This is a genomic window from Polaribacter sp. IC073 (genome assembly GCF_007997075.1).
Classification (GTDB): domain Bacteria; phylum Bacteroidota; class Bacteroidia; order Flavobacteriales; family Flavobacteriaceae; genus Polaribacter.
The window spans coordinates 230686-288356 of the sequence record NZ_VORS01000004.1; the positions used below are offsets into that span (position 1 = coordinate 230686).

The 57671-nt window shown below is 30.8% G+C and carries 47 protein-coding genes, 1 other RNA gene, 1 pseudogene and 1 riboswitch (2 of these 50 only partly in view); of the genes and pseudogenes, 28 read left to right on the forward strand and 21 right to left on the reverse strand.

Going from position 1 to position 57671, the window contains the following annotated elements:
- A protein-coding gene (lysA, locus tag ES045_RS07975) for a diaminopimelate decarboxylase (RefSeq protein WP_147115114.1) crosses the window boundary here: on the reverse strand, positions 1-385 show its 5' end (the start). 860 nt of this gene lie to the left of the window's left edge; only the first 385 of its 1245 coding nucleotides appear in the window; the start codon lies at positions 383-385; its stop codon lies off the left edge, out of view.
- Positions 386-810: 425 nt separating this feature from the next.
- On the opposite strand from lysA, the gene ES045_RS07980 reads away from it, so the two are divergent.
- From ES045_RS07980 to ES045_RS08005, 6 genes and pseudogenes are all read left to right on the forward strand, one after another.
- Positions 811-2673 carry a DNA topoisomerase IV subunit B gene (locus ES045_RS07980; protein WP_147115117.1) on the forward strand — a complete coding sequence of 621 codons (1863 nt, stop codon included), beginning with the start codon at positions 811-813 and terminating at the stop codon, positions 2671-2673.
- Complete coding sequence (locus tag ES045_RS07985) at positions 2660-2854, forward strand: hypothetical protein (protein WP_147115120.1); 195 nt, start codon at positions 2660-2662, stop codon at positions 2852-2854. Before ES045_RS07980 ends, ES045_RS07985 begins: the two co-directional genes overlap by 14 nt.
- A gap of 514 nt (positions 2855-3368) precedes the next feature.
- Complete coding sequence (locus ES045_RS07990) at positions 3369-6128, forward strand: DNA gyrase/topoisomerase IV subunit A (protein WP_147115123.1); 2760 nt, start codon at positions 3369-3371, stop codon at positions 6126-6128.
- Positions 6129-6175: 47 nt separating this feature from the next.
- A complete protein-coding gene (locus ES045_RS07995) occupies positions 6176-6451 on the forward strand; it encodes a hypothetical protein (RefSeq protein WP_223267209.1) in 276 nt (91 codons plus the stop codon).
- A gap of 156 nt (positions 6452-6607) precedes the next feature.
- On the forward strand, positions 6608-7336 hold the full coding sequence (locus ES045_RS16845) for a 7TM-DISM domain-containing protein (protein ID WP_223267214.1): 729 nt from the start codon (positions 6608-6610) through the stop codon (positions 7334-7336).
- A 20-nt stretch (positions 7337-7356) separates the two neighbouring features.
- A pseudogene (locus ES045_RS08005) lies at positions 7357-7533 on the forward strand (response regulator transcription factor); the annotation flags it as partial.
- Positions 7534-7677: 144 nt separating this feature from the next.
- Here the strand turns inward: ES045_RS08005 and ES045_RS08010 are convergent.
- Positions 7678-8817, reverse strand: coding sequence for an ABC transporter substrate-binding protein (locus ES045_RS08010; RefSeq protein ID WP_317131303.1), 1140 nt, complete (start codon positions 8815-8817; stop codon positions 7678-7680).
- 57 nt (positions 8818-8874) lie between these two features.
- Positions 8875-9073: riboswitch (cobalamin riboswitch) on the forward strand.
- 31 nt (positions 9074-9104) lie between these two features.
- On the opposite strand from ES045_RS08010, the gene ES045_RS08015 reads away from it, so the two are divergent.
- Both ES045_RS08015 and ES045_RS08020 read left to right on the forward strand, forming a co-directional pair.
- A complete protein-coding gene (locus ES045_RS08015; protein ID WP_147115132.1) occupies positions 9105-10937 on the forward strand; it encodes a TonB-dependent receptor plug domain-containing protein in 1833 nt (610 codons plus the stop codon).
- Between the two features lie 2 nt (positions 10938-10939).
- Positions 10940-12004 carry a DUF5074 domain-containing protein gene (locus ES045_RS08020; protein WP_147115135.1) on the forward strand — a complete coding sequence of 355 codons (1065 nt, stop codon included), beginning with the start codon at positions 10940-10942 and terminating at the stop codon, positions 12002-12004.
- Positions 12005-12091: 87 nt separating this feature from the next.
- Here the strand turns inward: ES045_RS08020 and ES045_RS08025 are convergent, their stop codons facing one another.
- From ES045_RS08025 to ES045_RS08035, 4 genes are read right to left on the reverse strand one after another with little or no spacing between them, the layout of a single operon-like run.
- Entirely contained in the window at positions 12092-12604 is a 513-nt protein-coding gene (locus tag ES045_RS08025) for a hypothetical protein (RefSeq protein ID WP_147115138.1), read from the reverse strand.
- A gap of 3 nt (positions 12605-12607) precedes the next feature.
- Positions 12608-13048: a hypothetical protein gene (locus ES045_RS16800; protein ID WP_317131304.1), complete on the reverse strand. Its 441-nt coding sequence runs from the start codon at positions 13046-13048 to the stop codon at positions 12608-12610.
- Complete coding sequence (locus tag ES045_RS16805; protein ID WP_317131305.1) at positions 13030-13311, reverse strand: DUF3307 domain-containing protein; 282 nt, start codon at positions 13309-13311, stop codon at positions 13030-13032. Before ES045_RS16805 ends, ES045_RS16800 begins: the two co-directional genes overlap by 19 nt.
- Before the next feature lies 1 nt (position 13312).
- Entirely contained in the window at positions 13313-13927 is a 615-nt protein-coding gene (locus ES045_RS08035; protein ID WP_147115141.1) for a SatD family protein, read from the reverse strand.
- Positions 13928-14248: 321 nt separating this feature from the next.
- On the opposite strand from ES045_RS08035, the gene ES045_RS08040 reads away from it, so the two are divergent.
- The 9 genes from ES045_RS08040 to ES045_RS08080 all read left to right on the forward strand — a co-directional run bounded on the left by ES045_RS08040 (position 14249) and on the right by ES045_RS08080 (position 24905).
- Entirely contained in the window at positions 14249-16570 is a 2322-nt protein-coding gene (locus tag ES045_RS08040) for an ATP-dependent helicase (RefSeq protein WP_147115144.1), read from the forward strand.
- Between the two features lie 139 nt (positions 16571-16709).
- Positions 16710-17363 carry a DUF4290 domain-containing protein gene (locus ES045_RS08045; RefSeq protein ID WP_147115147.1) on the forward strand — a complete coding sequence of 218 codons (654 nt, stop codon included), beginning with the start codon at positions 16710-16712 and terminating at the stop codon, positions 17361-17363.
- A 6-nt stretch (positions 17364-17369) separates the two neighbouring features.
- Positions 17370-18680 carry a UDP-N-acetylglucosamine 1-carboxyvinyltransferase gene (gene murA, locus ES045_RS08050; protein WP_147115150.1) on the forward strand — a complete coding sequence of 437 codons (1311 nt, stop codon included), beginning with the start codon at positions 17370-17372 and terminating at the stop codon, positions 18678-18680.
- Positions 18681-18738: 58 nt separating this feature from the next.
- Positions 18739-19287, forward strand: coding sequence for an HNH endonuclease (locus ES045_RS08055; RefSeq protein WP_147115403.1), 549 nt, complete (start codon positions 18739-18741; stop codon positions 19285-19287).
- Positions 19288-19392: 105 nt separating this feature from the next.
- The gene (locus ES045_RS08060; protein WP_147115153.1) at positions 19393-19941 is read left to right on the forward strand and encodes a nucleotide exchange factor GrpE; all 549 of its coding nucleotides are present in this window, start codon (positions 19393-19395) and stop codon (positions 19939-19941) included.
- A 122-nt stretch (positions 19942-20063) separates the two neighbouring features.
- Complete coding sequence (dnaJ, locus tag ES045_RS08065; protein ID WP_147115156.1) at positions 20064-21206, forward strand: molecular chaperone DnaJ; 1143 nt, start codon at positions 20064-20066, stop codon at positions 21204-21206.
- A 183-nt stretch (positions 21207-21389) separates the two neighbouring features.
- Positions 21390-21692: RNase P RNA component class A (rnpB, locus tag ES045_RS08070), an RNA gene on the forward strand.
- A 183-nt stretch (positions 21693-21875) separates the two neighbouring features.
- Complete coding sequence (locus ES045_RS08075; RefSeq protein ID WP_147115159.1) at positions 21876-24143, forward strand: aconitate hydratase; 2268 nt, start codon at positions 21876-21878, stop codon at positions 24141-24143.
- 66 nt (positions 24144-24209) lie between these two features.
- Positions 24210-24905 (forward strand): peptidoglycan DD-metalloendopeptidase family protein, encoded by a 696-nt coding sequence (locus ES045_RS08080; RefSeq protein WP_147115162.1) that lies wholly within the window; start codon positions 24210-24212, stop codon positions 24903-24905.
- A 155-nt stretch (positions 24906-25060) separates the two neighbouring features.
- Here the strand turns inward: ES045_RS08080 and ES045_RS08085 are convergent, their stop codons facing one another.
- From ES045_RS08085 to ES045_RS08095, 3 genes are all read right to left on the reverse strand, one after another.
- Positions 25061-25351 (reverse strand): hypothetical protein, encoded by a 291-nt coding sequence (locus ES045_RS08085; protein WP_147115165.1) that lies wholly within the window; start codon positions 25349-25351, stop codon positions 25061-25063.
- Positions 25352-25531: 180 nt separating this feature from the next.
- Positions 25532-26716: an aspartate aminotransferase family protein gene (locus tag ES045_RS08090; protein ID WP_147115168.1), complete on the reverse strand. Its 1185-nt coding sequence runs from the start codon at positions 26714-26716 to the stop codon at positions 25532-25534.
- The gene (locus tag ES045_RS08095) at positions 26717-28327 is read right to left on the reverse strand and encodes an OstA-like protein (RefSeq protein ID WP_223267210.1); all 1611 of its coding nucleotides are present in this window, start codon (positions 28325-28327) and stop codon (positions 26717-26719) included.
- Between the two features lie 148 nt (positions 28328-28475).
- Between ES045_RS08095 and ES045_RS08100 the strand changes: the two genes are divergently transcribed.
- Positions 28476-29912: a pyridoxal phosphate-dependent decarboxylase family protein gene (locus ES045_RS08100; protein WP_147115171.1), complete on the forward strand. Its 1437-nt coding sequence runs from the start codon at positions 28476-28478 to the stop codon at positions 29910-29912.
- Here the strand turns inward: ES045_RS08100 and ES045_RS08105 are convergent.
- Complete coding sequence (locus ES045_RS08105; RefSeq protein ID WP_147115173.1) at positions 29881-31101, reverse strand: hypothetical protein; 1221 nt, start codon at positions 31099-31101, stop codon at positions 29881-29883. The two genes, ES045_RS08100 and ES045_RS08105, sit on opposite strands and share 32 nt — an antisense overlap.
- 319 nt (positions 31102-31420) lie before the next feature.
- Here ES045_RS08105 and nirK point away from each other — a divergent pair, with 319 nt between their 5' ends.
- The 6 genes from nirK (at position 31421) to ES045_RS08135 (ending at position 38319) form a co-directional block, all read left to right on the forward strand.
- Positions 31421-32875: a copper-containing nitrite reductase gene (gene nirK / locus ES045_RS08110; RefSeq protein WP_147115176.1), complete on the forward strand. Its 1455-nt coding sequence runs from the start codon at positions 31421-31423 to the stop codon at positions 32873-32875.
- Positions 32876-32973: 98 nt separating this feature from the next.
- Positions 32974-33675 (forward strand): formylglycine-generating enzyme family protein, encoded by a 702-nt coding sequence (locus tag ES045_RS08115; protein WP_317131306.1) that lies wholly within the window; start codon positions 32974-32976, stop codon positions 33673-33675.
- A gap of 1 nt (position 33676) precedes the next feature.
- Entirely contained in the window at positions 33677-34387 is a 711-nt protein-coding gene (locus ES045_RS08120; RefSeq protein WP_147115182.1) for an SCO family protein, read from the forward strand.
- Positions 34388-34391: 4 nt separating this feature from the next.
- On the forward strand, positions 34392-35114 hold the full coding sequence (gene ric, locus ES045_RS08125; protein WP_147115409.1) for an iron-sulfur cluster repair di-iron protein: 723 nt from the start codon (positions 34392-34394) through the stop codon (positions 35112-35114).
- Positions 35115-35123: 9 nt separating this feature from the next.
- Positions 35124-36377 carry an alginate export family protein gene (locus ES045_RS08130; RefSeq protein WP_147115185.1) on the forward strand — a complete coding sequence of 418 codons (1254 nt, stop codon included), beginning with the start codon at positions 35124-35126 and terminating at the stop codon, positions 36375-36377.
- A gap of 142 nt (positions 36378-36519) precedes the next feature.
- Positions 36520-38319: a hypothetical protein gene (locus tag ES045_RS08135; RefSeq protein WP_147115188.1), complete on the forward strand. Its 1800-nt coding sequence runs from the start codon at positions 36520-36522 to the stop codon at positions 38317-38319.
- Positions 38320-38390: 71 nt separating this feature from the next.
- Here ES045_RS08135 and ES045_RS08140 read toward each other — a convergent pair whose 3' ends face one another.
- The 7 genes from ES045_RS08140 to ES045_RS08170 form a co-directional block, all read right to left on the reverse strand.
- The gene (locus ES045_RS08140; protein ID WP_147115191.1) at positions 38391-39662 is read right to left on the reverse strand and encodes an adenylosuccinate synthase; all 1272 of its coding nucleotides are present in this window, start codon (positions 39660-39662) and stop codon (positions 38391-38393) included.
- A gap of 38 nt (positions 39663-39700) precedes the next feature.
- Positions 39701-40150, reverse strand: coding sequence for a Fur family transcriptional regulator (locus ES045_RS08145; RefSeq protein WP_147115194.1), 450 nt, complete (start codon positions 40148-40150; stop codon positions 39701-39703).
- Positions 40151-40222: 72 nt separating this feature from the next.
- Positions 40223-42445, reverse strand: a complete 2223-nt coding sequence (locus tag ES045_RS08150) for a RelA/SpoT family protein (protein WP_147115197.1) — start codon at positions 42443-42445, stop codon at positions 40223-40225.
- Positions 42446-42635: 190 nt separating this feature from the next.
- Positions 42636-43868, reverse strand: a complete 1233-nt coding sequence (locus tag ES045_RS08155) for a M48 family metallopeptidase (RefSeq protein WP_147115200.1) — start codon at positions 43866-43868, stop codon at positions 42636-42638.
- Between the two features lie 50 nt (positions 43869-43918).
- Positions 43919-44206, reverse strand: a complete 288-nt coding sequence (locus ES045_RS08160) for a hypothetical protein (protein ID WP_147115203.1) — start codon at positions 44204-44206, stop codon at positions 43919-43921.
- Positions 44207-44392: 186 nt separating this feature from the next.
- Positions 44393-45136, reverse strand: coding sequence for a polyphosphate--glucose phosphotransferase (gene ppgK, locus ES045_RS08165; protein WP_147115205.1), 744 nt, complete (start codon positions 45134-45136; stop codon positions 44393-44395).
- A 3-nt stretch (positions 45137-45139) separates the two neighbouring features.
- Positions 45140-45937 (reverse strand): TrmH family RNA methyltransferase, encoded by a 798-nt coding sequence (locus ES045_RS08170; RefSeq protein WP_147115207.1) that lies wholly within the window; start codon positions 45935-45937, stop codon positions 45140-45142.
- An 82-nt stretch (positions 45938-46019) separates the two neighbouring features.
- On the opposite strand from ES045_RS08170, the gene ES045_RS08175 reads away from it, so the two are divergent.
- Positions 46020-46499, forward strand: a complete 480-nt coding sequence (locus ES045_RS08175; RefSeq protein WP_147115211.1) for a hypothetical protein — start codon at positions 46020-46022, stop codon at positions 46497-46499.
- A gap of 201 nt (positions 46500-46700) precedes the next feature.
- Here ES045_RS08175 and ES045_RS08180 read toward each other — a convergent pair whose 3' ends face one another.
- The 3 genes from ES045_RS08180 to ES045_RS08190 all read right to left on the reverse strand — a co-directional run bounded on the left by ES045_RS08180 (position 46701) and on the right by ES045_RS08190 (position 52136).
- Positions 46701-47996: an amidohydrolase family protein gene (locus tag ES045_RS08180; RefSeq protein WP_147115215.1), complete on the reverse strand. Its 1296-nt coding sequence runs from the start codon at positions 47994-47996 to the stop codon at positions 46701-46703.
- Positions 47997-48001: 5 nt separating this feature from the next.
- Positions 48002-50962: an amidohydrolase family protein gene (locus ES045_RS08185; protein WP_189663050.1), complete on the reverse strand. Its 2961-nt coding sequence runs from the start codon at positions 50960-50962 to the stop codon at positions 48002-48004.
- Between the two features lie 97 nt (positions 50963-51059).
- Positions 51060-52136: a DUF3810 domain-containing protein gene (locus tag ES045_RS08190; RefSeq protein ID WP_147115218.1), complete on the reverse strand. Its 1077-nt coding sequence runs from the start codon at positions 52134-52136 to the stop codon at positions 51060-51062.
- 138 nt (positions 52137-52274) lie between these two features.
- On the opposite strand from ES045_RS08190, the gene dnaB reads away from it, so the two are divergent.
- Together dnaB and ES045_RS08200 are read left to right on the forward strand one after the other, a co-directional pair.
- Positions 52275-53789: a replicative DNA helicase gene (dnaB, locus tag ES045_RS08195; RefSeq protein WP_147115221.1), complete on the forward strand. Its 1515-nt coding sequence runs from the start codon at positions 52275-52277 to the stop codon at positions 53787-53789.
- 146 nt (positions 53790-53935) lie between these two features.
- The gene (locus ES045_RS08200) at positions 53936-55120 is read left to right on the forward strand and encodes an asparagine synthetase B (RefSeq protein WP_147115224.1); all 1185 of its coding nucleotides are present in this window, start codon (positions 53936-53938) and stop codon (positions 55118-55120) included.
- Positions 55121-55122: 2 nt separating this feature from the next.
- Here ES045_RS08200 and ES045_RS08205 read toward each other — a convergent pair whose 3' ends face one another.
- Complete coding sequence (locus tag ES045_RS08205; RefSeq protein ID WP_147115227.1) at positions 55123-56808, reverse strand: response regulator transcription factor; 1686 nt, start codon at positions 56806-56808, stop codon at positions 55123-55125.
- A 329-nt stretch (positions 56809-57137) separates the two neighbouring features.
- Here ES045_RS08205 and ES045_RS08210 point away from each other — a divergent pair, with 329 nt between their 5' ends.
- Positions 57138-57671: the 5' portion of a transketolase gene (locus ES045_RS08210; RefSeq protein ID WP_147115230.1), read on the forward strand. 312 nt of this gene lie beyond the right edge of the window; 534 of the gene's 846 nt are visible here — the first part of the coding sequence; its start codon is at positions 57138-57140; its stop codon lies beyond the right edge, outside the window.

Genomic DNA, 57671 nt, shown 5'->3' on the forward strand with positions numbered 1-57671 from the left:
GAATTTCTGGGTGTTTTTGTCCGAATAATTCTAAAATAGAAAGATTATCTATATTAATTTGAACGCCTAATTTTGCGACTTCTTCAATCTCTTTTAAAGAAACTCCATTTGGGGTAAAAATTATTTTCTTTGGGTCAATTCCTGTTGTTAAACCTAAATGAACTTCTTGAATAGAAACGGTATCTAAACCTGCACCAATATTTTTAAAAAACTTTAAAATATTGATGTTAGATAGTGCTTTTACAGCATAATTTAGTTTTAAATTCTTAACGCTGCTAAAAGCATTTGTTAACCTGTTGTATTGCGATTCGATTTTATCGGTATCGTAAACATATAAAGGACTTCCGTATTTATTTGCTATTTCTAAAAGTTGTGCTCTTTCCACGATGATTCTAATTTATTTCTGTCAAAAGTAATTAAATTGTTTAATATAAGTTGAATTGTTTAAAAATATAACATATTGTTTTATTTTGTGATTTTTAGATGCTGGCGAGGTTCCTTATTAGAAATACAAATTTTACAAATAATAGCTAACAAGTGAGTGAAATTCATTTTAAATTTGTGAGCCTGAAACGTTCATAATTAAATAAAGAAAAAAAACTTAAGAAGTGATAGTTTTTAATAAAATTAGGATCTAAATTTTACTTTTTTATTAAGTTTCTAAATTAAAAGAACCTTAACAAAATGAAATCAAAATCCATTAAAAAACCGTTGAAATCATGTTGATAACTAATTAACTAAGATGTTTTGTTTTAGCTGGTTTAATGTTATTTTAGCAAGGCTTCAAACCTAACAACAGTAAGACATTTCATGAGTCAAGAAACAAAATATACAGAAGATAATATCAGGTCTTTAGATTGGAAAGAGCATATAAGAATGCGTCCGGGAATGTACATTGGTAAATTAGGGGATGGTTCTTCTGCAGATGACGGAATTTACATTCTTGTAAAAGAAGTTTTAGACAATTCCATTGACGAATACGTGATGGGAGCCGGAAAAAACATCGAAATTTCTATTCATGGAAGTAAGGTTACAGTTAGAGATTACGGACGAGGAATTCCTTTAGGGAAAGTAGTAGACGTGGTTTCTAAAATGAATACTGGTGGTAAATACGACTCTAAAGCATTTAAAAAATCGGTAGGTTTAAACGGCGTTGGTACAAAAGCAGTAAATGCGCTTTCCTCTTTTTTTAGAGTTGAATCTTCGCGTGATGGAAAATCTGCATCTGCAGAATTTAGCCAAGGAAATTTAGGGAATCAAGAGTTTTTAGAAGAAACTTCGCGTAGAAAAGGTACGAAGGTTTCGTTTATACCAGATGAAGAGATCTTTAAAAAATACAAATACAGAAATGAGTATGTAGCAAAAATGCTGAAGAATTATGTGTATTTGAACCCAGGTTTAACCATCATTTTTAACGGTGAAAAGTTCTTTTCGGAAAACGGACTGAAAGATTTATTGGAAGATAACAACAACAAAGAAGACATGTTGTATCCAATAATTCACTTAAAAGGAGAGGATATTGAAGTTGCCATAACGCACAGTAAAACGCAATACTCAGAAGAATATCATTCTTTTGTAAACGGACAACATACCACACAAGGGGGGACGCACCAAGCGGCATTTAGAGAAGCAATTGTAAAAACCATTCGAGAATTTTACGGGAAGAATTTTGAGGCTTCAGATATTAGAAAATCCATTATTTCTGCGATTGCAATCAAAGTAATGGAGCCAATTTTTGAAAGTCAGACTAAAACAAAATTGGGTTCTACAGATATGGGAGGAAACTTGCCAACGGTAAGAACGTATATTAATGATTTTCTAAAAACCAAGCTAGATAATTATTTGCATAAAAATGCAGAAGTAGCAGACAAGCTTCAGCGAAAAATAATGCAAGCCGAAAAAGAACGTAAAGAGCTTTCTGGAATTCGAAAATTGGCAAAAGATAGAGCAAAGAAATCTAGTTTACACAATAAAAAATTACGCGATTGTAGAATTCACTTAGGCGATATTAAGAAAGAAAACTATTTAGAAACTACGTTGTTTATTACAGAGGGAGATTCTGCATCTGGTTCTATTACAAAGTCGCGAAACGTAAATACACAAGCGGTTTTTAGTTTGAAAGGGAAGCCTTTAAATTCGTACGGATTGAGTAAGAAAATCGTGTATGAAAATGAGGAATTTAATTTATTGCAAGCAGCTTTAAATATAGAAGATGGTTTAGAAGAGTTGCGGTATAACAATATTGTAATTGCAACAGATGCCGATGTAGATGGAATGCACATTCGTTTGTTACTGATTACTTTTTTCTTACAATTTTTTCCTGAATTGATCAAAGAAGGACATTTATACATCTTAGAAACGCCGTTGTTTAGAGTTAGAAACAAAAAACAAACATTTTATTGTTATTCTCAAGAAGAAAAACAACAAGCAATAGGTAAATTAAGAGGGAAACCAGAAATAACTCGATTTAAAGGTTTGGGAGAGATTTCACCAAATGAGTTTGTTCATTTTATAGGAGATGATATCAGGTTAGATCCTGTAATGTTAGACAAAGAAATGTCTATTGAGCAAATGTTAGAATTTTATATGGGTAAAAATACACCCGACAGACAGAAATTTATTATTGAAAATTTAAAAGTTGAGATAGATACTCTAGAAGATGAAGAAGTTTAATAAAACATTAATTAAGAATATTTTTACCGGGTTATTTGTAGTGTTATTCATTTTTTGCCTGTCTTTAATAGATTGGAATAATTTAGGAAGTAAAAATAATTCAGGAGCTTTTTTTGGAGTTTTATCAGCGGCATTATTTATTGTTTCATTCCAAATAAAAAATAAAGAGCCAAAAGCGTAATATAAAATTGGAGGACGTAATTTGCGCCCTCTAATTCTGTGAATATGGAATTGTGCTGCGCTCTAATGTTTTATGAATAATAAGTAGTTGCCAAGTTATTAAGTGTTTTAAAAAGTGATAGGGCAATTGCTGTAAATATTAAGATGATTAGAATATTTATAAAAATGTGAATTTTTTTAACTGATGATTTAAGTTTACGATTAGAAATTGAAGACATTAAAAAGAAAGTGAATCATCACGATAAAAATATAGGATTGGTGTTTTCTTATCGAGATAAATTGACTGAAAAGAAAGATAATTCTGTAGAAAAACATAAAATTAGATATAAAAAAGAATATTGCTGTTAAGTAAGCTTGCGTTAGGGATTGAAGTGACATCCTTTTTTGAGGAACGAAAAAAAGATACAACGTAAAGCCCGACCTTTAGGGAACGCTAAAAAAAGGAGTTATAACAAGCTTTTTTATTGGAATATACAAATAAAAAGTTAAACGATTAAACAGTTAAACGTTTAAAAATGAGTGAAGAAATAAACGACAACGAGCACGAAGAAGAATTATCAAATCTAGAAAATCAAGCAGATTCTTTAGAGAATCAGGCGGATTCCGTCGAAACCATTACCAAGATTACAGGAATGTACAAGGAGTGGTTTTTAGATTATGCTTCGTATGTAATTTTAGAAAGAGCGGTTCCGTCTTTAGAAGACGGCTTAAAACCCGTGCAGCGTAGAATTATGCATTCTATGAAAGATTTAGATGATGGGCGTTACAATAAAGTAGCGAATATTGTTGGGCATACCATGCAATACCATCCGCATGGAGATGCATCTATTGCGGACGCTATGGTACAAATTGGTCAGAAAGAATTGCTGATTGATATGCAGGGTAACTGGGGAAATATTTTAACAGGAGACAGAGCTGCAGCATCAAGATATATTGAAGCTCGTTTGTCTAAGTTTGCTTTAGACGTAGTTTTTAATCCGAAAACTACAGATTGGAAAATGTCTTATGATGGTAGAAGGAAAGAACCGATAGATTTACCGGTAAAGTTTCCGCTATTACTAGCACAAGGAGCAGAAGGAATTGCTGTAGGTTTATCAACCAAAATACTACCGCATAACTTTATTGAATTAATTGATGCTTCGATTAAATATTTAAAAGGGAGAAGTTTTAGAATATTACCAGATTTTATTACTGGAGGAATAGCAGATTTTACCAACTATAATGATGGGAAACGTGGAGGTAAAGTACGAGTTCGGGCAAAAATTGCACAGCTAGATAAAAAGACCTTGGTTATTAATGAAATTCCTTTTGGTACTACCACTACCACTTTAATTGATAGTATTATAAAAGCCAATGAAAAAGGGAAGATTAAGATTAAAAAGATTGAAGATAATACCGCTGCAGAGGTAGAGATTTTAGTGCATTTGCCACCAAATGTGTCACCAGATAAAACTATTGATGCGCTGTATGCATTCACCAATTGTGAAAATTCTATTTCGCCTTTATGTTGTACTATTGAAAACAACAAACCTGTTTTTATAGGTGTTTCTGAAATGTTACGACATTCTACAGATTTAACGGTAGATTTGTTGAAGAAAGAATTAGAAATTCAATTAAAAGAATTAGAAGAGCAATGGCATTTCTCTTCTTTAGAACGCATTTTTATAGAAAATAGAATCTATCGAGATATTGAAGAAGAAGAAACTTGGGAAGGCGTAATTGAAGCGATTGATAAAGGTTTGCAGCCTCATATAAAACATTTAAAACGTGCAATTACGGTTGAAGATATTACGCGTTTAACAGAGATACGTATTAAGAAAATATCAAAGTTTGATATTGACAAAGCAAAACAATTTATAGAGGGTTTAGAAGATAAAATTGCAGTAGTAAAAGACCATTTAGCAAAGTTAATAGAATATGCAATCGATTATTTTAAACGTTTAAAAGAAACGTACGGAAAGGACAAAGAACGCAAAACAGAAATTAGAATTTTTGATGATATTGTAGCTTCTAAAGTAGCAATGAACAATGCAAAACTTTATGTAAATAGAGAAGAAGGTTTTATAGGTACTTCACTTAAAAAAGATGAGTTTATAACCGATTGTTCTGATATTGATGATATTATTATTTTTAGAAAAGATGGTGTTATGAAGGTAACAAAGGTAGATACTAAAACCTTTGTTGGTAAAGATATTCTCTATGTTGCTGTGTTTAAAAAGAAAGACAAAAGAACCGTATATAATTTTATGTACAGAGATGGTGCTAGAGGTGCTTCTTATATGAAGCGTTTTAATGTAACCTCTGTAACTAGAGACAAAGAATACGATTTAACAAACGGAAATAAAGGATCTATTGTACATTATTTTACTGCAAACCTAAATGGAGAAGCAGAAGTTGTAACGACGAATTTACGTGCTGTTGGAGGTGTTAAAAAAATGAAGTGGGATATTGATTTTGCAGATTTAGCAGTAAAAGGAAGAGCCGTTAGAGGAAATAGAATTACTAAATATGCAATTAAATCTGTCGATTTTAAGTCTGAAGGAGTTTCAACCTTAAAACCACGTAAAATATGGTTTGATGATGCAGTGCAACGTTTAAATGTTGACGAAAGAGGTGAATTGTTAGGAGAGTTTAGAGCAGAAGATAAATTATTAATTGTCACACAAAGCGGAAAAGCAAAAGCGGTAAAACCGAATCTAGCAATGCATTTTGATAATGACACTATTGTGTTAGAGAAATGGAAGCCTAACAAACCAATTTCTGCTATTTATTTCGATGGAGAAAAAGAACGTTACTATGTAAAACGTTTTTTAATTGAAACAACAGAGAAAGAGGAAAGTTTTATATCTGAACATGTAAAATCGCAATTAGAAATTGTTGCGACAGATTACAGACCAATGGCAGAAGTTATATACTCTAAAAGGAGTTTAGAGAATGAAGAAGTTAATTTTGAAGAATTTATAGCTGTAAAAGGAATAAAAGCACAAGGAAATCAATTAACTACAGAGAAAATTAAGCAAGTTAATTTGTTAGCATCTTTATCTTATGAAGAGGAGGAGGAGGAAGAAGAAATAAATGAAGAAACAGAAGTTATAGCGGAAGATATTTTAAAGGATAGCTTACCAATAGAAGTTGAAGAAACGGAAACCAAAAAACCTATTTTAGAAGAACTTTCGGCAGAGGAAAAAGCGAAAATAGCTTTGCAAAAATCAATAGCAAGAAAAAAAGCAGAACAGAAGAGAATAGATGACGAGAACCAGACAAAATTGTTTTAGATAGAGCAACGCTTTCATTTCTTTTAACATTAATAGTTTAAAGAAAGTTGAAACATAAATTAATTTATATTTTTCTATTATTTATAAGTTTGAGTTATTCTCAAACTAAAATTTCCTATATCCATGATTTAAAAAAGGAAATAACGATTCATAATATAGAATTTGTACAATTAAAAAAATACATTAATGTAATTAGTAACGGACTAAATAATGGTGTTTTTTGGTTTAAAATAGAGAGTTTTAAGGAGGAAGATGGCGATTATATCATACAGGTTTTAAATAATCAGAGACCAAACACGTTAGCTTATCAAAATGAAAAGTAATTAAAAGTTTTAAAACGTGAGCGATATTTATCCTATTTAGTAGCTTCTAAAAATCCGGTTTATTTACGGGTAACAACCCTTCGAGAAGCGCTAATACCTATTCATGTTAGTTCCCAATCTGCTTTTTTAAAGGCAGATAAAATAGATTTCTTATTTATTGGATTTTATAATGGTTGCGCATTTATAATAATTCTCATCAATATTTTTTACTTTATAAATTTTAAAGATGATCTATTTATATATTATAGCCTTTTTCTTTTGAGTATGACGTCTTCACTTTTTGTAAGTGATGGAATGTTGTTTTTCTTTAATTTGTCAAAACCTGTAATTAATAACAGCTATGTTATTGTTCATTTTTTCGTTTATTTTTTCTCTTTTCTATTTTCAAAAAACTATTTACAGATAAATCAATATTTTTCTAAGGCTAGTAACTATGGTTGGCTTTTATTGATGCTCGTTTTTACATTTTTATGTATATATCTAGTTACCGATATTTTTATTTTCTTTGTAATAATGGAAATTTTTGGGTTCTCCTTATTATTATTATTATTATTATTATTCTGTTGGTTTTTAAGTGTTTTATTATTTAGAAAAAACTTTTACACCAAATTTTTTGTTATAGGTTATTTCTTTATTTTAATATTATCTATCAATTTTTTTATTTTAAAACTCTTCGGCTTTAGCTTTTTTTACATTAGTCCCACAACCTTAAAACTTGGTGGTTTTTTTGAAATGATTTTACTATCATTTGCTGTAATTTATAGAATGGGAATATTAAATAATGAAAATTTATTAATGCGAAATGAAATTGTTAATTATTCTAAAGAAATAAAAGCCTTTCAGAAGCTCTTGAAAAACCAAGTACGCCAAAAAAGAACCTTTTAGAAACTGCCAATTTAAGTTTTAGAGAATTGGAAATATTTAACTTTATCTCAGAGGATATTACAAATAAAGAAATTGCAGATAAACTTAATATTTCTGTAAATACGGTAAAGTTTCATGTAAAAAATATTTATGAAAAATTAAATATTAAGAGTAGAAAAGAAGCGATTTCAATAGAAAACACCTTAAAAGCCTATTGATTATAGAGGTAACTACCCAAAAACTACGCAATAAATAAATAAGTAAGAGAAGAAATATATGTTTCTCCTATTTTTGTAATAAGAAAATGTTTCCCCTAAATTTTTTTAAACAAGAAACCTTCAGTAAAAATATTGAAGGTTTTTTTATTTCATTTTTTCAAAGAAAATAAGTTTGTAATTGGGTAATAAATCAGGATTTGTGATTTTAATAATATCCTTTAAAACTAAATCTGGTCTTGTACTTCCTAATTCGTAATAAATAACACCACCCGTTTTTCCTTTTTTTGTTGAAGGTGTGTAAATATTATCTGTATTAAAAGATTTGAATTTAGCGTATAACGGATTACTTTTTAACAATTGTTCTTTAGATGAAAAATATCCAGGAGCAATCCAATAATCAGCATCTTTTCCTTTGTCAAAAACACTTTCAAAACTCAAAGATAAACTTCCTTTGCCTTCAGAATTTTTCCAGAGATAATTTAAATTAGCATCTTTTAAAAACTGAGCAACAAAACTCGCTCCAGCAGGCAAGTTCCAAATATCTTTACTCATAATTGCTCCAGATAAAATTGTAGGATTCTTCATTGATTTTTCTGCAAGCTTTTTAGCATCTATATAATTGGTTTCAATTACCTTAAAAATACTGTCTGCTTGTTTTTCTTTATCAAATAAAACACCAAAGAACTTAATCCATTCTGCTTTTCCTAAAGGTGTTTCTTCTAACCAATCTCCGTTATAAATTACATTAATTCCCGCTTTTTTAATGGTTGTTAAACTATTATCTGCAGCAGAAACACTGTAACCTACAACCAACTCTGGTTGTAAGTCTAATAATATCTCTGTGTTTAGAGAATTTTCTCTACCAATTTCCGTAATTTTTCCTTCATCAATTAAAACCCTTGTTTTTTCTGATGAAACATATTTAGAATACGGAAAACCAACAATTGAAGTTTCTTCATTTAGCAACTCTACCATGGGTATGTGAGTTGTTGAGGTAACAACAATTTTTCGAATTGGTACTTCTACAACTTCATTTTTAGAAACAACCGTTTTATTTGAATCTTTACTTCTAATTTCATATTCAAAAACCTCTTTAGAGTTCTGGTATGCTGTTTTTATAATTAACCTTTTAACGCCATTATCATCAATGATATCAAAGCCTTTAGCATATTTAATAGTACTTTTATTTGGGGTGCTTTTAGTCACTTTTACAATTTCTTTTTTGCAAGAAAAAGTAAATAAAATAAGGAGTAAAAGAATAGCGTTCTGTGTTCGTTTCATCATCAAAAAATAATTAGAGAACAAGATTACAAAATTGTTTTGTCATATCAATTTAAAAACTACTTTTGCAGTGATTTTGGTTTTGATGTAAGAATCATTTTACAAAAGATTAAAAAGGAATCTAGTTAAAATCTAGAACTGTTCCCGCAACTGTAAGCTATAAAGCTTGTAACTATTCTTTTACCACTGACAATTTATTGTTGGGAAGGTTTGTTACAAGACGCAAGTCAGGAGACCTGCCATTATTAAGAACAATTAAAAAACTTTCGGGATAGAAGTTTATTGAAACTATGGTAAAAAAGTACACAATTATTTGTTGTTTATTATTTGGTGCAATTAACTTGTATGCTCAAAAAGATACTGTTGTTATTCAATTAAAAGAGATTGTTTTACCAATTTCTAAAGTGAAAGATTTTTCTAAAGGATATAGTAAAATTTCTATTACAGATAGTTTAGTTCGTAGAAATATAAAGTCTTTAACAGCTGTTTTGCGTTTTAATTCTTTTATATATTTTAAAGAAAATGGACCAGGAATGGTTTCTCCACCTTCTTTTAGAGGTACAAATGCATCTCAAACAGCTGTAATTTGGAACGGAATTAACATAAACTCTCAACTAAACGGTCAGACAGATTTTAATGCTATATCATCTAATTCTTATGATGATATTACGGTAAGAAGTGGTGGTGGAAGCGTACTTTTTGGAAGTGGTGCTATTGGTGGTACTGTTCATTTAAATAATAATATTACATTTTTACCTACAAGAAAACAGCACCTTTTATTAAAGTATGGAAGCTTTGATACAAAACATATTAGTTATAATTTTAAGAAATCGAATACTAAAAGTTATGTGAGCATCGGTTTAGGATACAATGCTTCTAATAACGATTTTCACTATGTAGAGACTAATTTAAAAAACGACAATGGGGAGTTGTACAATTCTAATTTGGATGTAAATTTTGGCTATAAATTTAATAATCAGCATCAAATAAAAATTTTTTCAAACTCTTTTTTTTCAGACAGAAACCTTTCTAGAACTTTAAATGCACCATCTAATGATGCTTATAAAGACGTGAGTTTAAAAAATTTACTAGAATGGAGTTATTTCATTTCTCCTAATGAAGCCATCACATCTAAATTTGCCTATGTTTTTGATGAGTTTAAATTTTTTGATGACAAGTCTAATAAAAATATTTTCTCTATTGGAACCGTAAAAAGAAAAATAGTAAAATTAGATTATAGTAATTATGTTTCTAGAAAAATAAAGATAAATACCATTGCTGGTTTTGAGTCTACACTAGTAAATGGAAGTAGTTTTTCTTCGAATAGAAGAAATGTTTTTTCAGCGGTATTTTCCTTCAATCATCAATTAACAAAAAGGTTAAGTTATGGTTTGCAGTTTAGGCAAGAATACTTAAAAAATATTGCTTCTCCCTTTTTATATTCTTTAGGAATAGAACAGGAATTTAATAAATATTACACACTTTCTTTTAATACTTCTAAGAATTTTAGAATTCCAACTTTTAATGATTTGTATTGGGAACCTAGCGGAAATATAAATTTAAAACCAGAAGAATCCTATCAATTTGAAGTTGGTAACGCCATAACATTTAGCAATATTTCTTTTCAATTGAATGCTTTTTATATTAAATCTGATGATTTGATACAGTGGATACCTAATGAAACGGGAGCTTGGAGTCCTGTGAATGTTAGTGAAACTAGAAATTTAGGTATTGAGTTTGCAGTTAATTTTAGAAAAAATATCGGGTTGCATCATTTTAAATTGAATACAAACTATTCTTATACAGATGCGAAAGATTTAGAAACAAACAAGGCATTAATTTCTGTGCCAAAAAATCGAGCAAATTTTCTGTTGAATTATAATTATAAAGCTTTTAGCGTTTACTATCAGCAATTATTTAATGATGATGTTTCTTTTCTAGTAGCTATAATTCCTGCTTTTACAGTTGCTAATGTGGGTTTTGATTATCAATTTTTATCAATTAAAAAGAAACCAATAGTTGGTTTTAAAATTAATAATATTTACAATTCAAATTATCAAAATACATTAAGCAGGCCCATGCCTGGAGTAAATTTTCTAATAACAACAAACATAAATTTTTAAAAATGATGAATATTAAAAAATCAATTTTTTTAGTCGCTTTAACAGCAGGTGTTTTATTTACATCTTGTAACAGCAGTAATGAGCTAATTTTACCAAAAGGAGATTATGAACATGGAGTTTTAGTAGCTAATGAAGGTGCTTTTTCTGGAGGTACGGGAACAATTAATTTTATTTCTGAAGATTATACAATAGAAGAAGCTAAAATTTACAATAAAGTAAATAATGAAAATATTGGTACTGTTTTGCAATCTGTTGGGTTTAACAACGAGAATGCATATTTAATTGCAAATGTTGGTAATAAAATTTCTATCTCCAATAGGTATTCAATGAATAAAATTACAGAAATTACTACAGATTTAAGCAACCCAATAAATATTGCTTTTTTAGACGGTAAAGGTTATGTTACAAATTGGGGTTCTGGTTCAGATCAAACAGATGATTATATTGCAGTTGTAGATTTAACAACAGCCATTATTACTAATAAAATTCCAGTAACAGAAGGTCCAGAACAAATTATTGCTGTGGGTAAAAATTTATATATATCTCATAAAGGTGGTTTTGGTTCGGGTAATATTGTTACAGTAATAAATTCGATAAATAATACAATTGTAAAAACAATTGAGGTGGGTCTTGTGCCAGATGAAATGGCGCTTGATAGTAATGGAGACTTGTTAGTTTCTTGTGAAGGAAAAGCAGAAACATCATGGAATCCTGCAGAAACGTTAGGGAGTTTAGTAAAAATAAATACCGCAACAAATGAGGTAAGTGCTACGCTTACTTTTGCTTCAGAATTTCACCCAAATAGCATGGTTGTAAGTGATGGCAGCATTTACTTTTCTACATCGTCTAAAGTATTTAAAATGTCTGAAAATGCGACTGAGGTTCCAACTTCAGAAATTATTACAACGCCAGTTTATAGTTTGGCTGTTAAAGAAAATAAAATTTATGTTACCGATGCCAAAGATTATAAAGTGAATGGTAGTTTAAAAATATTTGACGCAGCTACAAACACAGAATTAAAAGAATTTACTGTTGGTCTTGTTCCTGGTAAAGTTTATTTTAACTAAAAAATATTTTTTAAACGTTCTTTTGAAAAAGGAAACGTTCCCTCATTAAAGACTCCTTATTAGATAGTTCTAGTTCGGAGTTTTTTATTACAATAGCTTTCGCACTTCATTTTTAATAAAATCGATAGCTGTTTCTGTTGGTGGCAGTGTTTTAGAATAATCGATTAACACATTTTCACGTAGATCATTTGCAGAAGTAGCATTTTCTGCTACTTGTCTTAATTTATTTGTAACAGCATTTTTAGCAGCGTAAATAGCGGTCCAAGTATCTTCAGAAATATAGATTTGTTGTACTAAATTATGTTCAAATTCTTGATCTATATTTGCAATTAGTAATTGTAAATAATCATCTGTGTCGCTAGAAATTGGCGGAACACGCATTAACATTTTAACAGGGTTTATTCGATCGCAAAATAACATTAAACGCTCACAAGCCTGTAACTTTATAGGCAAAGCCTCTTTTCTTTGTTGTGCTAATAATTCTAATTTTTTTTCAGAATTTTTATTATTTATAAAGCCATTAAACATGTAATAAGCAACCAAACCCGTTACTGCTGCCGGTAAAATATAAGCGATGCTTTCTAAGATTTTATCTTCCATAAATTAAATAAAGTGTACTACATACGAATATAAGATTCCTATTAGAATTGCCAAACCAAAACTTAATAAAGTCCCAATTAAAATGTATTCTGTGAGTTTTCTGTCTTTAGAAGATGTTAAATCTCCAAACCTAAAAACCGATTTGGCAGCCAATAAGAAACCAATGGCTTCCCAATGATTTGTAATTACAAAAATGAATACAAAAAGACGCTCTAAAATACCAATATAACGTCCTGCCTTTGCCAAAGAATCATCATTTTCTTTTTTACTTTCAGGATTCCATTGTGTAATAAAAACTTTTATAATAATTGCAGAAACATTTGTTATCAAAAGAACAGCTATACTTAAAGCTAAATTTTTATCAGTAAAAAGTTCATCAACAGAAAAATTGAAATCAGTATATATAGCAACAACAAAAAACAATGCTAAAATATGTAAAACCAACTTCTCTTTGTTTTTTTTTTCTGAAGGTAGAGCTTAGAAACATCAAAAATAAAATGAGATATAAGAATGATTGAAAAACCTAGCCAATATTTTTGTAAATTAAATTGAAGTAAAATCAATAATAAAAAAGCATGAATCCCCAAGTGCACGTATAATTTAGAAGATCTAATTTTATTTTTTTCCTTATCTTTTACCCACTTTTCTGATTGAAAGACAAAATCACCTAAAATATGAGCAAGCAAAAACTTTAAAAATAACAACATCTTATCCGTTTATTTTTTGATTTATTAATTTTCTAAAACGTTTTTCTAGCTTCATAATAGGTTCAAAACCAGCACGTTTTTGTCTTTCGCTAACTCTTCCCTGTGTAATACTTAAAATTTGTGCAATTTCTTTTTGTGTAGCATTTTTATTTTCTAGAGATAATTTAAAAACTTCTGCAGAGTTTACAGACCAAGAATCTATTGTTAATAAGGCCAAGTCAAATGCAATATTAAGTTCATCATCAATTTCTTGCCAAGGTGTTTTTATGGCTAAATTTTGTTTTTTTGATAAATTATCAAAAGCAAAACCAGAATTTATAAAAGCAGCACCATTAGCGGTTGTAATTTCTGAAGCACTGTATTCTTTTTCGCCTATTCCTATTCCAATTCTAACATCAATATTTAAAATACTTTTCAATTGAGATTTAATTTTTAACGCAGCATGCAATGCCTTTTCAGGATTTTTTATTTCTAATTGAAAGCTATCTCCTCTATAAATTTGCCAATATTTAGGCGATTCTCCAAAAGTTTGTAAGGTGTTTTTTAAAAGTGATAACCATAAATTATCCTCTTTTTTTCTAGAATTTACAATATCTCCTGTTAAAATACTTGTCATTTGTATTTGTAATTTTAGCTAATATACTATTTATCTTTTTAAAATAGATATTTATCTGTCTTAGAACAGATAAACTTACTTATCTGCCTATAAGCAGATAATAACATAAATCTGTTTTAGGCGTATTTTGTAAGAATATAAATAATAGCAGATTTAGAGAGAAACAGTCAATTTTATTGGTGCTATGCTCTAATTATAGTTATTCGTTTTTCGAGACGCGTTTTAAAGGAACAACTTGTGAATAAAAATTATGAAACTTCTGTATAAAAAACAAATAGTTTGGTTAATTTCACGCTTTAAATTCTTCTAAAAAAATATCTCTTGAATAGTTACTTAGATTCTTTAAACGAACCTCAAAAGGAAGCTGTTTTACAAAAAGATGGCCCAATGATTATTATTGCTGGTGCAGGTTCTGGTAAAACACGTGTATTAACGTATAGAATTGCTCATTTAATGAAGCAAGGCGTAGATTCGTTTAATATTTTATCGCTCACATTTACAAATAAAGCAGCCAAAGAAATGAAGGCGAGAATTGCTTCTGTTGTTGGTGCAAGTGAAGCAAAAAACCTTTGGATGGGAACTTTTCACTCGGTTTTTGCACGTATTTTACGTTCAGAAGCAGATAAACTAGGTTTTCCAACCAATTTTACAATTTACGATTCGCAAGATTCTGTTCGTTTGATAAGTTCTATTATAAAAGAAATGGGCTTAGACAGAGAACGTTACAAACCAAAGCAGATTTTAGGACGCATTTCTTCGTTTAAAAATAGCTTAATTACGGTTAAGGCGTATTTTAACAACCCAGATTTACAAGAAGCAGATTTGCATGCAAGCAGACCTAAAGTTGGCGATATTTATAGAATCTATGTAGACAGATGTTTTAAAGCTGGTGCAATGGATTTTGATGATTTATTATTAAGAACCAATGAATTGCTGGCTCGTTTTCCCGAAACTTTGGCCAAATACCAAGATCGTTTTCGGTATATTATGGTAGATGAGTATCAAGATACAAATCATTCGCAATATATTATTGTAAGAGCTTTGGCAGATAAATTTGGAAATATTTGTGTTGTTGGAGACGATTCTCAAAGTATTTATAGTTTTAGGGGAGCAAATATTCAGAATATTTTGAATTTTCAGAAAGATTATCCAGATGTTAAAACCTTTAAATTAGAACAGAACTATAGATCTACAAGTAACATTGTAAATGCAGCAAATTCTGTTATAGAAAAGAATAAAACAAAGTTAGACAAAGAGGTTTGGACTTCTAATGATGCGGGAGACGCTATAAACGTAATGCGAACTATTTCAGATGGAGAAGAAGGCCGTTTTGTAGCACAATCGATTTGGGAAAACCATATGAATCATCAGCTAGGTTTAGATAGTTTTTGTGTTTTGTATAGAACAAATTCTCAGTCTAGAGCAATGGAAGACGCGTTGCGTAAAAAAGGACTGGATTATAAAATTTATGGCGGAATTTCTTTTTATCAAAGAAAAGAAATTAAAGATATTTTGTCTTATTTAAGAATCTTAATCAACCCTAATGATGAAGAAGCATTAAAAAGAATTATTAATTATCCTGCGCGTGGAATCGGAGCAACAACTATAGATAAGCTAACCATAGCTGCAAATCATTATAAAAAATCAATTTTCGATATTATAAAATATATCGATAAAATCGATTTAAAAATAAATGCAGGAACTAAGAACAAGCTTCGTAATTTTATGAATATGATGCAAAGTTTGCAAATAGAATCGCAAACAAAAAATGCATTTGAAATTGCAGAAATTGTTGTTAAAAAGGCGCAGTTAATTAAAGATTTAGAAAAAGATGGAACGCCAGAAGCAGTCAGTAAAGTAGAAAATGTTCAAGAACTTTTAAACGGAATTAAAGATTTTATTACAGATAAAATAGAAGAAGGTAATGATGCTTCTTTAACTACTTTTTTAGAAGATGTTGCGTTGGCTACAGATTTCGATTCAGAAAAAAATGATGACAAACCCACGGTCTCTTTAATGACCATTCACCAGTCTAAAGGATTGGAATATGGCTATGTGTATGTTGTTGGTTTAGAAGAAAATTTATTTCCTTCTGCCATGAGTATGAATACCAGAAGCGAGTTAGAAGAAGAACGAAGATTATTTTATGTGGCGTTAACAAGGGCAGAAAAAGTAGCGTATTTAACGTATGCACAAACACGTTACAGATGGGGTAAATTAGTAGATGCAGAACCAAGTAGGTTTCTAGAAGAAATAGATGATAAATACTTATTTTACATCACTCCAAAAGTAAACAACCCAACAATAAATAATTTTTTAGATAAGAGCATTTTTGATGATGCGCCAAAAGGAATTCGTTTTCAGAAACCAATTCAGCGTAAAAAAATGGAGCGTGATTTGGTAAAAAAGAAAGAAATTGTTGTTCCTAAGAATTTGAAAAAAGTTTCACAAGTTTCACCAAAAATGAATCTTTTTGATGGAGATATTATTATAGGAAATATTGTAGAACACAATAGATTTGGTACAGGAACCGTTACAGGAATGGAAGGGAAGGGCCCCGATAAGAAAGCCGAAATTCAGTTTGCAACTGCAGGAAAAAAGAAATTATTGCTGCAATTTGCTAAATTAAAAGTGATTGGCTAAAAATCATCAAAAAAACTAAAAATAAATTGTTATTTTGCAACATTAAATAACGATAAGCTATAAATTGTTAGTTCTAGTGTTTTTTTTTGGATAAAAGGAGAAAGAAAATGGAACGAGAACACACTTCAAAAATAAATAAATGACATTCGATTTAGAATATAATTCAGAAAGACCGTTAATGATAATACCAGAATACGGCAGACATATACAAAAATTAGTAGACCATTGTTTGGCTTTAGAAACAAAAGAAGAGCGAGATAAAATGGCAAAAGCGATTGTAGATGTTATGGGGAATTTACAACCACATTTACGTGATGTTCCAGATTTTAAACACAAACTCTGGGATCAATTGTATATTATGGCAGATTTTAAATTAGATGTAGAATCTCCTTATCCGCAGCCGTCAAAAGATGAATTACAAGAAAAACCAGAAGGTTTGGCGTATCCAAAATCGGCATCAAGATATCGTTATTATGGTAACAATATTCAAACAATGATAGACATTGCTTTAAGTTGGGAAGATGGTGATAAAAAGGAAGCATTGGTTTTTACCGTTGCAAATCACATGAAAAAATGTTATTTAAATTGGAACAAAGACACGGTTGATGATGCCGTGATTTTTAAACATTTGTACGATTTATCTGATGGTAAAATTGATTTAAGAGATACAGATGAAGAATTATCTGAAAGTAAGAATTTACTAAGAAAAAGAAGTTCTCAAGGGCAAAGTAATACTAAAACTACGTATAAGAAACCACAACATAGTAATCAAAATAAAAACAGAAAAAGATAAGAGTCTATGGCATCATTTAAAATTGAAGGCGGTCATAAATTAAATGGAACAATTACTCCGCAAGGAGCAAAAAATGAAGTTTTACAAATACTTTGTGCAGTTTTATTAACTCCAGAGAAAGTAGTTGTAAACAATGTTCCAGATATTATTGATGTAAATAAACTAATTTTTATTTTAGGAGAGTTAGGTGTTAAGGTCGAAAAATTAAGTAGAAATTCATACTCATTACAGGCAGATGAAGTTAATTTAGATTATTTAGAATCTGAAGACTTTAAAAGAGATGGCAGCTCTTTAAGAGGTTCTATAATGATTGTTGGTCCGTTATTAGCGCGTTTTGGTCGAGGATACATTCCGCGTCCTGGAGGAGATAAAATAGGAAGAAGAAGATTAGATACGCATTTTGAAGGTTTTATAAGATTAGGTGCAAAATTTCGTTATAATAAAGAAGAATCTTTTTACGGTGTAGAGGCAGAAGAGTTATACGGTACAGAAATGTTACTAGATGAAGCTTCTGTAACAGGTACAGCAAATATTTTAATGGCTGCTGTTTTGGCTACAGGTACTACAAAAATATACAATGCGGCTTGCGAACCCTACATTCAGCAATTATCTAAAATGTTGAATTCTATGGGCGCAAAAATTTCTGGTGTTGGTTCTAATTTATTAACAATAGAAGGTGTAGCTTCTTTAAGAGGTTGTGAGCATACCGTATTACCAGACATGATTGAAATTGGTTCTTGGATTGGTGTTGCGGTAATGACACGTTCAGAATTAACGATAAAAAATGTTAGTTGGGAAAATCTTGGACAAATACCAAATGTATTTAGAAAGTTAGGCGTTAAATTAGAGAAAAGAGACGACGATATTTATATTCCGGCTCAAGAATCGTATGAGATTCAGAATTATATTGATGGTTCTGTTTTAACAGTGGCAGATGCTCCTTGGCCTGGTTTTACTCCAGATTTATTAAGCATTGTTTTGGTGATTGCAACACAAGCAAAAGGAACCGTTTTAATACATCAAAAGATGTTTGAAAGTAGGTTGTTTTTTGTTGATAAATTGATTGATATGGGGGCTAAAGTTATTTTATGTGATCCTCACAGAGCAACTGTAATTGGAATGGATTTTGAAAGCTCATTAAAAGCAACTAAAATGACATCGCCAGATATTAGAGCAGGAATTTCTTTACTAATCGCAGCATTATCTGCAAAAGGAACCTCAATAATCAACAATATAGAGCAAATAGATAGAGGATACGAAAATATAGAAGCTCGTTTAAAGTCTATTGGTGCTAAGATTGAAAGGATTAATGAATAAAAAAAAATGATGAATAAGAAAAAGTGTTTTATGAATTTAAAATAAATACTTTTTAATGATGATACGCAATTTATATAACGAAGAATGGAGAGAAATTGAGTTTGATGAAAAAGTTTCTATAAAAAAGAGGTTTAAGATTTCAAATTTTGGAAGAGTTCTTTATTGCGAAGGTGATAAAGAATCTTTAAGAAAAAAGAGTTTCATTAATGGCTATGAAACTATTTCATTAAAACAAGCAGTAAATAACAAATCTACAAGTAGATATGTTCATAAACTCGTTGCCCAACATTTTTTAGAAAAAGAAAATGAAGCGAAAGTTTTTGTTTTGCATATTGATTATGATAAGAATAATAATACTGTAGAAAATTTAAAATGGGCAACCAAACGAGAAAAAGAATTACATCAGTTTAAAAACCCTGTATTTATTGAGTCTCGAAAAAACATTAAAACCAATTATAAGCTTACTGAAGGAAAAGTAAAAATTATAAAAAGGCAACTTAAAAATAAAAGAACTAGAATTACCATGATAGCGAAACGTTTTGGCGTTTCAGATATGCAAATTCATAGAATTAAATCTGGTGAAAATTGGGCGCACGTTACCATATAAAAACTAGTACAAAAACGAAAAGAAAGATAGTGTCAGTTTGACACTATTTTTTTGTTGGCAACATTTTTGCCTATAGATAAGAGACAATTTAACGATTACAAAGAAATGAGTAAGAAAGACACTATACACGAGGAAGAAATAAAGAACGAACAAGAAACTGTTCAAGTTGAAGAAAATCAAGAAGTAGAAGCAGAAGTTGTAAAAGAAGAACCTACAGCAGAAGAATTACTTCAAGCTGAAAAGGATAAGTTTTTACGTTTGTTTGCAGAGTTTGAAAACTATAAAAAAAGAACAACTAGAGAAAGAATAGAGTTGTTTAAAACTGCAGGACAAGAATTAATGACATCTTTACTGCCAATTATTGATGATTTCGAACGTGCGCTGCCACATATTGAAGGAGATAAGGAAGCCGAAGAATTAAGAAAAGGTGTTCTATTAATTTATCAAAAATTTTATAACACTTTAGAGCAAAAAGGACTGTCGATAATAGCGACAAATGTTAGTGACACTTTTGATGCTGAAATTCATGAAGCAATTACGCAAATTCCTGCACCTTCAGAAGATTTAAAAGGAAAGATAATAGATTGTATCGAAAAAGGATATAGACTAGGAGACAAGATTATTCGTTACCCAAAAGTGGTTATCGGACAATAAAAGAGTTTTCAGTTTTAGTTAGCAGCATATGCAAACTAAAACTGAAAATTAAAAAAGTATTAGTAACAGGCAACAAAGAATACTGAAAAGCTGCGACTGAATACTGAAAACTAAAAATAAAAATGGCAAAACAAGATTTTTACGAAATATTAGATCTTTCAAAATCGGCATCTCAAGCAGAAATTAAGAAAGGATATAGAAAAATGGCGATTAAATATCACCCGGATAAGAATCCTGATGATAAAAATGCTGAAGAAAACTTTAAGAAAGCTGCAGAAGCTTATGAAGTTTTAAGTGACGAAAACAAAAGAGCTCGTTATGATCAATATGGTCATGCAGGTTTTGATGGCCCTCAAAGTGGCGGTGGTTTTGGTGGCGGTGGCATGGATATGGATGACATATTTAGTCAGTTTGGAGATATTTTCGGCGGTGGAGGCGGTGGTTTCGGCGGCGGCTTTGGTGGTTTTGGTGGTGGTGGAGGCCAGCGTCAAGCTAGAGTTAAAGGAAGTAATATGCGAATTCGTGTAAAACTAACTTTAGAGGAAATAGCCAAAGGTGTAGAGAAGAAAGTAAAGGTTCGCAGAAAAGTGCAAGCAGCAGGCGTTTCTTATAAAACGTGTACAACTTGTAATGGTTCTGGCCAGCAAATGCGTGTTACCAATACTATTTTAGGTAGAATGCAAACAGCAACAACTTGTGGAACTTGTTCTGGAGCCGGAGAAATTATAAGCAGCAAACCAAATGATGCAGATGCACAAGGTTTAATTATTACAGAAGAAACGGTCTCTATAAATATTCCTGAAGGAGTTACAGAAGGAGTTCAGTTAAAAGTAGGCGGAAAGGGGAATGAAGCTCCGGGTAAGAACTCTATAGCGGGTGATTTATTGGTTTTAATTGAAGAAATTCCGCATGAAACTTTAAAAAGAGAAGGAACTAATATACATTATGATTTGTATATTAATTTTTCTGAAGCTGTTTTAGGAACCAGTAAAGAGGTTGACACTGTTACTGGAAAAGTAAAAATTAAAATTGATGTAGGGACACAATCTGGTAAGATTTTAAGATTAAAAGGAAAAGGGTTACCAAGTATAGAAAGGTACGGAACAGGAGATTTCCTAATTCATATTAATGTTTGGACACCGCAAGAATTAAATAAGGAACAAAAACAGTTCTTTGAAAAAATGACGGATAGTGAAAATTTTGCGCCAGCACCTAACAAGTCAGATAAATCTTTTTTTGAAAAAGTAAAAGACATGTTCTCATAGGAAATGTATATATTTTTAATCAAAATGCATAAAATATTGTATTAAAGATAATATTTGATGTATATTTGTAGTGTTATTGAGAAATCGATAACACTTTTTCTTTTTCATAGCAATTTTTCCCACTCAATTTATTGAGTGGGTTTTTTATGAAAATTAATTGTAGTATAACAAAATATTAAAAAATAAGCAGGCTTATCTTATCGACTTGTTTTAACAAGTAGGAAAGTCCGGACACCAAAGAGTATCATAGCGGATAACATCCGTCCAGCGTAAGTTGAGGACCAGTGCAACAGAAAGTATGTACAGTTCGGCTGTAGTGAAACCAGGTAAACTCTATGAGGTGCAATGCCATGTATATTAGAGCTTGAGAGCTACTCGCTCGATTCTAAAGGGTAGGCAGATGGATTCTAAGAGCAATTTTAGAACTAGATAAATGATAAGAACCTTTTTAAGGAACAGAATTCGGCTTATTAGCCTGCTTTTTTAATATTATTTTGATCATATTTTTGTTTTATGATAAAATTCACTGCTTTTAATTACGAAATCATTATAATTTTAAGAAATAACTTTTCTTTATTCATTAATTGTAGCTATCTATTATTTATCTTTTAAAGTTCACTTAAAAAATGTAATTTTGTACTACTTATAATCATAAAATTTAACGAGAATATGGCTTTTGATATTGATATGATCAAAAAAGTGTACGCAAACGTTGTAGAACGCGTAGATGTAGCACGTGAAATTACAGGAAAACCCTTAACTTTAGCAGAAAAGATATTATACAGTCACCTTTGGGATGGAAATCCTAAAAAAGCTTTTTCGAGAGGAAAAGACTATGTAAATTTTGCTCCAGATAGAATTGCTTTGCAAGATGCAACCGCGCAAATGGCTTTATTGCAATTTATGCAAGCAGGTAAAACTAAGGTTGCAGTTCCTACAACTACACACTGTGATCACTTAATTCAAGCTAAAAACGGAGCAAGTTCAGATTTACAATCAGCTTTAAATACAAGTAATGAAGTTTTTAATTTCTTAGAATCGGTATCTAATAAATACGGTTTAGGTTTCTGGAAACCAGGAGCAGGAATTATTCATCAAGTAGTTTTAGAAAATTATGCATTTCCAGGAGGAATGATGATTGGTACCGATTCGCATACAGTAAATGCTGGTGGTTTAGGTATGGTTGCTATTGGTGTTGGTGGTGCAGATGCAGTAGATGTAATGGCAGGTATGGCTTGGGAATTAAAGTTTCCAAAGTTAATTGGAGTAAAGTTAACCGGAAAACTTTCTGGTTGGACAGCGCCAAAAGATGTTATTTTAAAAGTTGCAGGTATTGTTTCAGCAAAAGGTGGAACAGGTGCAATTGTAGAATATTTTGGTGAAGGAGCAACTTCTATGTCTTGTACAGGTAAAGGTACCATTTGTAACATGGGAGCAGAAATAGGAGCAACTACTTCTACTTTTGGTTATGATGAATCTATGGAGCGTTATTTACGTGCTACCGATAGAAGTGATGTTGCAGATGCAGCAAATAAAGTGAAAGATTATTTAACGGGAGATACAGAGGTGTATGCAAACCCAGAACAATATTTCGATGAAGTAATTGAAATTAATTTATCAGAATTAAGTCCTTTATTAAACGGACCATTTACACCAGATTTATCTACAAAAGTGGGGTCTGACATGACGGATGCTGCAAATAAAAACGATTGGCCTTTAAAAGTTGAATGGGGCTTAATTGGTTCTTGTACAAACTCTTCTTATGAAGATTTATCGAGAGCGTCTTCAATTGCACAACAAGCAATTGATAAAGGATTAAAAATGAAATCTGAATTAGGAATTAATCCAGGTTCAGAGAAAGTAAGATATACTGCAGATAGAGATGGTATTATAGGAATTTTTGAAAAATTAGATGCTAAGATTTTTACAAATGCTTGTGGGCCATGTATTGGTCAATGGGCACGTTATGAAGATCCTAAAAATGCACCTAAGAACTCTATAATTCACTCTTTTAACAGAAACTTTGCAAAACGTGCAGATGGTAACCCAAATACGCATGCCTTTGTAGCTTCACCAGAAATGGTTGCAGCAGTTGCCATTGCTGGTCGTTTAGATTTTAATCCAATTACGGATAAATTAATCAATGAAAACGGAGAAGAAGTAATGTTAGACGAACCAACAGGATGGGAATTACCTCCAAAAGGTTTCGAAGTAAAAGATGATGGTTATTTAGCGCCAGAAGAAGATGGAAGTCACGTGCAAATTGCTGTGAAAAACGATTCTGAAAGATTACAATTATTAGAGCCTTTTACGCCTTTAGGAAATGATTTAACAGGTATAAAATTACTAATAAAAGCACATGGAAAATGTACTACAGATCACATTTCTATGGCAGGACCATGGTTGCGTTATAGAGGTCATTTAGATAATATTTCTAACAACTGTTTAATTGGAGCTGTGAATGCTTTTGGCATGAAAACCAATTTTGTGAAAAATCAATTAACAGGTGAGTTTGGTGGTGTGCCAGATACTGCAAGAGCTTATAAAGCTGCAGGGATTAAAACAATTGTTGTTGGAGACCATAACTACGGTGAAGGTTCTTCTAGAGAGCATGCTGCTATGGAGCCAAGGCATTTAGGTGTTGCTGCTGTTATAGTAAAATCTTTTGCGAGAATTCATGAAACAAACTTAAAGAAACAAGGAATGTTAGGTTTAACATTTGCGAATGAAGCAGATTATGACTTAATACAAGAAGATGATACTTTTAACTTTGTAGATTTAAATGAGTTTGCACCAAATAAACCTTTAAATATAGAGGTTGTGCATGCAGACGGATCTAAAGACACTATTGTTGTAAATCACACATACAATGAAGGTCAAATTGAGTGGTATAACGAAGGTTCTGCTTTAAACTTGATAAAAAAAGAAAACGCTTAATATTTCTAGTGTTTACATATAAAACTCTCGATGAAATTCGAGAGTTTTTTTGTTATATAAATAATTATGAATACAACAGAATTTAATCAATTTTTAAACCAACTTTCATTAGAGGCAGTGGCTGTTATTGATACCGCTATTTCTCTAGATAAATATTTCCCAATAGATATTTCAGAAAAGAACACAGATTTACAAAAGTTTGATGTTTCTTCTTCTGAAGAATGGGAAAAGTATCTTACTTCATATCTAAAAAAAAATGATAAAGAAGTTGCTTTTGGAGGTTATTTAGAGAAAAGAAACTTGTATGATAGAAGTGCTTATTTTAAAAAATTAGCAGAAAATGAGAAAAGAAACATTCACTTAGGTATCGATTTATGGTACAAAGCAAATACAAAAGTATTAGCTGTTTTAGACGGTGAAGTACATAGTTTTAAAAACAATAATAATTTTGGGGATTATGGACCAACAATCATTCTAAAACATCAAGTTAATAGTGAAATTTTCTATAGTCTTTATGGTCATTTATCTTCAAGCTCTATTGAAAAAATTAAAATTGGTGATGTTTTTTTACAAGGAAATATTATTGGGTTTTTAGGAGATGCTTCAATAAACGGAGATTACGCACCTCATTTACATTTTCAGATTATTAGAAATATGGAACAGAATTTTGGAGATTACCCAGGAGTTTGTTCAAAAGAAAATATTGAGTTCTATATGAATAATTGCCCAAATCCTAATTTGATATTAAAATTAGATTTATAAAATGGATGTGATTTGTATTATTTTAGCTTTTTTTATTCAGGATTAAAATAAAAAATGCCCAAATAAAGTTTTGTATTGAAAAGGTACCAGCTAACAAACAACAGTTGTATTATTTTTTATTTATTTTTAGAGGGATTATATAGACTTCGCCTTTTTTAATTCCTTTTACAGTTCAACCTTCTTTTTAAAAATGAATTTAATTCAGAAACTTTAGACTTTATAGATAGTACAACAACTTCGTTGTTATTATTTATAATAAAAGAAACTTCAGCAGTAATTGTTTTATTTATTTCAAAAGGAATATCATTTCCAATAAAAGAGGATAATTCTGTTCTTAAAGTTTTTGTTTTTTTTGCTTTCTTAGGGTTTGTTTCTGATGCAGAAACTGAAAATACGATAGATAAACTAATTGCAATAACGGCGATAACTGTTTTTAAACTCTTCATAATTGGTGTGTTTTAGCTTGATGTTATATGGTAAAGACGATACCAATTCAAAAACGTTTCAGCAATTAGTGGGTTTAAGATATAATTAACGCTATCTAATTAAAATTAATAAGTCCATATTATTTCACTTTTAAAGGCATTTTCGTAAATAAACTGTTAAAATATAGGCAAAGAAAAAAGTTATTCTTTTAGCACTTGATTGATACTTTTAAGTATAATCTTACAACCTTTTACAAGTTCTTCGTCAGAAATAGTAAGTGGCGGAGTTAGTCTCATTGCGCGCCCTTCAAACAGTAAAAAGAAAAGAATTAATCCGTTTTCTAAACACTTCAAAATAATTTGAGTTGCTAGTTCTGGTGTCTCAACAATCGGAGCCAACATCAATCCTTTTCCTCTAATTTCTTTTATGGCAGTATGTTGTAGGTGTATTCTAATAATTTGTTCTTTGCGTAAACTTTCTGCAAGTAAATTCTCTCTTAAGATTTCTGTTACGGTAGCATAAGCAGCAGCAGCAATAACAGGGTGGCCTGCAAATGTAGAAATATGACCTAATTTAGGATTGTCTTTTAACAATCCCATCATTTCAGAAGAAGAAATAAAAGCGCCTATTGGCATTCCACCACCCAAACCTTTTCCGGTGATAATGATATCTGGAACGACATTGTAATTTTCAAATCCCCAAAAGGTACCTGTTCTCCCAATTCCTGATTGAATTTCATCTAAAATTAAAAGGGCACCAACTTTTTCACACTTCTTTTTTACTTTTGTTAGATAGCCATTTTTAGGTTCTATAAAACCAGCGCCACCTTGAATAGTTTCTAGAATTACAGCAGCCGTTTTGGTGGTAATCTGTTCTAAATCTGCTTCATTATTAAAGGTGATAAATTTTGTACCCGGAATTAATGGTCTAAATGCTTGGTTCTGTCTTTCTACACCAGAAACACTCATTGCGCCCATAGTATTCCCGTGATACGAGTGTTTTGCAGCTATAATTCCAGATCTACCTGTAACTCTTTTTGCTAATTTTAAAGCACCTTCAGTAGCTTCTGTTCCTGAATTTGTAATGTAAACTGACTTTAGATTTTCTGGGGAATTTTGTGCCAAAAGCCTGCATAAATCCACTTGAGGTTTTTGAATAAACTCACCATAAACCATTACGTGTGCATAAGAATCTAACTGATTTTTAATTGCTTCTGTAACTTTTGGATGATTGTGACCTAAACTATTGGCTGAAACACCCGCAACAAAGTCTAAATATTCTTTGTTAGAAGTATCATAAATATAACTTCCTTTTGCACGTGAAACTTCTATAGCAAGTGGGTGAGGAGAGGTCTGTGCTTGGTATTTAAAGAAATCATCTTTCATCTATTTATTCTTAGTGGTAATTTCTTTTTTACTTTTTTTAGGATCGATAATAAGTAAAGGTTTTATAACGTCCTTATCGCTTTTAATAGGGGTTTTTTCGTCTTTATCTTTTTTGAAAATATCTTCTTGCGTTTTAGGTTGTTCGTTTTCTCGCCAAATAAAACCTTGTAATTTTTTATCTTCTTCAGGAAATTTTGAAGGAGGATATGTCTTTCCTTCCGAAGTTTTTAAATATTTTATTGTTTCTATTTGTCCTTTTTCAAGGGTGAATTCTATATTGCTAGAAATTTCTTTTGTAATGGTTTCTATAATATTTGTTTCCTCATTTCTATTGTAATACACTGACTCTGCATTCCCTTTTACTAAAAGTAAGTGAAGCTTGTTTTCTTTAAATTTACCAAACATGTTCCTTCCTTTTATTTGGTTGAATTCGTTTACAGACAAAGAATCTTTAGAAACTATAAAAGCATTATTTAAGACTTTTAAAGAATCTAATTTTTCTGTTGCTACGTTAGAAATTAAATGGATCGTATCGCCAGTAATCTGGTTTCCGTCTGACCATAACACCGGATCTCTAAACATTTTTGTGATTCCGCTTTGTTGGTCTGTATGTATCGAATCGCATTTCCCTTGTAAATCAGATTTAAATATTTTTACATTGTGATACGTTCTTACAATTCTTTTTTCTGGAATTCCGGTAACTAACAAGGTATCGCCATGAATAAAGGTTGAGTCTTTGTCTACAATTGAAATTGCAACCGCTTTTTTAATGATAAAAAGGGAATCCTTTTCTTCAAATATTTCTGCATAATTCCCTCTTGTTACAAAGTTTTTTACGGTGTCTATTACTTGAATATTGTTGGTTGCAGAGGCAAAACCTTTTCTTTTATCATAATACAAACTATCACCTTCTACTGTTCTTTCTTTTAAATATAATTTTGCGTTTTTTACAAAATAAGAAATATCTGTTTTTGTATTATAAAAACCACGCTCACAATAAATTCTATTTTCGTTTTGTGTATTTGTAATGGTCGAAGGACCATATAAATACGCGATACCAGAATTTGTATAATAATCTAAATGATTAGAAACTAAGTTGTGCTCTGGGTTAACAACAGTAACTTTGGTGGTTGCTGTAAATTTTTTTGTTTCTAAATAGTAATTACCATTTTTGCTATTTAAGGTATTTGTTTGGTCTTTTATAGTTGCAAAACTTTGGTAATATAATTTCTGATTCAATCTGTCGAACTGCAAAGTATCTGTAGTTAAGGTCATTTCTGGGTCTTTTAAAACCACATTTCCCCATGACAATGCTTGTTTAGCATTCGCATCATAATCTAAATAATCGCTTGTTTGTGTAATCGTATCTCCTTGTTTGATCATTACATTTTGTAAAGCTTTAAAAAAGTTTTGTTTTTGGTAATACAAAGCTTGTTTACAGGTAAGCACCGCACCTTCATGCATCATTTTAACGTTTCCAAGTAAGATGGTTGCGCCAGGATATTTCTCTTCATCAACATATTGTTGTTCAGAAGAATAAATCATTTTTTTAGATTGAGAAAAACCTAAAATAGAAAATAAAAGAAAAGAGAATACTAATATTTTTTTCAAAAGATGCTGTTTTGCACAAAAATACTGAAAAGATTATAGTTGATTACTAAAGAAAAGTGAAATTTAACGGAATCCTTATTCATTTATAAGGTGCTATTTTTCGCTTCTATGAACAGAATATCTCGTAATTTTGCAAAAAATAAAAATAATGAATTCCTTTTTTGATTTATCGGTAGAAGAAATGAAATCGTATGGTTACAAGATTGTAGATTTAATTGTAAGCCATTATGATGAAGTAGAAAATAAAAAACCAGTTTCTAGTGCAACTAGACTAGAAATGGATGCTGTTTTCTTACAGGAAGCTCCAGAAAAAGGAATGGACGCAGACAAAGTTTTAGACTTTGTTATGGAAAACGTAATGCCAAATAGTAATATTTCTAGTCACCCAAAAGCCTTTTCTTTTGTTCCTGGACCAAGTAATTTTATTAGTACCATGGCAGATTCTTTAGCAACCGGATTCAATATTTTTTCTGGTGGATGGATTGTTTCTCCCGCTGCAGCAGAATTAGAAATTGTAACACTAAATTGGTTGTTAAAAATGTTTGATTTTCCGGTTGCAAAAGGTGGTGGAATTTTTACAAGTGGTGGTTCTATGGCGAATTTAACAGCCTTGGTAACTGCAAGAAAAGTAAAATGTGGAGACGATTTTTCTGATGCTGTTATTTATTTGTCAGACCAAGCACATTCATCAAACATAAAAGCAATACGAGTTTTAGGTTTTAAAAAAGAGCAAGTAAAAATAATACCAACAGACATAGAGTTTAAATTTAGTATTAATAAACTGAAGAATGAAATTGCAAAAGACAAGTTAGAAGGAAAAAAACCTTTTTGCATTATTGCTTCTGCAGGTACTACAAATACAGGTACTGTAGATCCTTTAGATACATTAGCAGATATTTGTGAGAAAGAAAATCTTTGGTTTCATATTGATGGTGCTTATGGTGGCGCAGCAATTTTATCAAAAAAAGGTAGTAAAATTTTAAGAGGAATAGAACGTGCAGATTCTTTAACTGTAGATCCTCATAAATGGTTTTTTCAACCGTACGAAATTGGCTGTTTGTTAGTGAAAGATGCTTCTTGGTTAAGCAATACGTTTAGTGAAAAACCAGAATATTTAAGAGATATTGAAGGCAACGAATCGGAAATTAATTTTTATGATTACGGTATTCAATTAACTAGAAGATTTAGGGCTTTAAAGTTTTACATGTCTATAAAAACATACGGATTAGAAACCTTTAAAAAAGCCATTACCTATAATATTGATTTAGCAGACCAAACGGAAGATTTATTAAGAGCAAGTAAAAACTGGGAAATAGTTTCACCTGCAACCTTGGCTATTATTAATTTTAGATACAACCCTTTAGGTTTAAATTTAACTGAAAAAGAAATAGATACCCTTAATCAAGAAATTTCAGCTAGAGTTGTTGCTTCTAAAGAAGCACTTTTGGTAACTACAGTTTTACAGAACCAGATTGTTATTAGAATGTGTTTAATAAATCCTAAAACTACTTTAGACCATATTAAAGACACCTTAAATCAATGTGATGCATTTGCTATTGAAGTACTTTCTGAGTGGAAAAAATAGCGTTACAATTCTGAAGAAAAATTCCTACAAGTGCTATCGGAATTAAGGCACTTATCAACACTAAAAATTGGTAATAATTATCGAATATAGATAGTTGTTGCCAATTGCAAAATCCTTTATAAAAGATTAAAAATTCTGAAGTAATAAAACCAAACAGATAGATTCTTACCCAAAACTTAGGGAGTTTTAGTATTTTAAAATACTGTAAGAAAACAAATAAAGCCAAACTTACCAATCCTAAAAAAGTAAGGTGCAAATAACCAATGACAAAATCTATAATTTGCGATATCAATTCTGCAAAATAAGGAATTGAACTAATAAATTGCAATACTATTTTAAAGATAAAAAGTAAGTACACAAACTTTAGTAACTGAAACAAAAAAGGAGTTAGTTTTTGTGATATATCCGTTTTAATATTATTAATTATCTGATGAAACTTTATCAAAGCAAGTACCTGTAAGAGACTTCCAATAACTGCTAAAAGATAAATAAATATTGATGGTTTTATCCATAGAAAAGATAAGAATAGAGTAAGAATACAGCTAAAAATCATCCATCTATAAAAAGTAATAATTCTTTTATTATCAACATGAATTTTATTTTTCTCTAAAAAGAAGAAAAATAATCCTAGTAAACAGAAAATAAACCAACCATTGTATTGAAAATGTAAATACAAATAAATAGCATTTTTATACCAATGAGAAGTGTTTCCAAGTGTATTCATAATAATTCCTATAGCCCAAGGACCAATGCTAGAAAAGACCATAAATAGGAGCGAAGTGTTTATAAACTTATAAGCATAACTTGTTTTACTACAACAGGTGTTTTTTCTAAAAAGTGCATAAAACCAATAAGTACAGACTAGAAAAAGACTAGAAAAAATTATAGAAAATAAAGCATAACCCGTTATCGGAAAACTAACCAACATTCCTATAATTGTAATTTGAGTGCACCAGAAAACGAGCGCATGTTTTTTTGCAGCCTCTTTCCTAATAAAAAGATGAAATATTAAAGAAGTTAGCGAAACATAGACCCAACCTAATAAAGCAATGTGCGAGTGTGTATGTACAATATAGTTGTACGTAGCTGTTATTTCTGTAACAGGAAAAAGGCGCAGTATAATTCCTAAGCTAGCAGCTATTAAAAAATAAAATAGACTGATAAGAACTTGTTTTTTTATAGCTATCATTTAAAATTACTGTTATTTTTTTTTGTAAAATTACTATCTTTTATTTCAAAATGATAACATCTTGTTTTATTTTTTGAGGTATCAAACTCTCTATAATGCGATTAATTTTAGGCTTATTTTCACTTAAAGGAATTGTTATTAAACTCATCAATCATTCTTTTAGACTTTTATTTTTTGTATCAGAAATATAAAGATAAAAATATCCTTAGTTATGACAAATGTCATGTATTTTTTTTAGAAACTATCATAAATTTGCTGCAATAAAAGACAATAACATCTTTTATTAAAAAAGAACGATTAACTAAAAAAAACTAAAAAAATGAAACTTTTAAAAACAGTGTGTTTACTCTTTATTACAAGCTTGCTGCTTACAAGTTGTAAAAGCGAAGAAAAGAAAGAATTAGCAATTGTAGATACTTCAAAAATTTATATTAAAGGAACGATGGAGGCAGAATTAACCGCGCCACCTTTTGTGCCAGCTCCTGTAGGAAATAGAAGTGCAAAAAGATTGCTAGTCAATATGGAAATTATTGAGAAAGAAGGAATCATGACAGATGGTGTTACGTACATGTATTGGACGTTTGGTGGTTCTGTTCCTGGTAGTTTTATAAGAACTAGAGTAGGAGATTTGGTAGAGTTTACATTGTCTAATCACCCAGACAATAAATTACCACACAATATAGATTTACATGCTGTGACAGGTCCTGGTGGTGGTGCAGAATCTTCTTTTGTGGCTCCAGGGCATGAAAAAACGTTTTCTTTTAAAACATTAAACCCTGGTTTGTACGTATATCATTGCGCAACAGCACCGGTAGGAATGCATATTGCAAACGGAATGTATGGTTTAATTTTAGTTGAACCAGAAGGAGGTTTACCTCCAGTAGACAAAGAATATTACATTATGCAAGGAGATTTCTATACAAAAGGAGCTACTGGCGAAAAAGGGCTGCAACCTTTTGACATGACAAAAGCGGTAAAGGAAGATGCAGATTATGTTGTTTTTAACGGTAAAGTTGGTGCCTTAACAGGTGATAATGCAATTACTGCTAATGTAGGTGAAACGGTTCGTTTATTTGTTGGTAATGGTGGTCCTAATTTAACTTCTTCTTTTCATGTTATTGGAGAAATTTTCGATAATGTGCATATAGAAGGCGGTTCTAATATTAATACAAATGTGCAAACAACATCTATTCCTGCTGGTGGTGCAACAATTGTAGATTTTAAAGTAGAAGTTCCTGGAACATTTATTTTAGTAGATCACGCAATTTTTAGAGCATTTAATAAAGGTGCTTTAGGGATGTTAAAAGTAACAGGTGAAGAAAAAAAGGATTTGTATTCTGGTATAAAACAAGAAGGAATTTATCATCCAGAAGGAAGTACAATTCAGTCGATGCCAGAACTTGAGGAGCAAAAGAAAGAAGTTGTTTCTGCGGTAGAAAAACCTTTGGCTCAAAAGATAGCAGATGGTAAACAAGTATATATGAAAACATGTTTTGCTTGTCACCAAGCAGAAGGACAAGGAATACCCAATGCGTTTCCACCTTTAGCAAAATCAGATTATTTAAATGCTGATGTAAAAAGAGCTATTGATATTGTTTTAAATGGTAAAACAGGTGAAATTACTGTAAACGGAAAGAAATATAACAGTGTGATGACGAGACAAACTTTAACAGTAGAACAAGTGGCAGATGTTATGACATATGTTTATAATTCTTGGGGAAATAATAAAACCAATGTTAGTTTAAAGACAGTAAGAGAAGTTAAAAATAAATAATTCAAGTTCAATTTAATTCAAATTCAATGAAAGCTATTTTAAGATTGGCAATTTGTGTACTATTTCTAAATTCAATTATAACAAATTGTCAGTCTAAAATGGTACCAATCAAAGGCGGAAATTATATACCTCTGTATGGTAGAGATTTTGTGAAAGTTTCAATAGATGATTTTTCGATGGATGTGTATCCTGTGACCAACAAAGAATTTTTAGATTTTGTTAAAAAAAATCCGAAATGGCAACGAAGTAACGCAATTAAATTATTTGTAGATGCAAGTTATTTACGCGATTGGAGATCGGATACAATTTTAAATGCAACTCAAAAATTAAATTCACCGATAACAAATGTCTCTTGGTTTGCTGCTAAGAATTACTGTGAAAATCAAGGAAAAAGATTGCCAACAGTAGATGAGTGGGAATATGTTGCAATGGCAAATAAAACAATACCAGACGCTAGAAAGTTAAAAGAGTACAATGCTTTTATTTTAAGTTGGTATGAAAAACCAAAAACATTCAATTTAACAATTGGTGCTACTTTTCAAAATTATTGGAAAGTTTATGATTTACATGGTTTGGTTTGGGAGTGGACATCTGATTTTAATTCTGTTTTAATTACAGGAGAATCTCGAAAAGATGTAGATATCGATAGTGATTTATTCTGCGGAAGTGCTGCCGTTAACGCAACAGATTTAATGAATTATGCAGCATTTATGCGCTATGCAATTAGAGGAAGTTTAAAAGCAAAATACACGATGAAAAACCTTGGTTTTAGATGTGTTAAAGATGATAAAATAAACTAAAATGAAACAACTAACATTTATAATATTACTTATAACAGTTACTTTATTGGGTGCTTGTGTAGATAAGAAACAGAAAGAGATCGCAGAAATAGGATTTCAATGTCCGATGAAATGTGAAGGAGACAAAGTCTACTCAGAAAAAGGAATTTGTCCGGTTTGTAAGATGGATTTAAAATCAAATTCAAAAAAAGAGAGAAAGGTGATAAGTGATGAAATCTCTGATGAATCAATCTTTAATTTAACTTCTACATGGAATACAGAAGAAGGAAAAAGTATCACATTAAAAGAATTAAAAGGAAAAACCATTGTAATGGTAATGATTTATACTACTTGCAAAGCCGCATGCCCAAGGTTAGCAGCGGATATGAGAAATATTGAAGCTAAAATTCCTGCGGAGTTTAAAACGGATGTTCAATACGTTTTGGTAAGTATAGACCCAACAACAGACACACCAAAAAAACTAAAAGAGTTTGCCATTGAAAATTATATGGATGGAGAACAATGGACTTTTTTACAAGGGACAGAAAGTAATGTTAGAGAATTTTCTAATATTTTATCAGTAAAATACAAGCAAATATCTCCTTTAGACTTTTCGCATTCAAATATTATAAGTGTTTTTAATCCACAAGGAGAATTGGTGCATCAGCAAGAAGGTTTAGGTGTAGATAATAAAGAAACAATTACAAAAATTATAGAAACAGTTAAAAAATAAAATGATGTTTATAACAGAAAATAATACCGTGGCAGAAGTTGTTACTAGCAATATAAAAACAGCAGATATATTTAAAAAACATGGAATTGATTTTTGTTGTGGTGGCGGAATTTCAATTAAAAAAGCGTGCGAAAAAAATAATATTCCGTATGAAACTTTAGAAAAAGAACTATCAGAATTGAGTAGCGCTGTCTCTAAAGCCTATAATTATGATGGTTGGAAATTAGATTTTTTAGCAGATCATATCGAGAATATTCACCATAGTTATGTTGCAGAAAGTACGCCATTAGTATTGCAATATGCAGAAAGAGTTGCCAAGGTTCATGGGCATCATTATGCAGAAGTTATTAAAATTAACACTTTGTTTAAAGTGGTTGCGCAGGAATTAGCGGCACACATGAAAAAAGAAGAACTTATTTTATTTCCTTTTATTAAGCAATTGGTAAAAGCAGATGAAGCAGGTGTAAAAGTAAATCAGCCTCATTTTGGCACCGTGAACAACCCTATTAAAATGATGGAAGAAGAACATGAAAGTGCTGGCGATATACTCAAAGAAATTAAGAAACTAGCGAACAATTATACACCACCAGAAGGAGCTTGTAACACATTTAAAGCTTTGTATGCAAAATTAGAGGAGTTTGAGCAAGACTTACATCAGCATATTCATTTAGAAAATAATATTTTATTTCCTAAAGCAATTATTTTAGAACAAAAAAACAAGCATTAGTTTTAAATTATGAAAAAAATATTTTTTTTTACCATCGCAACTCTTTTCTTTACAGTGCTAATGTCTGCTCAATCATTTAAGTTATCATCAGAAATTAGACCTCGTTTTGAAAACAGGCATGGTTACAAAACATTGATAAAACCTGGGGAAGAAGGTGCTAATTTTATATCTCAAAGAACCCGTTTAAATTTTGATTTTCAACAAGAAAAATTAACACTTGGTATTTCTTTACAAAATGTTAGAGTTTGGGGAGATATAAGTACGTTGGCTTCTAAAGACATTGCAAATTCTTTTCATGAAGCTTGGGCAGCATATCAATTTACAGAAAAATTTTCTTTAAAATTCGGACGGCAAGAGATTATTTATGATGACAGTCGAATTTTTGGGAATGTTGGTTGGGCACAACAAGCTAGAAGTTTCGATGCTGTTATTGCAAAAATAGAAACATCAGAAAACGGAAAGTTAGAAATTGGTTACTCTTTAAATAACGATGCAGAAGAACTTACAAATTCGATATACACAAATGTGGCTGGTTATAAGACATTTCAATATGCTTGGTATCACACAGCTATAAAAAACTTAGGATTGAGTTTTTTAGCTTTAAACAATGGTGTGGAGTTTTTAAACACTGCTACAGAAGAAGAATTAAATTATTCGCAAACTTTTGGCTCTAGAGCAACTTATTATTTAGGGAAATTGTCTTTAGATGGTTCCTTGTATTTTCAAACAGGAAAGATTTTTGATACTTCTGTGAATGCAAATTACCTTGCAGGAAACATAAAATACAAAGCTTCGGAAGTATTTAATTTTGGGCTAGGAGCAGAGTACTTGTCTGGAAAAGACATGAACGATGCGAGTACTAAAATAAAATCGTTTAATCCTGTGTTTGGAACCAACCATAAATTTAATGGTTTTATGGATTATTTTTATGTAGGAAATCATATAAATACTGTTGGTTTGTTAGATATTAATGCAACAATTAGCTATACTAAAGATCAGTTTTCTGCAAAAGTAATTCCTCATTTATTTTCATCTGCAGCAGATATTTACAGAGGAAATTTAAAAATGAGCTCTAATTTAGGAACAGAAGTAGACTTGGTTATAGAATACAAAATTTCTAAAAATGTAGTACTAAATGGCGGATATTCTAAAATGTTTGGAACAGCATCTTTAGAAGTATTAAAAAATGGAGATAGCACTACAGATAATTCTTGGACATGGTTAATGATCACTTTTAAGCCCACATTATTTGTTTCAAAATAGTTTTTTTTAGTTGACGAAAAGTCTCTTTAAGATGAAAGTCGAAAAGAGACTTTTTTATTTATGCAAACCCTTTAATGATAATAATCATGTTTTACGAATATAAATACAAATAATTTAGACGCTTATTTAAAATATAAATTAAATGATAAAAAGTACACACTCATTCCATATACCAGTAATGGGAATAGGGTTTACAATAGACTCGCCCCTAAAAGTAGCTCAATATGGTATCGATTCTGTAATCTCTTTGGTAGATGATATTTTACTAGAAAAATTACGAAAACTCTATAGTGAGAAATTTGAAATTCCGTATAAAGAAATAACCGACAAAGTAGATGACTTTAGAGCAAAGAGAATAACTTCTTACTTGAATTTAATGCATGAGCAAACGGAAGAAAAACTGAACCAATTAAGAAATATATCTTCAATTAAAAGTAAAGCTTTAAAAGACTATATTTCTATCTTACCAGAATATTCTTCCCTAAAAAAAGAATATGAGAATCTCACAAAAAGTGGCGTTTCTTTTCCTAAGCTAAAAGATTGGATTTGTACTAATTTAACCATGGGAAGCATTGATGTAAATATCATGACTAAGGTTGATAAGGAAAACTATTTAAATAAAGAATTATTACCTGTGGAATATAATGATGCGCACGCTGCCTTAAGGGGGTTTTCTAACAGTAAATTATCTTCTTCATTAGTACTTTCTGCAGGAATGAACCCAAGGTTGTATTCGTACATCAGTCATTTTGATGATTTTTTTCCTGATGAAAACGGACGTATAAAAAAGAAAATAATTCTAAAAGTAAGTGATTATAGATCTGCATTTATTCAAGGAAAGTTTTTAGCTAAAAAAGGATTATGGGTTTCAGAATATCGAATCGAGTCTGGCTTAAATTGTGGTGGACATGCATTTGCTACTGATGGTTTTTTATTAGGCCCCGTTTTAGAAGAGTTTAAGAAAAACAAAGAAGTTTTAAAAGATGAAATTAGAACATTATTACTGGAAGCGCTTAAAGATGGCAATAGAGTTTTACCAAAAAATGAATTGGTTTTAAAAATAACAACGCAAGGTGGTGTTGGCACAGATGAAGAGCATTCCTTTTTAATGGAACAATACCAATTAGATTCTGTAGGTTGGGGAAGTCCTTTCTTATTAGTACCAGAAGCAACGAGTGTTGATGAAAAAACGATGGAAAAATTAGCGAATGCGAAAGAAGAAGATTTATATTTAAGTAATACTTCGCCTTTAGGTGTGCCGTTTAACACCCTTAAAGGAAATACAAAAGATGATGAAAAGCAACAATTTATCAATAAAGACAGACCAGGAAGTGCTTGCCCTAATAAATTTATCGCTCTTAATAAAGAGTTTAAAGAAACGGGTTTGTGCACCGCTTCTAGAGCATATCAATATTTAAAATTAAAAGAATTAGATTCTTTAGATATTTCTGCGGAAGATAAAGAGCAAAAGCACCATAAAATTATAGAAAAATCTTGTATTTGTGTTGGTTTGAGTACTTCTACGCTAATTTTGAATAAAATGAGTACAAAGAAAATTGGAGCCGGCGTTTCTGTTTGTCCTGGGCCAAATATGGCTTATTTTGATACTATTATGACCCTACGTAATATTACAGATCATATCTATGGTAGAAGAAATATGATGACAAGAACAGATAGACCCAACATCTTTGTTAAAGAGTTGTCTCTTTATATGGCGCATTTACAAGAAAAAGTAACAGATGCAAAAGTGGTTATCGACAAAAAACAACTGCGCTACTTGTTGAAGTTTAAAAAGAATTTAGAAGAAGGTATTCGTTATTATGAAGCCTTATTTAAAGAACAAAAACAATCTTTTGTAGCGCATAAAGAAGCACTTTTAGATGCGCTTCAGTTAGAGCAGCAAAAATTAATTTTAATAGGTTTAGAATTAGAAAATCTTTAATTACAGAACACAAAAAAAGCATCTTTTAAAATTTAAAAGATGCTTTTTTATAATTAGGATATTATAGATACTTATCTATTAATTGTTTGTTTTCTATCTGGACCAACAGAAACAATAGTTACAGGAACACCTGTTTCTTTTTCAATAAAAGCAACATAGTCTAGTAAGTTCTTCGGTAATTGATCTGCTGAAGTCATTTTTGTTAAATCTTCATCCCAACCTTTAAATTCAGAATAGTTTACAGAAATATTTTCTGGTTCTATATTATAAGGTAAGTGAGAAATCTCTTCACCTTTATAGTTATATGAAGTACAAATTTTTAAAGTTTCGAAACCAGATAATACGTCTCCTTTCATCATCATTAATTGTGTAACACCGTTAATATCTACAGCATATTTTAAGGCTACTAAATCTAACCAACCACATCTTCTTGCTCTTCCGGTTGTTGCGCCAAATTCATGACCAATTCTTGCCATTTCAGCTCCGTCTTCATCAAATAATTCTGTAGGAAAAGGACCCGAACCAACACGTGTTGTGTATGCTTTAAAGATTCCAAAAACTTCGCCAATTCTATTTGGTGCAACACCTAAACCAGTACAAGCACCTGCTGCTGTTGTGTTAGATGAAGTTACAAAAGGATACGTACCAAAATCGATATCTAATAAAGAACCTTGTGCACCTTCTGCTAAGATTGTTTTCTTTTCTCTAATAGCATTGTTTAAAAATTCTTCACTATCTATAAACTGTAAAGTTCTTAATTTATCTACACCTCTATCAAACTCTGCTTCTAACTCCTCTAAATTATATTCAATTTCAATGTTAAAATAATCTAACATTCCTAAATGTTTAGCTGTTAAAGCGTGGTATTTTTCTTTCCAGTTTTCTAATTCTAGATCTCCAATACGCATTCCGTTTCTACCAGTCTTGTCCATGTAAGTTGGTCCAATTCCTTTTAAAGTAGAACCAATTTTAGCTTTACCTTTAGACGTTTCAGAAGCTGCGTCTAACAATCTGTGAGTTGGTAAAATTAAATGTGCTTTTCTAGAAATTAATAATTTAGAAGTATAATCAATTTTATGTTTGTCTAAATTTTCTAATTCTTTTTGAAAGATAACAGGATCTATAACAACACCGTTACCAACAACATTTAATGCTGTTTTGTGAAAAATTCCTGAAGGAATTGTGTGTAAAACGTGCTTGTGTCCATCAAAAATTAGTGTATGTCCTGCGTTTGGACCTCCTTGAAAGCGAGCAATAATATCATAGTCTTTTGTTAAAACATCTACAATTTTACCTTTTCCTTCATCTCCCCATTGCAATCCGAGTAATAAATCTACAGCCATTAGTTGTGTTAATTAGTTGTTTATTGTTGTATTGTTAATTAAGAATTTTTCTTTTTTGTTCCGTAAAAATAGAGGGAATGATTTTTAATATCAATATCAAAAATGTCTTCAATCGTTTTTTTGATAATTTGAATTCTAGGATCGCAGAATTCTTTTACATCTCCCGTATCTGTAAATATTACGTGATCGTGGTTTTTGTCGAAGTAACTTTTTTCATAACGTGCCATCGATTGCCCGTCAAATTGATGTTTTCTTACCAAACCACAATTTAACAAAATTTCTATAGTGTTGTAAAGCGTTGCCCTACTAACTCTATAGTTCTTGTTTTTCATCTTAATATAGAGAGACTCTATATCAAAATGTTCTTCTGCATCATAAATTTCTTGAAGAATAGCATAACGCTCAGGTGTTTTTCTGTGCTTATTCTCTTCTAAATATGTTGTAAATACTTTTTTTACTACTTCTTGATTTTCAAGAGAATTACTCATTTTCTTAAAATTTTTACGAAAGAACAAATTTACTGTTATTTCTGAATAAATTACTTATTTTGAATAGGATATTTATAAACTATTAATACGGTCTACTTTTCGCACACCTTCTACTTTTTGAATACTTTTTATCAACTTATTTAATTGTCCGCTATTCTTTACACTTAGACTTATTTTTCCTTCAAAAACACCTTCATCACCAGCAATATTTATACTATTAATAAAAACGCCCATTTTACTAGAGATAATTTTACTAACATCATTAATAATACCTCTATTGTCTACACCACTAATATGTAAAAATACTTTAAAATCTTGTTTTGTAGAGTCTATCCACTTTGCTTGCATAATTCTATATGCATAGTTAGATTGTAATGAAATTGCATTCGGACAATTATTTTTATGAACTTTAATACCTTCATTAATGGTTAAAAAACCAAAAACATTATCTCCAGGAATAGGATTACAGCATTTAGAGAGTTTATAGTCTAATTTTTCTTCTTCTTTCCCGAAAACTAAAGCATCATATTTAGATGTTATTTCTTCTGATTCTACAATATCTTTATTACCAGAAGGGGTTCTCCTTAACTTTGTTTTAAAGAAATTTAGTATGGTACTATTTCTTTGTGCAACATACGTTTTTAGATTTGTATTGTCTATTGCACCATTACCAATTCTATAAAATAAATCGAAACTTGTTTTTATTTTAAAGAAGCTAACAAGTTCGTTAATTGTTTTTTCATTGAAAGGAATTTTTAAATGGCGTAATTTTCTGGTTAAAATAGCTTTTCCTTCTTCTGCAATTATCTTTTCTTCATCTTTTAGAGCGGCTCTAATTTTTGTTTTTGCTCTTGCAGTAATTACAAAATCTAACCATCTCGAATTTGGTTTGTTATTTGAAGTTGTAATTACTTCTATTTGATCGCCACTTTTTAAAGTATGACTTAGCGGTACTAATTTACCATTAACTTTTGCACCTCTACATTTTAAACCAACATCTGTATGAATAGAAAAGGCAAAATCTAAGGCAGAAGCATCTTTAGGCAACGACTTTAAATCTCCTTTCGGGGTAAATACATAAATTTCTTTAGCGTAAAGATTTAATTTAAATTCTTCAACAAAATCTACTGCATTTAAACTTTGGTTTTCTAAAGATTCTTTTAATTTATTTAACCACGTTTCTAAACCACTTTCATTACTATTACCTTGTTTGTATTTAAAATGAGCTGCATACCCTTTTTCTGCAATTTCATTCATTCTACTAGAACGTATTTGCACTTCTACCCATTGTGCATTTGGTCCTATAACTGTAATATGTAAAGCTTCGTACCCCGTAGATTTGGGTTGCGAAATCCAATCTCTTAATCGTGTTGGATTTGGTTTAAAATAGTCTGTAACGATTGTGTAAATTTTCCAGGCATCAAACTTGTCATCATCTGAAGTAGGTGTGTAGATAATTCTAATTGCATATTTATCATATACTTCTTCGAAAGTTACATTTTGCTTTCGCATTTTTCTACGAATAGAATAAATAGACTTAAAACGCCCTTTTATATCGTAAGTAAAATTCTCTTTATCGAGTCCTTTTTTTAGCGTTTCTGCAAAAGTTTCTAAATATTTTTTCTGATCTTCTTTGCTCTCTTTTATTTTTGTAATAATATCATGAAAAACTTCTGGTTCTGTATATTTTAAGCCTAAATCTTCTAACTCTGCTTTAATATTATACAAACCTAATCTATGTGCCAAAGGAGCATAAATGTATAAAGTCTCAGAAGCAATTTTCACTTGTTTATGAGCAGGCATTGCATCCATGGTTTGCATATTGTGCAATCTGTCTGCAATTTTTATTAAAATAACTCTTACATCATCATTTAATGTTAAGAGCATTTTCCTAAAGTTTTCTGCTTGTATGGAAGCGTCTTGTTCTTTATTTAAACGAGAAATTTTTGTGAGTCCGTTTACAATTCTAGCAATTGTTTCTCCAAACAACTGCTCCATATCATCAATGGTATATTCAGTGTCTTCTACTACGTCATGCAACAAAGCTGCAGCAATAGAAGTTGCGCCCAAACCAATTTCTGTAGCAACAATATTAGCTACGGCAATGGGATGAAAAATATAAGGTTCGCCTGTTTTTCGGCGTTGTTCAGAATGTGCATCTACGGCAATCTCAAAGGCTTTTCTAATTAATTTTTTATCATCAATAGATAAAATTTCATAAGTACCTTTTAGTAAATCTTTATACCGTTTTGCAATTTCCTTATTTTCTTCTTCTATGGTAGCTGTGTATTGCATAAATTATTTTGAAGATTTGTAATTAAATTATCTAAAGTGAATTTAGGAAATAGAATTTTAACAAACAAGATTTTAAGTTCTTTAATTTTATTGAAATCATATAGCAATAAACCTTACTTCAGGAAAATAATTTTAAAATATTTTTAGTTAGAATGACTTTAATTTACATCTAGAAGCGGCGCTAGTGTTATTACAAGTTTAAATTCTTAATTCTTTCCAACAAAGTTGGGTGTGAATAATGCATAAAAACATAGGCAGGATGAGGCGTTAAATTACTCAAACTATTTTTAGATAATTTTTTTAAGGAGGTAATTAATGGTTTTGATGCAAAAGTTTCTTTGGCAAAATTATCTGCTTGGTATTCAAACCTTCTAGATATGTAATTCATAAACAAACCTGTAATTTCAGAAATTGGTGAATATAAAATTCCAAATGCAATTAAACCAATATGAAAACTAGGTGTGGTAACTCCCAAAGCTTCTGAAAATAATGGGGAATTCACAAAAAGTGATAAAATAAACAGAGTAAACCCAGTTAAAAGAATAGAAGTTATCAAATTAAAGATAATGTGTTTTCTTTTGTAGTGCCCAACTTCGTGTGCTAAAACGGCTACAATTTCTTCAGTTTCTAAATCATTTATTAAGGTATCAAAAAGTGTGATTCTTTTCTGAGAACCAAAACCAGAAAAATAAGCATTTGCTTTTGTAGAGCGTTTAGAGCCATCAATAACAAAAATATTATTGATTTTAAAACCAACCGAAGAAGCATATTTTTCTATGGCAAATTTTAATTCTCCGTCTTTTAACGGCGTTTGTTTGTTAAATAAGGGTACAATTAGTTTTGCGTAAAATAGATTCATAAACAAGGAGAAAACAGCTACTAAAATCCACGCATAAACCCAGAAGTTTCTCCCTGTTTGTTGATAAAACCAAATAATGATTGCTAAAATTCCGCCACCAATTAAAATAGACATCAACCAACCTTTTAGTTTGTCTAACCAAAATATTGTTTTTGTAGATTTGTTAAATCCGAATTTTTCTTCAATAACAAATGTTTTGTAGTAGGAGAAGGGTGTTGTTAAAATATCTGATCCTAACATGATAACGCCAAAGAAAAGAAGCGCCACCAAAATAGCATTGTCGGTTAAGCTTCTTGCAAAATTATCTACATATTTAAAACCGTCTGCAAAAAAGAAAACAAGTGTTAATACAAATGAGAAAGTACCGCTAATATTAGAGAATTTCTCATTTGTCTTTTTATAGGCTTGTGATTTCTTGTATTCAGTTTTATCATAAACATCTGACAACTCTACTGGAATTTTATCATCAAAATGTTTTGCGTTTAACGCATCTATAATTTTATCAATAATAAAACTAATGACTAAAATGGAAATTAATATGTAGAATAAGGAAGTTGGTGTCATTATATTTCTTGGGTAATTTAGCTATATTTAGATAGTACGTTATGTAATTTTTAATTCAATTGGATAAGTCTTTCGGAAGCTAACTTTCTTACTTCTGGGTCTTTGTCTGTTTTTGCTATTTCTGTTAAACTTGGTCCAAAAGTTATTTTGCTAACAGCATTCTCTCTTATTTTAGAGTCTTTATCTGTTGTAGCAATTATATACAGCGCTGAATCTTTGTTTATACTACTTGATATGGATGTTGTTTTTTCTGATGTACGATCCAATTTTAATCTAACATTACAGCTAACTAATAATACTGTAGCCAATAAAATTAATAAGAATCTTAATGTTTTCATAGCTTGTCGTTTATTTAGTTTTTATAAAGTTCAACTTTTAAAATGATATTATATCATTTTAAAATCAATAATTTACATCTGTGTTGTTTGCTAAGTTTTGTTTTTATAAGATTAGTAACAAACTTAATGAACTCTCATTTTATTTTGAGAATTGAGTAAAAAGGAATTCAAAATAAAAATTAGAACCTATTTACACTTCTTACTAGCATACATTGCAGCACCAATAATACCAGCATTGTTTCTAAATTCGGCAACTTTTACTTTTACATCTGTAGTTAAGTATTGTTTAAAATTATCATATTTTTTGCTAATTCCGCCACCTAAAACAATTAAACTTGGTGTAAAAACAATTCGAACATATTCTAATAAAGAATCGAATCTTTTTGCCCAATCTTCTAAAGATAAATCTTCTTTTTTTCTTACAGAGTCTGCAGTGTGAAACTCAATAATTTTCCCATTTGTATGCAACATTCTTCCAACTTCTAAATTCGGAATTAACTTTCCGTTGTAAAATAAGCCAGAACCAATACCTGTACCAATTGTAATGACAAGTACAACTTCTTTTTCATTTTTTGCAGCACCTAAACTAACTTCTGCTAAACCTGCTAAATCGGCATCATTACTTACAAAAAACGGAAGGTTACATTCTTTTTTGAATAGTTTGTCCACTTTTACATTTAACCATTTCGGACTCAAATTACCAGAGTGAATGCATTTACCGTCTACAATTGTGGTAGGAAAACTACAACCAACGGCCTTTTTCCAATCGAAATGTGCAATCATTTCTTTTACAACTTTAGCCACTGCTTCTGGTGTTGCAGGCTTTGGAGTTGCAATTCTAAATCTTTCAGTTAGTAGTTCGCCTGTTTTTGTATTTACAACAGCTCCTTTAATTCCAGAGCCACCAATATCTATCCCTAACATTTTCATACTTTATATTTTAAATTCTCTTTGTCTTTTTGCTTCAAACAAAACAATGGCGGCCGCAACAGAAACGTTCATAGAATCTATTTTTCCTTGCATTGGTATGTTGATGTTTTGCGTTGCTTTTTCTCTAAAAATAGCAGATAAGCCCGTTGCTTCTGTGCCTACAACAATAGCAGATGCTTCGGTATACTTTTCTTTATGATATTCGTTTGAATTCTGCAAAGTAGTGGCATATATTTTAATATTATTTTCTTCCAGAAATTCAATAATTTCTTCGGAAGTTCCTACGCCAATTTGATTTGTAAAAACACAACCAACACTAGCTCTTATAATATTAGAATTGTACAAATCGCTTTTAGGATTCGCAATAAAAACAGCATCTATATTTGCTGCATCGGCAGTTCTTAAGAGTGCCCCAATATTTCCTGGTTTCTCAACACCTTCTGCTACTAAAATTAATGGATTTTCATTTTTAAATTGAATACCTTCTAATGTGAAGTTTTTTGCTTTTGTAACGGCAATAATTCCTTCAGTAGAATCTCTGTAGGCTAATTTTTGATAGACTTCTTTAGAAATTAGAATTCTATTTACATTTGAATTAAAGAGGTGTAAAACTTCTTGTTCAGAAATTAATCCCTCAAAAAATAAAACAGTATCAAAATTATAATTTGTAGCAATGGCAAGTGATATTTCTCTTTTTCCTTCAATAATAAAAAGTCCTGTTTTTTTACGCTCTCTAGATTTCTCTTGTAACTTTAAAAGTTCTTTAATATAAGAGTTTTGTATGCTGGTAATTTCTTTCATCGCTGCAAATATACCTAATTATGGGGATTGTATCATTTCACTTTTTTACAAATATTTGTATTGAATTTTAAAACGACAGATTATGAAGAAAATTAAATTTTACTTAGTTGCGTTCTTTTGCGCATTTGTAATGATGTCTTTTACTTTAAGTAAGATGCATAATACTGATACAGATTTTATTAAAATAGAAATTCCCTTAGATAATATAGACATTCCATCTGGTTGGGGTGCTTGGAGCACAACAGGTTGTTTAAAAGGTTTAGATTTTAGAGTTAGAAACGATAGCTATAACAAATACGCCAAAAAATACAAATGGTATATCCAATTTAGAAATAGATATAGAGAGAATATTCACCTAAGTTTTAAAGCAGTGGCACCAAGTGAAAGAAATGAAATTAAAAGAACAGAAAAAACTACAGACAGAATTCATGTAGACGGAAATTCTGGAACTTATAAAACCTATTATCTGGTTAATTCGCGCTCATCTGTGTATGTTTATGTGAATAAAATTAGAATTGGCGCTAAAGATTATGGGTATGATTATTATAATTGTGATAAATAATATACCTAACTGTAGGTATTGTAAAATAAAATAATTCGTACAATATTTGTAATGCAGCAAAACTAGCGTTCTATATGCTGTTTTTATTTGAATTTTATTGTCAAGAAAAAGAGAATTGTAAGTTCAGTTTTATTTTTCGAACTGTTTTTAATGAAAAAGGCTCGCAAATAGCGAGCCTTTTTTATATGAATAAAAAATAACTTATTTTGTTTTATACTTATTAGAATAGCGTTTCCAAAGTTCTGTTTGGTGCGTTTCTAAACTAATTTTTCTACCTTGAATAAAAGCATCTGTTAAAATATTACCACGCATTTCTAAAGCATCTCCTTCAGAAATAAATAACGTTGCATCTTTACCAACTTCTAAAGAACCTGTAAAAGAATCAATTCCTAAAATTTTAGCCGTATTTAAAGTAATTAACTGTAAAGCTACTTCTTTGTCTAAGCCAAAAGCCGCAAATGTACCTGCGTAGAAGGGTAAGTTTCTTGTATTCATACGTTCCATTTGTCCTTCCATACCCAAACTAACCAAAACACCTTTGTCTATTAAGGTTTTTGCAATAGTGTATGTAGAATCATAAGAGTCATCTTCGCTATTTGGGTTTCTGTGCGGTCTTTCTAAAATGACAGCAACATTATTTTTCACTAATAAATCGGCTACTTTATCTGCATGTTCTCCATGTACAATGGCAAGGTTATTAATGCCTAATTCTTTCGCAATGGTAATAGCATCTGTAATTTCTTTTTGTCCGTTTACGTGAATAAAAAGTTTTTTAGAACCGTCAAACAAATCAGCTGTTGCTTGGTAAGGCAAGTGCGTTTTGTTTTTATTGCCTGCTAAATAATTTTTAGCATTCATAAAATAAGATTTTATCTCCTCAATTTTACCAGGATATTTAGTATCTGGTTTTAAAGCAGGATCTTCTCCTAACCACCATCTGCCGCTTGTAAAACTAGAAGGCCAATCCATATGAATACCATCATCTGTTTTAATTGCAGCGTCTTCCCAATTCCAAGCATCTAATTGTACAATAGAAGATGTACCAGAAATAGTACCACCTCTAGGAGTTATCTGTGCCATTAAAACACCATTTGGTCTCATAGATTCTACCAATTTACTTTCTGCATTGTAAGCGATTAAGCTTCTAATATGCGGATTCATAGCACCAATTTCATCTTCATCATCACTTGCTTTTACAGCATCTATTTCTACCAAACCTAACGTAGCATTTGCTGCAATAAAACCAGGATATACATGTTTTCCTTTGGCATTTATAACAGTTCCTTGTCTTGCAATTTTTACCATTGCGCTGCCAACAAACGTTAATTTACCCTCACTAAACATAATTAGAGAATTCTCTATTACTTGTCCGTTTCCTAAGTGTGCTGTTGCACCTTCAATAGAAAAGGCAGTAGTTTGTTTGTCTGCCGGTGTTTGTTGTGCGATACTATTTCCTACTAAGAAGAAAAATAGCATACTATATATTATTTTTTTCATCATTTCTAGTTATTAAGTGCTTCTAAAGTATCACAGTGAAAGTTTCTATCTCCTCTTTTCATTGGAACTTTTGTTTTACCACCATTCATTTTTTCATTCAACATCATGTCAATCAATTTACTTTTTTCTAGTTTGATTGCTTCACGTTTTTTAATATCTTCTGCTCTGTCAAAGAAAACTTTACCATCTACAATTGTCTTTTCTACTTTTGTGTAAATAGACATTGGGTGATGGCTCCATAAAACAACATCTGCATCTTTTCCTTCTTTAATACTGCCCACTTTATCATCAATGTGTAATAATTTTGCAGGATTGATAGTCACCATTTTCCAAGCTTCTAATTCCGACATGCCACCATATTTAATAGTTTTAGCTGCTTCCTGATTCAAACGTCTAGACATTTCTCTATCATCAGAATTGATAGCAACCGTAACACCAGCATTGTGCATAATTGCAGCATTGTATGGTATTGCGTCATTTACTTCGTATTTATAGGCCCACCAATCAGAAAAAGTAGAACCACCAACACCATGTTCTGCCATTTTATCGGCAAGTTTGTATCCTTCTAAAATATGTGTAAAAGTGTTGATTCTAAAATTGAATTTCTCTGCAACTTTCATCAACATGTTTATTTCTGATTGTACATAAGAATGACAAGAGATAAAACGTTCTCCGTTTAAAATTTCAACCAAGGTTTCCATTTCATCATCTTTTCGATACGGATTGCCACTTTTCTTTAAAACTTCATATTCTTGGGCTCTTGTAAAATAATCTGTAAACATTTGTTCTACACCCATTCTTGTCTGCGGAAAACGAGTTCCGTTGCTACTTCTAGATTGTTTTACGTTTTCACCTAAAGCAAATTTTATAAATTTCGGAGAATTGTCATAAATCATATTCGCAGCACTTTCTCCCCATTTCAATTTAATGATTGCAGAACGCCCACCGATTGGGTTTGCAGAACCATGTAATATTTGCGAAGAAGTTGTTCCTCCAGAAAGGTTTCTATAAATATTGATGTCATTAGGGTCTATTACATCTTCCATCGTTACTTCTGCAGAAGAATTTTGCGCGCCTTCATTAACAGCTGAAGCTGCAATATGAGAATGCTCATCTACAATACCAGCAGTTAAATGCTTTCCTGTTCCGTCAATTTCTGTTGCTCTTCTTGCCTTTAATTTTTTACCTATTTCAGCAATTTTTCCGTCTTTTAAAAGAACATCTATATTTTCTAAAATACCAGCATCTTCACTTGTCCAAACGGTTACATTTTTAATTAAAATAGTTTCCGTTTCTGGTAACTTATAATTTCCAAAACCAAGATTAGGGTAACTTACCGGAAGCACCACAATGGCGTCTTCTTTCTTTTTCTTATTCTCTTTTTTCTTGCTATCTTTTTTTACTTGCTTACTGGCAGACCAAGAAGTTTCATTTCCTTGAGTATCATAAGCGGTTCCTTGCATTACATTGGCAGCGTTAATGATTTTACCCATCATTCTAGTGTAATCGCTATCTTCATTTAAAGTGATAGAAACCCAATCATCTGCAAAAGAAAATTTAGACTTCACTTTTTTATCCCCCATTTTAATAGCGCCAGTTTGTTTTGCTCCTTTACCAGAAATAGTTAAATCGTAGTTTTTACCATTAACAGATAACATGTAATTTCCTGTTATGTCTTTAATAGTCATATCATTTACTACATTTTTGTCTCCCTGAACCCAGTTTTCATAAATGGTAGTTTTTGCATCAAAAATATCTCCAGAAGTTACAATAAAGTTTGCGTAACTTCCTGTATTTAAGTTTCCGATAGCATTGTTACCAATAATAGTTGCAGGAATTGTAGTTAAAGAAGCCAACGCTTTTTCTTTATCGAAACCATACTTAATTGCTTTCTGTAAGTTTTTATGAAAAGACTTTACAGATTTTAAAGAACGTGTAGTCAATGCAAAATTAACCCCGTTTTCTGATAATACTTTTAAATTAGACGGTTCTTGATTCCATTTACGCATGTCTCTTAAAGAAATTTGTTGCGCTAAAAGCGGATTAGAAACATCAAAAGCTTTACTAAAATTAATAGGTATAATAAAGTTTGCATTGGTGCCTTTAATATCACTAATTCTTTCAAACTCATCTCCAGAACCAACAATTGTGTATTGAATTCCGAATTCATCCCCCACTTTATCTGCTCTTAAAGCATCCAATAAATTTCCGGTTTCAAAAATTTGAACTAAGTTTTTATTACTATTTAACGCCTCTAAAGCCATATCTTTATTTTTCATGTTGCCATTAGCATACCAAGAAGCATCATTATACATCTGGCGTAATAATGCCATTGCACCCATTCTAGAACTAGGATATGCTTGTCTAGAAGTTGCACTTTTAGAAAATGATAAGTACTGCGCAGATTTTGTATCTAAAATTCTATAAGCATCCGAAGAATTAGCATTCAACGCAATGAGCAATCCGTTTCCACGAATAATACCATCTTGCATGTGTGTATTTACAACACCAAAACCAGCATTAATAAGTTCTGTTGCTTTTTTAGAATCGAAAGAAAAATCTTTGATAGGATCTACGTCTGGTCTCACATGATCGTTCCAATAATAGCCTTCGCGCGAAGCTTCATATTGTGCAGTTCTAGAGGTACTAGCAGCTCTTTTAGGTTTCTGAATTCCGAAATCTGAATACAAATCGATAAAAGAAGGATACATTGTTTTTCCTGAAAGGTCTACAATTTTTGCACCTTTAGGAATTTTAATAGATGTACCAACCTGTATCACTTTACCGTTTTCAATTAGCAAGGTGGCGTTTTTAAGTACCTTTTTTGGTGTTACATAAATTGTGGCATTGGTAAATGCTGCCAGGGTGTTGTCTGTTGTTTTTACTCCTGCATCTGTTGGAAAATAATCTTGCGAGTGCAAGGAAATAGTCAACATAAACGAGCAAAATAAGAGTAGTTTTCTCATGAGTTTGATATAGTTATTTGAATTAATTGCTATAAATTTAATTAGAAGCAATTTGTAAATTGTTAAAAGAAATTACTTTAACATAAATTTAAGAAAACTAGCTTTCTTCTGCAGTTTCAAAATAAGTAATTAATAAATCAACAACATAATTGTAAGAGGCAATTCCTTTGTCTTGTTTGTTTGCTTTTAAATAGGCGTTATATCCTTTCTTTACAAGCGGTTCAAACGGATTCTTATATTCTTGCCAAAATAAATAACTGTTGTTAAAATCTTTACCAACTCCTTTGTTTACCGTTCGCCAAAGTTCTTTAGATAGCTTTCTGTCTCGTTTTCTAAGTTCAGAAATACAATAACTAAAGGCCATTCTATAACTCGCATATTTAAAATAAACATCGTCATTATATGTAGCTGCTAAAAAACCAACAAAATTAGCTTCATTTTCTGCAGCAAAACCAATTTGATGCGCCATTTCATGACAAACAGTTGTTGGATACGCCGTTTTAGGAATTCGGTCATTTACTTGTGCTTCTCCTGTTAACGGATTAAAATAACCTGCAGTGCCATTATAAGTTTGCAATAAACTCATTAAAGAACTTTTTACTGAGGCATGTTGGTATTTTAACTGTGGGAAATCTTTAGCCAAATGAGCATAACCAGAAAGAGCCATCGCGTACATTTCTTTTGGTTGATATTTACTTTCAACCTTTAAAGTATCGATTTTTGTGATCTCAAATTGATAATAATTTAATTTTCCGATAATCTGTGCTGTTACTTTTTGAAGTTGTGCAGTAGTATATTTTTTTTGCTGATATTTTAGGTTCTTCGCCAAAGGTTCTCTATAATAGTTCAATCCCCAAAAAAGATAAAAACAAAAATAAAGGATTGATAAAATTGCAGTAAAATGAATGATTTTAGGAACAAAATCTCTAAACCGATTTTTTATCAATCGTACAATAAAACGAAGAAAAATAAATAGTAAAAAAGCAAGCACTACATCACCAAAAGAAAATGGAAGCCAACCGAGTAGAATTCTTAAAAAAGTAGCAATAGGAGGATAGATTCCGTTGGAATAATAACGTTCTATAAAGGCAGGGTTTTTAGCTGCCAATTGCACAAGTAAGACTTGAATAGGTAGTAAAATAGTTAGAAATAGCTGTTTCTTGTTTATTTTCATTTGGGTAAAAATAAGAATTCAAAATAGAAGTTGACTGGTTATTAACAAGATAATAACAATTTAGTTTACAATAAATGTCAACAAATAAATGTTCTATTTTAGAAAAAAATAACAAAGTAAAAAAGTACATTTGTAGCCATGGAAAAAACGAAGCCAATCGCAGCAAAAAAGATAGACAAGAGTAGAATTATCAGTCTTGAAAAAGGGAAAATTCCGCCACAGGCAGTAGAACTAGAGGAAGCTGTTTTAGGTGCAATGATGATTGATAAAAAAGGGATTGATGATGTAATTGACGTCTTAAGTCCCGATGCTTTTTATGACCAAAAACATAATGAAGTTTATGCTGCTATTTATGAATTATTTCAAAATTCTCAACCCATAGATTTATTAACGGTTTCGAACCTGTTAAAAAAGAATGGAAAATTAGAGTTTGTTGGAGGTGATTTATTTTTGATTCGTTTAACTCAGAAAGTAGCTTCTTCTGCGCATATCGAATTTCATGCTAGAATTATACTACAAAAATTTATTCAACGTAAATTAATTTCAATTTCAAGTGAAATTATAGAAAATGCATATGACGAAAGTACAGACGTTTTCGAATTATTAGATGATGCCGAAGCAAAACTTTTTGAAGTTACCCAGGGAAATTTAAAAAAGAGTTCTGAAGATGCAGGTTCCTTGGTAAAACAAGCATTAGCAAAGATTCAAGAAATTGGTAACTCAGAAGGAATGTCTGGTTTACAGACAGGTTTCACCAAGTTAGATGCGTTAACTTCTGGTTGGCAACCCTCTGATTTAGTGATTATTGCTGCACGTCCTGGTATGGGGAAAACAGCATTTGTAATTTCGATGGCAAAAAATATGGCAATCGATTTTGGTCACGGAGTTGCTGTATTCTCTTTAGAGATGTCTTCTGTTCAGTTAATTACGCGTATGATTTCTTCAGAAACGGGCTTAACTTCAGAGAAATTAAGAAAAGGAAATTTAGAGCCTCATGAATGGGAGCAGCTAAACGTAAAAGTGAAAAAACTTTCTGATGCACCTATTTTTATTGATGATACTCCGTCTCTTTCTGTATTCGATTTACGTGCAAAAGCACGAAGATTGGTATCGCAACATGGTGTAAAAATTATTGTAATTGATTATTTACAATTAATGACAGCTGGTGGAAAAGCAGGAGGAAATCGTGAACAGGAAATCTCTATGATTTCTCGAAATTTAAAAGCATTAGCAAAAGAATTAGAAGTGCCTGTAATTGCACTTTCTCAGTTATCACGTGCGGTAGAAACGCGTGGAGGAAGTAAAAGACCTCTACTATCCGATTTACGTGAATCTGGTGCTATTGAGCAAGATGCAGATATTGTTTCTTTTATTTTCCGTCCAGAATACTACGGAATGACAGAATGGGACGATGATGAGCATACGCCATGTGAAGGACAAGGTGAATTTATTGTTGCAAAACACAGAAATGGTGGATTGGATAATATTCGTTTGAAATTTACAGGACATTTAGCCAAATTTTCAGATTTAGAAGAAGGTTTTAGTTCAGAATTTCAATCTTCTATGAATGCAGATTTCCCTGATGATCCTTTTGCAAGTGAAGGCGGAATTGATCCAAAAGATGCTTTTGGTGATACAGATGTTCCTTTTTAACTATTAAATATCCTATAAAATTATATAAATACACAATTGCTTCCTCGTAATTGTGTATTTTAGTTTTTGATATGAAAAAACTCTTAACAATCCTAACATTTCTCTTAATCTCAAACTCAATTTGGGCATCTTTTATATATGTACCCATGAGTAATGATAACCAGAAAAATCATTTAAAAGCATACGGAATTGTCTTTTTCTCTTTAGAAGTGGATTTAAAATCGAAATGGTTGTTAAATTATGATGGAGGCGCATTTTTAATTGAAAATAATAAAATTGTAGAAAATGAATGTAAAATTCGAGGAGTTTCTTATCAAGTTATTTCAGATGCAAAAGCACAATTAATTTTACAAGAAATTGCTGCCCCATCTTCTAATCAAGATGCAGTAACTTTAGAAAAAGCACCAAAAATAGCGGTTTATTCGCCAAAAGATAAAATGCCTTGGGATGATGCTGTGACCATGGTTTTAACCTATGCCGAAATTCCATTTGATGTTATTTACGACAAAGAAGTTTTAGAAGATAAATTGTTGATTTACGAATGGTTGCATTTGCATCATGAAGATTTTACAGGACAATACGGTCGATTTTATGGTGCTTTTAGAACAGCACCTTGGTATATAGAAGGAAAACAAAGAGCAGAAAAACTAGCAAAAGAACTTGGCTACTCTAAAGTGTCACAAGAAAAATTAGCCGTTGCAAAAAAGATTAGAGATTATGTTGTTGGTGGTGGCTTTATGTTTGCCATGTGTTCTGCAACCGATAGTTTTGATATTGCGCTATCGGCAGAAGGAATTGATATTGCGGAAGCAATGTTTGACGGTGATGCATCTACACCAAACTATCAATCTCAAATAAACTACAATAAAACATTTGCATTCAAAGATTATCAATTAATTAAAAGCCCTACAACGTATGAGTTTTCTTCTATTGATATGACCAGCAAACGAAAAATACCTAAAACATCAGATTATTTTTCTTTGGTAGAGTTTTCTGCAAAATGGGACCCTGTACCAACCATGTTAACGCAAAACCATACCACTTTGGTAAAAGGATTTATGGGACAAACCACTTCTTTTGACAGAAATACAGTAAAGAGCAATGTATTGGTTTTGGGTGAAAATATAGTGAATAGAGAAGCTCGTTATATACACGGAACGAAAGGAAAAGGAATGTTTACTTTTTATGGAGGTCATGATCCGGAAGACTATACACACAGAGTTGGCGACCCAAAAACAGAACTAGATTTACACCCAACTTCACCTGGTTATCGTTTAATCTTGAACAACGTATTGTTTCCTGCAGCGAAGAAAAAGAAGCAAAAAACCTAAACTTATTTTTGCTGACTTAATTCTTTGATGTAATAGGATGGTTTTAACCCTGTTTTTTTATGAAATGCATTCGCAAAAGATTCTGTTGTATTAAAACCAACTTCTTTAGCAATCGCTTTTATAGAATACTTTCTAATACGTTCATTATTATTTAAAAGTTCTATGGAATAGTCAATTCTCAAATCTCTAATGTAACTAGAATAACTTTTATTCTTATTAGAATTTATAATTTTAGAAAGATAATTAGAATTTGTTTTTAAGTGAGAAGCAAGTCCTTTAAGACTTAATTTCGTATCGGTAAATTTATTATTTTTTTCAAATTTATCTAAACCAATAAGTACACTTTCTATTATGTCTTTAGAAATATTTAACGCTTCTATTTCTTTAACTTTAACGTCAGTTTTAGGAATTGCCATCCTGCTTTTTGCTTTTATAAATTGCTTGAAACGTTCTTTTAGTATTTTCTTTTTTCGATTTTGATACATTAGTAAAAACAATATGATTATTGAGAGACCAAAAATAGCATAAGTCGCTTTTTTAGAAGTATTAAGATTGCCTTTTAACTCACTTATGATTTTCTCTTTTTGAGCATTTAATTTGGGAATTTCATATTCATTTTTAAATGTTTGAGCCAATTTTTTTTCATTGGTATTTAAGGTACTATCTACTTTTAAAAGCTTTTCAATATATACTAATTGGTTTTTTAAATCTTCTTTCTCTTTATAATAATTAATCAAAAAATGATAACTACTTTTTTGAGTAGGAAGTGCCATGTTTATTTTTTGGTGTAGCGAATCGATTAATAAATTATAGTGAAATGCTTTTTCTTTCTGGTTTAACTTTACATACGATTTTGCGATATAATTATAAGTTTGTGATAGCGTTCGGTAGTTTTCGTCTAGAACTGTCCACTTTATGGAGTTTTTTAGGTTAACTATTGCTGTTTGATAATTTTGTTGACTATAATTGATTTCACCTTGTCTATATTTACTGTAGCTTATGAGCTTTTCATTTTCTATTAATTTTGAAAAATTAATAGCTTTATTATTAAAAAAACTAGCTGAGTCAAACTTTTTTTCTTTTAGGTAACTAGAAGATATGTTAGATAATAGAGAGAAATATCCTATGTTATTTCTAAATTTAGGATAGTTATCGTAAAAATGATACACTTTTAAAAACATTTTTCTTGCCGCATCAAACTGTTTGTTTCTTGTTTTTAAGTTTGCCACCCTCTCCAAAGCAATGTATTTTAGACTATCATTTTTATATGAGTTTGCAGACTCTATTGCAGAAAGATAATTTTCTAAAGATTTGTCATTTATTTGATGTATAATGTAATAATTACCTTTTTCTAAATAAGCATACGTAGGAAACATTTTATTTGGATTCTTTTTTGTCTCACTTATTAATTTATTTAAATAATTCAAATAAATCATTTCATCCTCCAAAACCTCACGTAAAAAGTAATATCCAGTTATGGTGTTTATAGTATCATTATTTTTTTTAGCTTTTTCTAGGTATACAGTAGCATATTTCTTTGCTTTAATAGAATCCGTAAATTTATTCTCATAATATTTATCTGCATAATAATTATAAGAGGAATCTAGTGATGAAGAATCTTTGTTTTGAGCATTAGTAGGTAGATAAAACAACAACAATATAAGATATATAGTCGATTTATTGATCATAGGAGCTTTTTCTTTGCTGACAAAAGTAAAATATTATTTTAAAGTTGTACTATCATTAGGCAACTATTATAAGGGCTTTATCACTTTTTTTAGGAGTCGAAATTCGTGAATTCAGACTATAAATCTTTGTGTATTTTACTGCTCATGCGTTTCTTTGAACAAGAAAAGGAGTGCAGTAGCTTTAATTAAATGTATTCGTTACATTATGGGATTATTACTGTGAAAAAGTATCTGTTGCGCACTCTTTTTTCTATTTATTTTTTTCATTTATTTTAAAGATAAATCCAATCACTTTCGTATTTTTGTTGCCAGATAATTAAAATAACAAGATGCCAACAACACAACAGTTACAAGATTTTACGCAACAAGTTCGTAGAGATATTTTAAGAATGGTACACAAAGTAAACTCTGGTCACCCAGGAGGTTCTTTAGGATGTGCAGAATTTATCACTTGTTTATATCAAGAGGTAATGGACTATTCTACAGATTTTACGATGGATGGAAAAAATGAAGACCTATTCTTTTTATCAAACGGACATATTTCACCTGTATTTTATAGTGTTTTGGCACATAGTGGCTTTTTCCCTGTGGCAGAATTATCAACTTTTAGGTTGTTAGATTCAAGATTACAAGGGCACCCAACAACGCACGAAGGTTTACCTGGTGTAAGAATTGCTTCTGGTTCTTTAGGACAAGGAATGTCTGTTGGTTTAGGGGTAGCACAAGCTAAAAAATTAAACGGAGACAACAAAATAGTGTATACTTTACATGGTGATGGCGAATTGCAAGAAGGGCAAAACTGGGAAGCAATTATGTATGCATCAGCAAAAAAAGTTGATAATTTAATTGCAACAATCGATTTA

What these genes read in the sequence shown, in the direction of transcription:
- ES045_RS07980 (WP_147115117.1), top strand. Translation starts at nt 811, where the DNA reads ATGAGTCAAGAAACAAAATATACAGAAGATAATATCAGGTCTTTAGAT.
- ES045_RS07985 (WP_147115120.1), top strand. Translation starts at nt 2,660, where the DNA reads ATGAAGAAGTTTAATAAAACATTAATTAAGAATATTTTTACCGGGTTA.
- ES045_RS07990 (WP_147115123.1), top strand. Translation starts at nt 3,369, where the DNA reads ATGAGTGAAGAAATAAACGACAACGAGCACGAAGAAGAATTATCAAAT.
- ES045_RS08010 (WP_317131303.1), bottom strand. Translation starts at nt 8,817, where the DNA reads ATGATGAAACGAACACAGAACGCTATTCTTTTACTCCTTATTTTATTT.
- ES045_RS08015 (WP_147115132.1), top strand. Translation starts at nt 9,105, where the DNA reads ATGGTAAAAAAGTACACAATTATTTGTTGTTTATTATTTGGTGCAATT.
- ES045_RS08020 (WP_147115135.1), top strand. Translation starts at nt 10,940, where the DNA reads ATGATGAATATTAAAAAATCAATTTTTTTAGTCGCTTTAACAGCAGGT.
- ES045_RS08025 (WP_147115138.1), bottom strand. Translation starts at nt 12,604, where the DNA reads ATGGAAGATAAAATCTTAGAAAGCATCGCTTATATTTTACCGGCAGCA.
- ES045_RS16805 (WP_317131305.1), bottom strand. Translation starts at nt 13,311, where the DNA reads ATGTTGTTATTTTTAAAGTTTTTGCTTGCTCATATTTTAGGTGATTTT.
- ES045_RS08035 (WP_147115141.1), bottom strand. Translation starts at nt 13,927, where the DNA reads ATGACAAGTATTTTAACAGGAGATATTGTAAATTCTAGAAAAAAAGAG.
- ES045_RS08045 (WP_147115147.1), top strand. Translation starts at nt 16,710, where the DNA reads ATGACATTCGATTTAGAATATAATTCAGAAAGACCGTTAATGATAATA.
- murA (WP_147115150.1), top strand. Translation starts at nt 17,370, where the DNA reads ATGGCATCATTTAAAATTGAAGGCGGTCATAAATTAAATGGAACAATT.
- ES045_RS08055 (WP_147115403.1), top strand. Translation starts at nt 18,739, where the DNA reads ATGATACGCAATTTATATAACGAAGAATGGAGAGAAATTGAGTTTGAT.
- ES045_RS08060 (WP_147115153.1), top strand. Translation starts at nt 19,393, where the DNA reads ATGAGTAAGAAAGACACTATACACGAGGAAGAAATAAAGAACGAACAA.
- dnaJ (WP_147115156.1), top strand. Translation starts at nt 20,064, where the DNA reads ATGGCAAAACAAGATTTTTACGAAATATTAGATCTTTCAAAATCGGCA.
- ES045_RS08075 (WP_147115159.1), top strand. Translation starts at nt 21,876, where the DNA reads ATGGCTTTTGATATTGATATGATCAAAAAAGTGTACGCAAACGTTGTA.
- ES045_RS08080 (WP_147115162.1), top strand. Translation starts at nt 24,210, where the DNA reads ATGAATACAACAGAATTTAATCAATTTTTAAACCAACTTTCATTAGAG.
- ES045_RS08085 (WP_147115165.1), bottom strand. Translation starts at nt 25,351, where the DNA reads ATGAAGAGTTTAAAAACAGTTATCGCCGTTATTGCAATTAGTTTATCT.
- ES045_RS08090 (WP_147115168.1), bottom strand. Translation starts at nt 26,716, where the DNA reads ATGAAAGATGATTTCTTTAAATACCAAGCACAGACCTCTCCTCACCCA.
- ES045_RS08100 (WP_147115171.1), top strand. Translation starts at nt 28,476, where the DNA reads ATGAATTCCTTTTTTGATTTATCGGTAGAAGAAATGAAATCGTATGGT.
- ES045_RS08105 (WP_147115173.1), bottom strand. Translation starts at nt 31,101, where the DNA reads ATGATAGCTATAAAAAAACAAGTTCTTATCAGTCTATTTTATTTTTTA.
- nirK (WP_147115176.1), top strand. Translation starts at nt 31,421, where the DNA reads ATGAAACTTTTAAAAACAGTGTGTTTACTCTTTATTACAAGCTTGCTG.
- ES045_RS08115 (WP_317131306.1), top strand. Translation starts at nt 32,974, where the DNA reads ATGGTACCAATCAAAGGCGGAAATTATATACCTCTGTATGGTAGAGAT.
- ES045_RS08120 (WP_147115182.1), top strand. Translation starts at nt 33,677, where the DNA reads ATGAAACAACTAACATTTATAATATTACTTATAACAGTTACTTTATTG.
- ric (WP_147115409.1), top strand. Translation starts at nt 34,392, where the DNA reads ATGTTTATAACAGAAAATAATACCGTGGCAGAAGTTGTTACTAGCAAT.
- ES045_RS08130 (WP_147115185.1), top strand. Translation starts at nt 35,124, where the DNA reads ATGAAAAAAATATTTTTTTTTACCATCGCAACTCTTTTCTTTACAGTG.
- ES045_RS08135 (WP_147115188.1), top strand. Translation starts at nt 36,520, where the DNA reads ATGATAAAAAGTACACACTCATTCCATATACCAGTAATGGGAATAGGG.
- ES045_RS08140 (WP_147115191.1), bottom strand. Translation starts at nt 39,662, where the DNA reads ATGGCTGTAGATTTATTACTCGGATTGCAATGGGGAGATGAAGGAAAA.
- ES045_RS08145 (WP_147115194.1), bottom strand. Translation starts at nt 40,150, where the DNA reads ATGAGTAATTCTCTTGAAAATCAAGAAGTAGTAAAAAAAGTATTTACA.
- ES045_RS08150 (WP_147115197.1), bottom strand. Translation starts at nt 42,445, where the DNA reads ATGCAATACACAGCTACCATAGAAGAAGAAAATAAGGAAATTGCAAAA.
- ES045_RS08155 (WP_147115200.1), bottom strand. Translation starts at nt 43,868, where the DNA reads ATGACACCAACTTCCTTATTCTACATATTAATTTCCATTTTAGTCATT.
- ES045_RS08160 (WP_147115203.1), bottom strand. Translation starts at nt 44,206, where the DNA reads ATGAAAACATTAAGATTCTTATTAATTTTATTGGCTACAGTATTATTA.
- ppgK (WP_147115205.1), bottom strand. Translation starts at nt 45,136, where the DNA reads ATGAAAATGTTAGGGATAGATATTGGTGGCTCTGGAATTAAAGGAGCT.
- ES045_RS08170 (WP_147115207.1), bottom strand. Translation starts at nt 45,937, where the DNA reads ATGAAAGAAATTACCAGCATACAAAACTCTTATATTAAAGAACTTTTA.
- ES045_RS08175 (WP_147115211.1), top strand. Translation starts at nt 46,020, where the DNA reads ATGAAGAAAATTAAATTTTACTTAGTTGCGTTCTTTTGCGCATTTGTA.
- ES045_RS08180 (WP_147115215.1), bottom strand. Translation starts at nt 47,996, where the DNA reads ATGAAAAAAATAATATATAGTATGCTATTTTTCTTCTTAGTAGGAAAT.
- ES045_RS08185 (WP_189663050.1), bottom strand. Translation starts at nt 50,962, where the DNA reads ATGAGAAAACTACTCTTATTTTGCTCGTTTATGTTGACTATTTCCTTG.
- ES045_RS08190 (WP_147115218.1), bottom strand. Translation starts at nt 52,136, where the DNA reads ATGAAAATAAACAAGAAACAGCTATTTCTAACTATTTTACTACCTATT.
- dnaB (WP_147115221.1), top strand. Translation starts at nt 52,275, where the DNA reads ATGGAAAAAACGAAGCCAATCGCAGCAAAAAAGATAGACAAGAGTAGA.
- ES045_RS08200 (WP_147115224.1), top strand. Translation starts at nt 53,936, where the DNA reads ATGAGTAATGATAACCAGAAAAATCATTTAAAAGCATACGGAATTGTC.
- ES045_RS08205 (WP_147115227.1), bottom strand. Translation starts at nt 56,808, where the DNA reads ATGATCAATAAATCGACTATATATCTTATATTGTTGTTGTTTTATCTA.